The organism is Leucobacter chromiireducens subsp. chromiireducens, assembly GCF_016758255.1.
In the GTDB taxonomy this organism is placed as follows: Bacteria; Actinomycetota; Actinomycetes; order Actinomycetales; family Microbacteriaceae; genus Leucobacter; species Leucobacter chromiireducens.
In genome coordinates this window covers 627,598-684,899 of the sequence record NZ_QYAD01000001.1, presented here as the reverse complement: position 1 = coordinate 684,899, position 57,302 = coordinate 627,598, and the positions used below count along the sequence as shown (strand labels likewise).

Here is a 57,302-nt window from a genome sequence, read left to right as displayed (position 1 = left end):
GGGTGGCGCGTCGCCGAGGCGTGCGCGCTCGAGGTCTCGTCCGTCGATTTCAAAGCCGGCACCGCGACAGTCGAAGCTATCGCGAAGCGACTGCCGAAGATTGGAATGCAGCGGCAGCTGTTCCCAAAGACGGCAGCTTCAGCACGCACCACTCCCCTACCAAAGTCCACGGTGGAGCTTCTGGGGCGTCGACGTGACCGACTTGAGGGTCAGACCAACCTGCTCTTCCCAACGCCGCTCATGAAGCTGCGAGACCCATCCAATACACAGCGTGAGATTCGCGATCGCCGAGAGGATCTCGGTTACCCAGAGCTATCAACCCACAGCTTCCGCAAGACGGTCGCAACGATGCTCGACGCCGCCGGACTCTCTGCTCGCGACATTGCCGAGTATCTAGGCCAGGCGAACCCCTCAATCACGCAGGACATCTACATGGCAAAGCAGACAGGAAGCAAGAAAGCCGCCGAGACCATGCAGAGAGGCCTCAACGGCTTGTTTTGAATGTGCGGGGTTTATGCGGGGTGCTCGACTGAAAGATTTGGGAGCGGCCTTTCGATTTTGCATCGAAAGATCTTCAATGATTCAGCACCAGCAAACAAAACACCTGGTCAAACGAATAAAGGAACCCCCAAGAGTAGAAGCCTCTTGGGGGTTCAGCAGCGGTGTAATCTCCGCTACGTGGCTCCGACCGGCATCGATCCGGTGACCTTTCGATTTTCAGTCGAACGCTCTACCAACTGAGCTACAGAGCCAGGCACTCACACTGGGTGACCGCCTGAGACGAAGAAACCCTTCCGAAGAAGGGCTTCTCCACCTGGCGACCCTGACGGGACTTGAACCCGCGACCTCCGCCGTGACAGGGCGGCGCGCTAACCAACTGCGCTACAGGGCCATAGTGTGTTATTCAATTATATTCGGTATTAGTGACCCCAACGGGATTCGAACCCGTGCTGCCGCCGTGAAAGGGCGGTGTCCTAGGCCGCTAAACGATGGGGCCGAAGCGGCTTTTTATTTCCGCTTGCTACCGAGATGAAATACTATGCTGATTCAACCCAGGCACGCAAATCAGGGGCCTAAAACACTGCATCCCTGGCGTGTCGCACCTGCCTGACACACAGCGTACACCCGCTCGCCAGCTTCGCGAAACGCCGATTCGACCAGGGAAACATCTTTTCAGCGAACAGCCCCGACAGACACACCTCGGCCCCGCGAGGCGATACTCCCGCGGGGCCGAGGCTGCTCACCCTCCTCTACTCGGCTGTCTTCCTGCGGCGACTTAGCGTCCAGACGAAGGTCCCACCGAGGAGCAGGCCCAGCCCGATCATTCCAAGCTGCTCAGATCCGCTCTCGGAGACACCGGTCTTCGCGAGCTCCGCGTGCACAGGCGGCATCGCTGCCGGAAGCGCTCGGGGCGCAACACCGGGAACCACACCACCGGGGGTGGTCGGCGGTTCTGGCGTGACCGGAGGCTCCGGGGTGACCGGAGGCTGTGCCGAGCAGTTCGGCGTTGCCGGCGGGTACACCGTGGCCTCGTTGGCCGTGGGGTTGATCCTGATCTCGACGATTGCCTCGGCGCGGAGGTCGTAGTGCGGTGCGCTCGGGTCAAGGACCCACACGCCATCACTTCCGAGGCTCCAGCCGGGCCAGCCGGTCGGGTTCCCGTTCGCGTCGATCGTGGCGCCCGGCCACAGCATCTTGCCGGTCACCGCGTCGCCGCTCTGCCACCCGACCGGATATGCGATCGGATCCACCTGGGAGGCACCATTGGCCAAGATCGCCGCCGGATTGTTCGCCGGGATCGAAGGATCACGGTTTGCGAATGCCTCCGGCGTCCACCAGATCATGACGATCGGCAGGGTCGCGGTGTCCGCGGTGCCGCTCGGCGTGACGTTGTAGGTGAACCACGGGGTGTCGTTGATGCAGACGGCATTGCCAGCGACGCTCACCGCACGGATCTCGGTGGTTGCAGACCCGCAATCATTGCCGGGGGTGCTGTCCCCACCGCCGGGGGCCTCATCACCCGCCAGAACGGCATGCAGCGTACTTACGCTGTCGACCTGAGGAGCGTCACCCGGCTCTGGCTCAGGCTCTGCGGCACCGTCTGCGGCGACGCAGGCCTGGTTGGTCACCTCACCGCTCGCGGGTGCCGCTGTGACCGTCACATCGAAGGAGATGGTGGCTTCGCCATCGAAGGCCCCCTCGAAGCTTGCGGTCACGGTGTTGCCCGAGATCGACACGGTCCATCCTTCGCTCGCGCTCTCAGACCCTGCGACCGGAGTCAGCCCCGCGGGCACCTCGTCGGTGACTACCGGGTTGAGCGCCGCGTCCGGGCCAGCATTCGCCACGGCGAGCGTGTAGTGGATCGTGTCCCCCAGTTCGGCAACCGCGCCGTCCTCGCCGACGCTCGCGGTCTTCACGAGTGACAGGTCGTACGAACCTGCGGGACAGGGGTTGATCGTCACCTCACGGGTCACTGATGCGTCACCCACGCTCACCGTAACGGTGTAGGTGCCAGCGCCGGCGACGTCAAGCGAGACGTCGAGGGTCGAGCCCTCACCCGCCTGCACGGTGCGGCTCAGGTACGGCGTAGCGCTCCCGGATCGGACAGTCACGGTGTAGTCAACACCTGCGACCAGGCCGCCCAGCTGGGCGAGGAGCGTCTGGGGAACCCCTGCCCCAAACTCGGTGCACTGATCCACCTCGAGATACAGCGTGGGAGCCTCAGGCTCGGGACACTCGCTCACCTCGATCGTCGCTTCAGCGCTGTCACCGGCGTGCTCGCCTGTGCCCTGAACGGTGACGAGAAGCGTCCCTTCCTCATTCGGGGTGACGGTGATGCTGTGGGCGGCTGCGTCAGCAACGAACTCCATCGGGCTCGTCTCGGCGATGCCGACACCGTCAACTTCGACGGTGTACGGCTCTCCCACCACGAGCTCGGAGAGCGCGATGGTCACAGGCGCGAAGCCGCCTGCGACCGGGCAGTCACCGGCGGAGATCAGCAACGCGGGATCGGGATCCACCTGCGGCGGAACGTTCTCGCAGTTGTTGTTGAAGATCGCCTGCCCGGCCTCATCCCAGTTCTGACCATCGAACGTCACCATCGCGCCCGCAATCATCGCCTCGAACGGCGGGATGATGTCGCGCCCATCGTGATGCGATGCACCCCGGTGCCCGTTGTACGCAGCCTCCGCGGACACCGTGATCTTGTTCCACGGGTTCGTATCCGACTCCGTCGCGTGGCACAGCGTCACCTTCACGTCCTCCGGCGGCGCGCACCGCTCGACGGTCAGGTCGCGAGAAACGGTGCCGCTTGCGGCCCGCTCGTCGGTGCCCCACACCTCGACGGTGATCTCAGCGACGGCGCTCGCACCGAGCGAGACGCTTTCCGTTGCACCGCTCGCGGTGAACGTCTGCACGCTGCCACCGTTCACCTTGTAGCTGTACGGCTGACCCGAAACCAAGTTCGCGAACAGTGCCACAACTGGCGGGTACTGCTGATCAGCAACACACTCCCCCGGCGTCAACGTCACCGACGGCGCGGGATCCACCTGGGGCGGCGGGTTATTGCAGCCCGCGTTGTAGATCGCCTGGCCCTCAGCATTCCAGTTCTGTCCGGGGAACTGCAGCGTGACGCCCCGTTCCGTGTACTCGAACGGCGGGATGATGTCGCGGCCATCCTGGTGATGGCTCCCTGCGTGCCCGTTCGCCGCGCCATCGGGCGCAATCTTGATCGACACCCACGGGTTCTTCTGCGACTTCGTTGCGTGACAGAGCGTCACTTTGTCCTTCTTCGGACCTCCGTTCCCCAGCGTCTGAGCTTCGGGGGCAGCCGCTCTCGCCGTGGGCGCAGCGGGGGCCTGTTCCGCAGCCGGAGCTGGGCTCGGAGCGACCTCAGCCGCTGGCGCCGGCTCGGCGGCAGGCTCCGGCGCTGCGACCGGCGCAGGAGCGGGTTCTGGCGCAGGGGCCGGCGCAGGCGCTGGCTCAACGACGGGAGCGGGTTCCGGGGCCGGTGCCGGTTCCGGCGTTGGGGTCGGCGCTGGGGTCACTTCTGGGGCCGCCTCCTGCGGTGCGGGGGCTGGCTCTGCAGCAGCGTCTGCTGCCGCTGGCGCCGCCTGCGCAGTCAGCGCGGAATCGGCAGCCGGGGCGAGTTCTTCAGCGAACGCCGGCGACGTGAACGCGGGGAACAGGAGCGCGACTGCCGCAAGCAGTGCCGCGCCACCCCTGAGGGTCCCACCGCCCCCACGGAACACGCTGCCTTCGAACGGCCGACGGCGCATCCTGCGATGCGCGCTCGGCTGGAACGACTGATGGGCTCGATGGTGTCTCATGGCCGTGCTGCCTTCTCCAGTGGGATTCGGAGGCAGCACTCCGTTGTCCTGTCCCCGATCTCACGGCCGGCAGACGCCGGGAGCGTTGCTCGTGCGCCCGCGGCCGCGTGATGCCGCTCACGTTAGGCGTGGGGCAAGAAAAGCGGATCCGGGAAAAATACGCAGATTGGGGCGCAGAAACACGTGAGGGCCCCGCGCACTGCGCGAGGCCCTCGAAGTGGGTGCGGCACCGAGCCGCTCGGGATCACCAGTGACGGTGCTCCGCAGCGCCCGAGTAGTCGGGCCAGGGCAGGTCGATCGGCGGCTCGAAATCGACGGGCAGCAGCGCGGGCATCGGCTCGGCAGCAACACGGTCCGCGAACTCCTGCTGCGCGGCAGCGAGCGTCTCGGGCTTCGTGAGCAGGTCAAGGAAGGTGCCCGAAACGGTCTTGCCCGCCGTGACGATGGTGGGGGCAATCGTCTCGGGGATCCCGCCCAGCGCGTTCATCACCCAGGCCGGGTACGGCCCCTCCCCCTGCACGGGCTGCAGCGCGGGGCGCGAAACGTAGAAACGCACGAGCGGGGCGTAGTGGCTCATCTCGACGTAGTCGTCGCTCGTCCAGTTCCGCTGCCAGGCAGGCATGTGCTCGCGCAGCAGCCGCTCAGCCTCCTGCGGGGCGATGAGCTGCTCGGTCTCGGCGAGGAAGGGCTTCTCGGTGGCCTCGCGGCCGAGCGAGCGCTGAATCTCCTGCGCCACCGTGATCGCCTCGGGCCCATAGCTCGGTGCGCCCACCTCCTCGAGGTTGGCGTAGAGGGTCTCGCTCATCACGTGGTTCGTGCGGCCGGGGCGGCTGCGGGCGATCCAGCGATCCTCCGCTGCGCAGTGCGCCATGCTGGCCGCGGCCTGCGCGTTACGGTCGAGGATCGCGAGGATGTGCTCGGCCATCTCGATGTCCGGGGTGCGCCATGAGAACTGGATACGCGCCACCCGCTGCGGCAGGTTGTCGGCGGTGGCCTGACCGTCGCTCAAAATCGCGTCAGAGAAGCTCCAGCCGCCCGTTGCGGGCAGCATCGAGTCGAGCATGGTGCGCGAGGCCGTGTACATCTGCATGAGCGCCACGTTGGCTCCCGGAGCGCGCGCTGCAGAGTGCGAGGCGGGGATCGGCGAATTGGGGTTCGCGCTCGAGATCTGCCACGTCTCGGGCTCATCGCAGATGAAGGAGTACACCTTGCTGTAGTACGCGCCGCACTGCGTGTCCCAGCGGGCCGTGTTGCAGAGCGGGAGCATGTAGAAGGGGTGGAACGACACGATTGCGTCTGCGTCGTCGTAGTAGCCACGCAGCCCGTGCACCACCTTCGAGCCGTGCATCTTCTCGGCCGGCTCACCCGTGTACTTCAGCGTGCCGCCGATGCCGTGCGCGGTCATCGCGTGCTTCGTGGCGAGCACACCGGCGAGCGTGGAAATGCCGAGCACGGAGTGCGGATCGGTGTGGCCGGGAGCGAAGCGGCTGAGCCCCTCGCGCGGCGTCTCCGAGGTGGTGGCAGCCTGGCTGTTGCCCGGCACCGCATCGTACTCCGCGTAAGTGAGGAGCGTCGGCCCGTCACCGTTCGACCAGACTGCACTGAAGGCCGTGGGCATCCCCGCGGAGCCGTCCTCCACTTCGAAGCCCTCCTCGCGGAGGCGGGCAACGTACCACTCCTGCGAGCGATACTCTCGCCAGGCAGGCTCGGCGAGCTCCCAAATGTGGGTGTGCCACTCGGTGAGCTCGGTGAGGTGTTCGTCGATCCACGCCTGCGCGGTGCGCTTGGCCTCGGCGGTGAGTGCGGTCACGATGTGTCCTTTCGGGTGAAGCGGGTGTGACAGGAAATGAATGAGTGCGGGTGCAGCACGGGCCGCCTCCCAATGTGGAAGACGGCCCGCCTGCTGCACCGGGCTATGCGGGGGTGTTGACGGGCGACTCGGGCCGGCCAGTCTGCGCGAACGTGACGGCGTTCGCCGCCTGCACGCGCACGTACTCGGCCTCGGTGAACGAGGAGAAGTACGCGATGTGCGGGGTGAGTACGACGTCGTCACGGCCCAGGAGGGGGTGGTCTGCCGCGGGCGGCTCCTGGTCGAGCACGTCGAGTGCCGCGGCCGAGAGCTGCCCCGAGTCGAGCGCTGCCGCCAGGGCCGCGCTGTCGATGAGGCCGCCGCGTGACACGTTCAGCACCACTGCCCCAGCTGGCATCGCGGCGATGAACTCGGCGCCCACGAGATGCTCCGTGTCCGGCGTGAGCGGCAGATGCAGCGAGAGCACGTGTGCGCTGTCGCGCACGTCGACGAGCTCCGCCCGCCGAATGCCGAGCGCCTCAAGGTCGGCGCGCACCTCTGGGGTGTCCGGGAGGAACGGATCGTAACCCACGATCCCGCCGAAGAGCGGGCCGGCAACCCGAGCGAACTCACGCCCGATCTTGCCGAGGCCAACGATACCGAGCTGCAGTTCGCTCAGCCGGGGCGGGGCCACAGCCGCGCGCTCGTTCCACCGCTCGGGGGTGGCCGAGCCCAGGTAGAACGGCAACTGGCGCGTGGCGTGGAGGAGCAGTGCCAGCGCGTGCGTTGCGACTTCTTCCGTTGCGGCGCCCGGCACATTGGTCACCCAGATCCCGCGCTCGCTCGCGGCTTCGAGGTCGACGAAGTCGAACCCCATCGACATCAGCGCGATGAGCTTCAGCTTCGGCAGTGCCTCGATGATCTCGCGCGTGATGGGCGCGTAGCCGAGCAGCAACACCTCCGCATTACGGGCTCCCGCGATGATCGCGGCGGGGTCCCGCGTCTCGAGCACGCGGACCTCGTAGCCCGCTGCCTCGAGGAGCGCGACGCCCGCAGAGACGTCAGTATCGTCGGTGTCCGTGTAGACGGCGAGCGGGCTCACGCTGCTGCCGCCGATCCCAGGTCGAAGGAATCCTGCGGCAGGTGGATGAGCTGCAGCCCACCACGCGCTACGGCGGCCTCGACAGCGGTGGCGAGCTCGGCGGCGTTCGCCACGCGCTGCCCGGCACCACCGAATGCGGTGGCCACGGCGGCCCAGTCGGGCTGAGTCAGCACCACTCCGACGGGCGCGATGCCCGCGTCGGCCTCGTTCTGCTTGATCTCGGCGTAGCCGCCGTTGTCGACCACGATGACGGTCACGTCGATGCCCTGCTCAACAACGGTGATGAACTCCTGCATGGAGAACATCAGTGCACCGTCTCCGAGCACCGTGAACGCCGGGCGCTCGGGTGAGGCGATGCGCGAACCGATCGCGGCGGGCAGACCGTAGCCAAGGGTCGCGTAGGTGCCCATGTACGGCGTCGAGTTCGGCACCCGCGCGGTAATCGCGTTGAGGAGACCCCAGTAGGCGATCTGCGAGGAGTCGGTTGAGACGATCGCGTTGTCCGGCAGCACACTCGCGATGAGCTCGCCCAGCCCAGTGTTCACGGGATCGAGCTCCGCCGACTCCGCACGCACCGCTGCACGGCTCGCCACAACGCTCGCGGCGGCAGTCTCGGCAGCGGCTTCGCGCGCTGACAGGTCCTGAGTCCCGAGCGCCTCAGCGATCGCGGCAAGCGCTGCGGCGGCGTCAGCCACGATCCCAATCTCTGCGGTCTGGTTCTTCTCGATCTGCGTCTCGAGCAGGTCGATTCGGATCACACGGCCCCGCGCCTCAAGCGCGTCGACCCAGAGCTCCGCCTCGCCGAGCTTCGCCCCGACAACGAGAAGCACGTCCGCGTCACGTGCGCGATTTCGCGCGGCTGCGAGCCGCAGGTTCGAGCCGAGCGCGAGCGGGTGCGTCTCATCGAGCACGCCCTTCGCGTTGAGCGTGGTTACCACGGGGGCGTTCAGCCGCTCGGCGAGCGCTCGCAGCTCCGCAGCCGCACCGCGCGACCCGCCGCCCGCGAGAATCACGGGGTCCTGCGCTCCCGCGAGGGCTGCGGCCGCCGCGGCAACCACGTCCGCGCTGGGATCCGCGACCGGGGCGAACTCCCGCGCCTCGAGCGCGGCGGCGGGGACCTCGTCTCCGATCTCCTCCTCGAGGAGGTCGAGCGGCACCTCGATGTACACCGGCCGGGGTCGGGTGGTGGCGAACAGTTCGAACGCCTCGTGCACCGCGGCGACCGCTTCGATGGCGGTCTGCACGCGACGCGCACGCTCGACAATCGCGGCGGCGGCGCTCAGCTGATCCTTCGTCTCGTGGAGTGTCCCCACATCGGCGAACTCCTTCCCGCGGGCGGGGCCGGGAGCGAGGATGATCATGGGGCGCGACTCCGCATACGCGGTGCCCGCCGCGCTCAGTGCGTTCAGGAGGCCCGGGCCACTCGTCGTGATGACCACGCCTGGCTTGCCCGTCTGGAGCGACCAGCCATCGGCTGCGTAGCCCGCGCCCTGCTCGTGCCTGGACGTGACCGCGCGAATGCCAAACTCCGCAAGCGGGCGATAGAACTCAAGGTTATGGGTGCCCGGGATCCCGAACACAGCGTCCACGCCGTAGTTCTTGATCGTCTCGATGACCAGCCACCCGGTCGTGCGCTTTGCGGTCGTCTGCGCCGTCATGGTTACTCCCCCTCCGCACGGAACTTCACTGCGCCATCAACCCAGGTCTCGCGGACCGGGATCGCGGCGATCTCTGCACCATCAATGTCGAGCGGGTTCTGCGCCAGCACGACGAAGTCGGCGCGCTTGCCTACCTCGAGCGAGCCAAACTCGGCCTCGCGGCCGAGCGTCTTCGCACCCTCGAGCGTGTGGCCGCGCAGCGCCTCCGCCGCCGAGATGCGCAGCGAGTCTTCGCCGAGCTTGTGGCCGCGGCGGGTCACGCGCGTCACCGCTGCCTGGATTGCCTCGAGCGGGCGGGGCTCAGCGACGGGCGCGTCCGAGGAGATGGTGATCGGCACGCCAGCGTCACGGAACTCACCGAGCGGGTTGAAGCGCTCACCGGGGGTGCCGATCGCCTGCTCCACGCCCTCGCCCCAGTTGTAGTAGTGCTGGGTCTGGTTGACCGGGCGGATGCCGAGCTCCGCCATGCGGGTGATGTCCTCGGGGGTGGGCAGCCCACAGTGCTCGATGCGGTGTCGCGCGTCACTGTCCGGACGATCGGCGAGTGCCTGCTCGATCGCGTCGACTACCATCTTGATTGCGATCGGCGACTGCGCGTGCGTGGCCGTCTGCAGACCGGCACCGTGCGCCTTGCGCACGAGCTCGGTGTATTCGCGGGGCTCGTGGTACAGCTGACCGGTGCGGCAGGGATCGCCGAGGTAGCCGTCGGGGAAGTACGCGGTCCACCCGCCCAGGGTGCCGTCCGCGTAGAGCTTGATACCCGCGGCCGAGAGGAACGCGTTGCCGAAGGGACCGGTGAAACCGAGGTCGACCACCTGGTCAAGCAGGTGTGAGAGGAAGTACATCGAGACGCGCATGTTGAGCGCACCGCGATCCGCCATCTCGAGGTAGGCAGCGAACTCGCGCTTCGACACCTGCGCATCGCCGATGGCGGTCACACCTCCGCGGAGGAACTCCTGCTGCACGAGATCCAGCTGACGCTGGTGCTCAGCGGGCTCATCGCCGAGGTGGAAGTTGGGGCCGTGGTGGCCCACCTTCACGCCGTGCAGGCCGGTGAGCACGTTACAGGCGGCATCCGAGAGCTCACCGGTCAGCTCGCCGTCCGCGTCGCGGAAGAACTCGCCACCCTCGGGGTTCGGGGTGTCCTTCGTGACGCCGAACTTTTCGAACGTGAACGAGTTCACGACACCGCCGTGGCCGGAGGCGTTCATGATGTAGACCTCGCGGTCGGTGGCGATCTGGTCGAGCTCGTGGCGGGTGGGGTGGCGCTGCTCGGCGAGATTGCGCTGCTCGTAGCCGAAGCCGCGAAGGGGCACACCGGCGGGCAGCTGCTTCGCGGCCTCGCGCATCAGCTCGATGATTTCGGGAATGTTCGCTGCCTTCGCCGGGGTGATGTCCACCCAGGTGAGCAACTGCCCGTACATGAGGGGGTGCGCGTGCGCGTCGACGAAGCCGGGAACGATGGTGGCTCCGGCGTGGTCGACGCGCACGGGCGTGAGGCCCGCGCTCGCCGCCACCTGCTCGCACTCGGCGAGCGTGCCGACCGCGAGGATCATGCCCTCGGCGGTGAGCATGGCTTCCGCCTCGGGCCGACTCTCGTCGACCGTCAGGATTCGCTCGGCGGTGACAATCGTCGGAGCCGAGTTGCGTGCGTCATAGGTGGCGAGCGAGCGCATAGTGCTTACTTTCCTTCGGTGGTGGGAACTGCGGTGGTGTCGAGCCGGGGCCGGAAGGATCCGGTGACCGGCGCGGTGTCAGAGTGCTGCGGCGCGAAGAACACGCCGAACAGGGCGACGGCCGAGAGGAGGCCGTAGAACGCGATGACCGACCAGAAGTTGCCGGTTGCGTTCAGCAGGGCGGTCGCGATTGCGGGCGAGAGACCGCCCCACACTGCCGCACCAACGCCGTAGGAGAGCGACATCGAGGTGTAGCGAGCCTGCGGGCGGAACATCTGCGTCATGATCGTCGAGAGCGGGGCCCATGCGCCGCTCAGCGCGAGGCGCAGGACGGAGACGAAGAGGTAGATCATCGCAACGTTGTGGCCCTCGATGAAGAGGACGAGCGGCACGACCGCGGCGAACGAGCCGGCGATGCCGAGGTACATGACCCACTTGCCGCCGATCTTGTCGCCGAGCAGGGCGAGTGGCAGAGTGACCAGCGCTTCAACGAGCGAAGCAATCGTCATCGCACCGAGGATCGTTTCATACGGCAGCCCGACCTCGGGGCTCGTGGCGTAGCTCTGCACGAAGGTGGTTGCCACCACGTAGCCGCCGGAGGAAATCGCAACGATGCAGAAGCCGAGCAGGATCGGCCACCAGTTGTTCTTCAGCGCGAAGAGGAGCGGCGTCGACTGCTGCTGGCCGCCCACCTTCTCCTCGAACACCGGCGTCTCCTCAACGCGGTAGCGCACCCAGATGCCCACGAAGATGAGCACGATGGAGAAAAGGAAGGGAATGCGCCAGCCCCACGAGAAGAGCACGTCGTCACCCATGAGCGCGAGAATCCAGAACGCTCCGGAGGACATGAGGGCGCCGAGCGGGTTACCGATCTGAGTAAAGCCGCCGTAGAAGTTCTTGAACTTCGCCGGGGCGCTCTCCACCGCCATGAGGCTCGCGCCGCCCCACTCGCCGCCCACTGCGAGTCCCTGGCAGATGCGGAGCACGATGAGCAGGATCGGGCCCATGATGCCGATCGTGTTGTAGTCGGGCAGTACGCCCACGAGGGTGGTGGCCACGCCCATGAGCAGCAGCGTGATCGTCAGCGCCGGCTTCCGGCCGATCTTGTCGCCGATGTGGCCAAAGATGATGCCGCCGAGGGGACGCGCGAAGAACGCCACGGCGTAGGTGCCGAACGACGCGAGCGTCGCCATGCCCCGGTCAAGCTCGGGGAAGAACACCACGGGGAACACGATCGCTGCGGCGGTCGCGTAGACGTAGAAGTCGTACCACTCAATCGTGGTGCCGACCATGGCCGCGAAGCCGGATCGGAGCGCGCGCCGGTGCGTGAAGACCGGCGCGCTGGCTGTGGACGATGACATGCAAAGCTCCCTTGCTCAACTGGGTGCGCCGCGAGAACTCAGACGACGGGTGCGGCGCGCACCTTGAACTGTAGGACGAATTTGCCTGAGCCGCATCCGCGAAACATCACCCAACTCGCCGATTCACGAACGTTTTGCGCGCAAAGTCGGCAACACCTTCGGCGCAAGTCCGACAACAAGCACGTTGTGCGATCTTTATGCGCACACTGCTTCGCATTCGCGCGTATCCTGGGCCTACGCCCACAGTGTGTGCGCACCGAGGCGCTCACCACGAAAGGATGGCGGCATGACGCAGCCCGCAGCGCCCCGACGTGCGCACCCGCGCGAGTCCGGCTTCGACAGCGTGGACGCGGCACTCATTCGCGCCCTGCAAGAGGACGGCCGCGCATCGATCCACGACCTCGCCGAGACCCTCGACATCTCGCGGGATGCCGCGTCGCTGCGGTTGCGGCGGCTCATCGAGCAAGAGGGAGTGCGCGTCGTTGCGGCCCTCGACCCGCACTTCGCGGGGCACCACGTACTCACCCACGCTGCCGTCACCGTGGACGGTCCACTGCGCCCCGTCGCCGATCGCATCGCGGCGATGCCCAACAGCGTGTTCGTGTCACTGACGAGCGGCAGCATGCCGCTCGTGTTCGAGTCGCGGCACCGTGACTCAGCTGAACTCCACGAGGTCCTCGACGCGGTGCGGGCGATCCCGGGAGTCCGCTCGCTGCTCGTCACCACCTACGTTGACGTGCTGAGCGGGTTCTTCGTGGCGGATCGACGCAGCCCCGCCACGATCGACGAACTCGACACCGAACTCATCCGGCTCCTCCAGCGCGATGGCCGCATGAGCTTTCGGGCGTTGGGAGACGCCGTGCATCTCTCACCCTCGTCGGTGCGGGCGCGCGTCAATCGACTCGTCGAGGCCGGCGTGATCCGCATCTCGGCGATCACCTCGGGGCAGCTCACGCGATCGCGCATCGCGATCGGGCTCGGGATCTCCGTGCGGGGCGACGCCGCCCCCGTTCGCGAGTTCCTACTGCGCTCCCCCGACGTCGACTTCGCGGCGCGCACACACGGCCGATTCGACTACGTGGCAACGCTCGAGGGTCCCTCCGCCGCCCATCTGCTGCGCGCCACGGAGGAGCTCCGCTCACTGCCGAGCGTCAGCGCCATCGAGTCATGGGCGCACTACGACATCGTGAAGGAAAACTACGAGCGCGCAATCGAGCGCGCCGTGGGCGGCAACAGCGGCTGGCGAGGAGCCGAAGGCTAACGCAACCCGTATGGCGAGTTAGCCACTAATGGCGCGCTGCACGCGGCTGAGCGAGATGTTTTCGTGCACGAGCACACCCGAGCTGGTGCGCTGCTCAAAGTGGTAGCCCATCTTGCCCTGCGAGAGCATGCCGATGAGGTACGGCTCGTCGGAGTTCCACATGATCCATGTGTTCTGCCCCGCGGCGTTCTTACCGAGGAAGGTGATCTCGATGTCACGATTCCCGATGCGCTGCACGCTGGGTGCGAGCAGGTCGTTGGAGAGGGCGACACCGCCGGCCCCCGCATGCTGCATCTCACTCATGCCATGATCCTAGCGAACCAATCTCAGAACCGGACAGGGATCGCCGCGAAAACCTCAGGCTCCCGCAAAGAAAGCGTCGGTCGCCCGGGCCAGGCCGTGCAGGTCTGCGACGTGCGCGAGCTCGCGCGCCGAGTGCATCGAGAGGAGCGGCACCCCAACGTCAACCGTGCGGATGCCGAGGCGGGCGGCCGTGATCGGCCCGATCGTCGTGCCACAGGGCACCGTGTTGTTCGAGACGAACTCCTGGGTCGGCACCCCGGCTTCCGCGCAGGCGCGACTCCACAGCGCAGCGCCGTGTGCGTCGCTGGCATAGCGCTGGTTCGCGTTCACCTTGAGTATCGGGCCGTTCCCCGCGAGCGGGCGCACATTCGGATCGTGCTTCTCCGGGTAGTTCGGGTGCACCGAGTGCCCCGCATCCGAGGAGACACACCACGACGCGGCAAGTGCGCGTGCGGCCTCGTCGGCGTTCGCGCCCAGGCCAGCGCGCAGCCGATCAAGCACATCCGCAAGGAAGGGGCCGGCCGCACCCGAGCGGGTCTCCGAGCCCAGCTCCTCGTGATCGAACGCGGCGAGCATCGAGATCGTGCCCGGCGCGGGCTCCGTCTCGAGGAGCGCGACCAGTCCGGCAAACGTGGAACTCAGGTTGTCGAGTCGGGGCGATGCGAAGAACTCGCCGCTCACACCGATCCGCTGCGGCGGCTGCGTGTCGAACAGGCGCACGTCGGCTCCAGCGATGTCGTCTGGGGAAAACGGTGCGGCGGCAACGCCCGCCGCGTTGGCGGCATTCGCTGCGGCATCGGCGAGCACGCCGGCAACCGTGACACCGTTCGCGCTGTCGCCGACGGCGAGCACCGGCTGCGTGTGCCGCTGCTTGTTCAGTGCGAGGCCTGTGTTTGCTTCACGATCCAGGTGGATCGCCAGCTGCGGGATCCGCGCGATCGCGCCCGTGCACACGAGATGCTCGGCGCCATCGCGGGTGACCACGCGTCCGGCGATGCCCAGATCCCGATCGAGCCACGAGTTGAGCAGCGGACCACCGTACACTTCGACGCCAGCCTGAGCCCAGCCATCGGCACGGAAGTCGGGGTGGGGTTTCAGCACGAAGCCCGGTGAGTCAGTGTGCACGCCGAGCACCCGAACGGGACTCGTCGCGGTAAGGTCTGATCCGGCCCGCCACGCGATCACGGCGCCGTCGCGCACCACGAAGCCTGCGCCACCCGCGGCGAGCGGCGCCCAGGCGGCGCCCTCATCGTGGACGGCGAAGCCGGCGTCGGTGAGCAGCTCAGCGACGCGCCCCGCCGCGTGGTACGAGGTGGGCGCAGCCGTCACGAAGTCGGCAAAATCACTGATGTAGGCGTCGAGATCACGCAGCAGGCCGGTCATGACTAAGCTCCCTGCGCGTCGTCCGCAGCCTGCGGGGCCACGAAATCGTCGGCGAGCTGGGCAAGCAGACGCGCACCGAAGCCGGTCGAGCCCGCCGTGCGCCACAGGTCATCGCGTTCGACCTCCATGGTCGGCGCAATGTCGAGGTGCCCCCAGGGGAAATCAGCAACGAACTCGTTGAGGAAGAGCGCTGCGAGGATCGCGCCGCCGTAGGGGCCGCCGATGTTCGACAGGTCGGCCACGTTCGACTTCAGCTGGTCGCGGTAGCGGTGATCGAGCGGCAGCGGCCAGACCCGCTCATCGGTCGCCTCAGCGGCGGCCTTGAGCTGTGCGGCGACATCGTCATTGTTCGCGAGCGTCGCAGCGGTGCCGAGACCCAGTGCCGCCATGGCGTTGCCCGTGAGGGTCGCGATGTCGACGATCGCGTCCGGGCGACGCTCCTCCTCCGTCGCGAGCACGAGGCCGTCGGCCATCACGAGGCGCCCCTCGGCGTCGCTGTTCTTCACCTCGACGGTCTTGCCGCCACGCATGGTGAGCACGTCGCCGATCTTCGTCGCGGTGCCGGAGAGCATGTTGTCGGTGCACATGAGCCAACCGGTCACGGCCGACTGCACGCCGAGCTCGCGGAGGGTGAGCATGGCGGCAAACACCGATCCCGCGCCCATCATGTCGAGCTTCATGCTGCCCATCGAGTTCGCGGGCTTCAGGCTGATGCCGCCCGAGTCGAACATGATGCCCTTGCCGATGAGGGCGAGGTGCGGAGTCGCGTCGTTCGCACCCTCGGGCACGTAGCGAAGCTTGATCATGCGCGGCTCGTCGGTGCTGCCGGCGTTGACGCCGAGCAGACCGCCTGTGCCGAGCTCGACGAGCGCGTCGCGGTCAAAGATCTCGACCTCGAGGCCGTATTCGGGGCCAAGCTTCGCCGCGAGTTCCGCGAACTTCTCCGCGGTGAGGTGTCGGGGCGGCGTATTGCCAAGGTCTCGGGAGATCGCAGCGGCGCGCGCGAGCACGATTGCGCGGTCGACGCCCTCCTGCGCGGCGGCGCGGTCACCCTCGGCGACGCCCAGCGTGAGGCTCTCAAGTCCCACGTGCTTCGACTCGCCCTTCAGGCTCTCGAAGCGGTAGCGGGCGAGCAGTGCGCCCTCGGTTGCAGCGAGCGCGGCGTCGCGCGCCGAGATCTTCTCGGAGACCACGGCGGCGAGATCGATGGCGAGGTGCGCGGCTTCGCGGGCGGCGCGGGTGAATGCCGCAACGGCGTCGCGCAGATCAGCGCTCGTGGCGAGGCCCGCCCCGGTGCCGACGAGCACGCGCAGCTGCGCCCCCGGCAGCACGAGCGTCTGGTTCTTTGCCCCGGTGAACCCTGCTGCGGCGAGCGCGTCGCGCGTCTGGCCCGCGAGGCAGTCGCACGTGGGCAGTTCGCCCTCGGCTGGCACGAAGCACGCGCGCGCCGGTGCGGCCTCGACCGCAGCGGCGTCGGCGACGGCGACGTCAACCGAGCGGTTCAGAGAAGGGACGGGATCGAAACTGGAATCAATCACAACGGTCATGTCTCCAGCCTATCCCTGGCTGCTGCGCGCGTGGCGGGAGCGCGCAGCCACTTCCTGAACCGCTCGGCGAGCATCCGGTCTAGTCGACCGCGAGCGCGGCCACGGGCGAGACCCGGATCGCGCGGCGCGCTGGCGCCACCGCCGCGGTCACCGCGAGCGCGAAGCCGAACACCACAACGCCCGCCACGATCGGCCACGGGATCGACGGCGCGGCAAAACCGACCTGCGAGCCAACGAGCGACTGTGCGGCGACCCAACCGTAGAACGCGCCGAGCACCACACCGAAGCCGAGCGCGGCGAGCGTCATCTGGCAGCTCTCCGTGATCACCATGCGGCGCACCTGGCCACCGGTGAAGCCCAGTGCGCGGAGCAGGCCGAGCTCGCGGGTACGCTGCAGCACGCTGAGCGACAGGGTGTTCACCATGCCCACCGCGGCGATGATCGCAGAGAACCCGACGAGTCCGGTGAACACGGCCGTGGTCACGGCAAGCGTCTGCGCGAGCGCTGCTTCGAGCGCGGGATCGTTGTCGAACGCCTGCAGGGTCATCGCGGCATAGGTCTCGAGCGCTACGGCGAACATCGTGACGAGCGTCACGCCGATCACCAGCCCGATTGTTGACCGCGAGCTGCGCTCGGGGAAGCGCACGGCGTTCGCCGCGGCCAGGCGCCCGGTCGGCCCCGCCCCAAAGATCTTCCCGGTGAGGCGCAGGATCGGCGGCATGATGACGTGCGCGCCGAGCGCGATCCCGGTGAAGGAGAACAGCCCACCGAAGAACGACACAAACAGTGCGATCGGCGTGGTGAGGCTGAGGAACAGGCCGAGCGCAATGAGCACGACGCCCAGCAGCACCAGGATGATCGCCCACACGGTGCGGCCAGTGCGGCCACGCGAGGCCTCAGGGCGCAGCTCGACCGCGGCGCCGGTCGCGGCAATCGGCGAGACCGATCCCACGCGGCGGGATCCTGCCCAGGCGGCCGCCCAGGTGGTGAGCGCCACAATCACGATCGCGCCGAGCGCGAGCGGGTCGAAGAGCGGATAGTCGCGTCCCACAGGCAGCCAGCCGAGGCTCGGACCCCACGTGACCACACCGATAACCAGCGCCTCTGCGAGCACCCAGCCGATTACCGCGCCGAGCGCGCCCATCGCGAGCCCCTCGGAGGCGACCTTGCTGCGCACCGCGCGCGAGCTCGCACCCACGAGGCGCAGCAGCGCGATCGTGCGGGTGCGCCCCGCGATGATCGTGGCGAAGGTGTTCGCGGTGACGATCGCACCAACGTAGAGGGCGATGATGATGAAAACGGTCGACACCATCAGGAGCGTCATGCGGAAGGTGCCCGAGCCCTCAATCAGTGCGGGATCGAGCGCCGCCCCCATCACCCCGGTGCCGAGGATCAGCGTTGCGGCGAACAGGGAGCTGAGCGCCGCGACGACGACCGTCGCACCGTGTTCACGGATTCCGGCTCCGGTTTTCATGCCGCGACCGCTTCCAGGCCGAGCATCGTCTCGGAGATCTGCTCGGGTGTCATGGCCCCGCGATCCGACACAATGCGGCCGTCGGCGAGGAACAGGATTCGGTCGGCGTGGCTCGCCGCGATCGGGTCATGAGTCACCATTGCGATGCTCTGCCCCTGCTCGACGACGGCGGCGCGCAGCAGGCCGAGCACCTCGCGGCCGGTGCGGGAGTCGAGCGCGCCGGTCGGCTCGTCCGCAAAGATCACGTCGGGCTGGGTGGCGAGGGCGCGGGCGATCGCCACCCGCTGCTGCTGTCCGCCCGAGAGTTCGTGGGGGCGGTGCGAGGTGCGGCCAGCGAGGCCGAGCGCCTGCACGAGCGCGTCGATTCGCTCGCGGTCAGCAGCGGGCACGCTGCGTCCGTCGAGCTCGAACGGCAGCCGCAGGTTGCCCATCACGTCAAGGGTAGGAACCAAGTTGAATGCCTGGAACACGAAGCCGATCCGGCGCCGGCGGAGCCGCGTGAGTTCCGCATCGCCGAGGTGGGTGATCTCGTCGTCGCCAAGCCAGACGCGCCCCTCGGTCGGGGTGTCGAGGCCGGCCATGACGTGCATGAGGGTCGACTTGCCCGAGCCTGATGGCCCCATGATCGCGGTGAACTGCCCGCGCCGAATGCCGATCGACACATCGTTGAGGGCGGTGACGCGGTGGTCTCCGGCGCCGTAGTGCTTGCTGAGGTTCGCGACTCGCGCCACGAGGCCCATATCGCTCGGTTGAATGTCCATGCTTCGAAGTTACGAGGGCATGCGCCTGGCGGGATCGCCCCCGGGTACCATCCGCGTCGTCCCCCGGTGCCGCCGTTGTCCGGGCGCCGCGCGCACGGGATCGTCCCGCGGTGCCGCTCGCATACCCACGCAGCCAAAACTATATGCACGGGAATACAGTTGCGCCGCGGGCGTTGCACCCAGCATGAGAGCATTCGGATTCCTGTCCTTCGGGCACTACGGCCCCGTCCCCGGGTCGCGCGTGCGCACCGCGGGCGACATGCTGCGCCAAACGATCGAACTCGCGGAGGGCGCCGACGAGATCGGCGTGAACGGCGCGTACGTTCGCGTGCACCACTTTGCACGCCAGGCCGCATCACCAATCCCCCTCTTGACGGCCATGGCCGCGCGCACCCAGCGCATCGAGGTCGGCACCGGCGTGATCGACATGCGCTACGAGAACCCGCTCTACCTCGCGGAAGAAGCGGCGGCGCTCGACATCATCGCGGGCGGCCGACTGGCGCTCGGCGTGAGCCGGGGATCCCCCGAGACGGCAGTGCGTGGCTACGAGGCGTTCGGCTACACGGGCTCCGAGGATCCGCGCGGCGCCGACATCGCGCGCGACAAGTTCGACCTCTTCATGCGCGCGATCGAGGGCGAGGCACTCGTCGACAGCGACCCGAACATGGGGCCGCTCGGCCGGCTCGCCATCGAGCCGCAGTCGGCCACCCTCCGCGATCACGTCTGGTGGGGCGCCGGCAGCATCGACACTGCCCGCCAGACCGGCACTGCAGGCCTCAACCTCATGAGTTCCACCCTGCTGACCGAGGCAACAGGTGAGCCGCTGCACATTCTGCAGGCCCGCCAGATCGACGAGTTCCGCACCGCATACAAGGAGGCTGGCCACACCGGTCGCCCGCGCGTATCGGTGAGCCGCAGCGTCTTCCCCATTGTGAACGAGCAGGACGAAATGTACTTCGGTCTGCGCGGCCGCGATGGGCAGGATCAGATCGGGATCATCGATGGTTTCCGTTCGACCTTCGGGAAGACGTACGCGGACACCCCCGACAAGCTCATCGAGCAATTGCTCGCCGACGATGCGGTGATGTCGGCGGACACGCTCATGCTCACGATCCCGAACCAGCTCGGCCCCGAGTACAACCTGCACGTCATGCAGGCATTCGCGGAGCACGTGGCGCCGGCGCTCGGGTGGAAGCCGAACACGGAGGGCCCGGTGGAGGGCGACGCGGTCTAATCCACCACCCGTCGGGGGAGCCGAGCGGTCACCGGTCGTGCCCAGCCGCCTGCGAACCGCACCGCTGAACACTGACACCGTCGCCAGGGGCGGGGATAGCGAGTCGCTATCCCCGCCCCTGGCGACGTTGCGTTCTGTATCGATGCCGATCAATATAGATACATGTCAATTCAGGCTCCCGCCGAACCAGTTCCAGCGACCCAGCGGCTCTCGCCTCTCGACCGCTGGTTGCCCGTGTGGATTGGACTCGCCATGGCCGCCGGACTCGTCCTCGGCCGGTTCGTCCCGGGCTTGGCTCACCTCCTCTCGCGGCTTGAAATCGCCGGGATCTCGGTACCCATAGGCTTGGGTCTGCTCGTGATGATGTACCCGGTGCTCGCGCGGGTGCGGTACGACAGGGTTGCCGCAGTCACCGGCGACCGAAAACTCCTCGTGTCGTCGCTGGTGCTCAACTGGTGCGTCGGCCCTGCGGTGATGTTCGCCCTGGCCTGGCTGTTCCTGCCTGATCTTCCTGAGTACCGCACCGGGCTCATCATCGTTGGCCTGGCGCGCTGCATTGCCATGGTGGTGATTTGGAATGACCTTGCATGCGGCGACCGAGAGGCAACTGCCGTTCTGGTCGCGATGAACTCAGTGTTCCAGGTGGTGGCGTTCTCTCTGCTCGGCTGGCTGTATCTCAGCGTGCTTCCCAGCTGGCTCGGCCTCGACTCTCAGGGACTCGAAGTGTCAATCGGGCAGATCGCGCTGAACGTACTGGTATTCCTCGGTGTCCCGCTCCTCGCGGGTTTCGTCTCTCGCTGGATCGGCGAAAAGCGCCGAGGGCGCGAGTGGTACGAGGAACGGTTCCTTCCCGGAGTCGGCCCCTGGGCGCTCTATGGTCTGCTCTTCACGATCGTGCTGCTCTTCGCGCTCCAGGGCGACGCGATCACGTCTCGACCGCTTGATGTTGTCCGGATCGCCCTTCCGCTCCTGATCTACTTCGCTGTGATGTGGTTTCTCGGCCTGCTGCTCGGCAAAAGACTTGGATTGGGCTACGCACGCTCGACCACCCTCGCGTTCACCGCCGCCGGCAACAATTTCGAGCTGGCGATTGCGGTCGCAATCGGCAGTTTTGGCGCCACGTCTGGGCAAGCGCTTGCCGGCGTCGTCGGCCCACTCATCGAAGTGCCCGTTCTGATCGGCCTGGTCTATGTATCCCTCTGGGCTGCACGGGCTTGGTTTCATACGAACCCGTACGAGGGGATCCCATCGTGAACCCCTCGAGCACTCCGGAGGACTGCCTCCCGGCGTCATCGCACGCAATGGGTGCTGAGACGGCGGCCGCACTCGCTGACTCGTTGAAGGCGATCGCCGATCCCATTCGGATTCGGATGCTCTCAGCCATCGCAGCTGATCCCCGGGGCGAGTGCTGCGTCTGCGACCTCACCGACCTCGCTGAAGTGTCGCAGCCAACAATTTCGCATCACCTGAAGGTGCTCCGGGAGACAGGGCTCGTGGTCTCAGAACGACGCGGAACGTGGGTCTATTACCGGATCGCCCCAACTCGTCGCGCGGCGACGGAGGCACTCCTTGAAGTCTTTGCCCCTGCCTTCGTGCGCGAAGATTTGAGACCGCATGAGGGGGGCGAAGGAACTCTGCACACGACGGATGCCCGTCTCTCGCGGCTTGCTGAAGAACTCGGCGAGGAATTCGAAGCGGTCCACACGGACCTCGTCCTGGCCATCGTTCGGGAGTCTCATGTCGGACTGATCCGCGCGGCGAAGCACACAACGCACACGCTCTCACGCACCGGGCACTTCGCGAGGCAACGGCTCTCGGACCTCACCAGGAATCGGGCGACCGGAGTACCTCAGGTGCTCTTCGTCTGCGTGCACAACGCAGGTCGCTCGCAGCTCGCAGCCGCGATACTGAACCGTCTCGCTGGCGGCACGGTCATCGCTCGTTCCGCAGGCTCAGCACCGGCACCGGAAGTCCTGCCCACAGTGCGCTCGCTCTTGCAGCAGATGGAACCCCCGCAGCATGCTGACGAAGCGTTTCCGAAGCCGTTGACTGACGACGCAGTTCGAGCAGCCGATGTGGTCGTGACGATGGGGTGCGGCGATGTCTGCCCCATCGTCCCCGGAACCCGCTACGAGGACTGGACCGTGCCAGACCCGGCGCTTGCCTCCCCAGAAGGCGTGCAGGCAATTCGCGACGACCTCGAGGTCCGTGCTCGCAAGCTCCTCGACACTGTTACAGCAGTTGACCAAAGGAACTCTTCATGAAAACCGTCCAGAAGCCGTCGGTACTCTTCGTCTGCGTCCACAACGCCGGGCGTTCACAGATGGCGGCGGGGTACCTGCGCCACTTCGCCGGGGACAGGATCGAAGTTCGCTCGGCCGGGTCGGTTCCCGCGGAGCAGCTCAACCCCGTTGCAGTCGAGACGATGCGGGAAGAGGGCATCGATATCGCCAGTGAGCTTCCGCAAGCACTCAGCTCTGCGGCCGTGCAGGACGCCGATGTGGTGATCACCATGGGCTGCGGTGATGAGTGTCCGTTCTTCCCGGGCAAGCGCTACGAGGACTGGAAGCTCGATGACCCTGCAGGGCAGGAGCTTGCAGTTGTCCGTCTGATCCGGGACGAGATTCGGGAGAGAATTCGTGCTCTGATGACTGAACTCCTGGGGTAGCCGGCGCTGTCAGTTTCCGACTCACTGGGGGTGTTGCGGCGGGCTACACCGCTGAGGGGCGCGCAGCCTCGACCGCGGCACGCAGCTCCTGGCACAGCGCCTCAGCATCTCCCACCGAGAGGTACAGCCGGTCGAAAGGATCGCCTGCCGCAATCGCGACGGTCAGCGCCGGGCCACCCCAAGAGTAGTTCCAGTAGTGTCGCTCGCCCTTCGGGTGGAAGGTGCCGGACAACTTGCCGCCCACATCGAGACCGGGGCCGCGCCACCCGGTGGGCACGCGAAGCGGAGCGGGTTCCACCGCCACTTCGGTGATGCGCGTAAGCGGCACCTCGATGCGCCGCCGGAATCCCCACATCTTGTCAATGCCGCGCGGGATCACCACGAGCACGCCATCCTTGATCGTCACCGCGTTCCGATTGCCCATCAGCCCAGCTTTCCGTTCGTGTGCCCGGCCGGATCGGTGCCCGGCGCCCAGATCAGTTCGAAGCGCTCGCAGAGGATCGGCATGTCTGGTGCGAAACCGCGTGGGCTTGCAGCGTAGCTCCGCCAGTAGTGCTCATGGGTGGCGCGCCAATCGGCGAGTGTGCGGTCGCCCTCACCCTCGGAATGTGCATGCTCCGCGGTGACCCGGTCGAACGGTACGGTCGCGAGCGCGGTCGTGCGAATGACGGCCCGAGGCTCCCCCGCCCCGTCAAGAATGATGCTGTAGTCCCCCACCTCGGGCAGCTGCTCCCCGGTGGTCTCAGCGTCCCAGATCGACGTCGCCGTGCCGGTCTTGGTGCCCGCGATCACCAGCCCGAGCAGTTCGTCCGCGTGCGCCGCGGTCGCCCCGAACGGCCACGCGTCGGGAAGCGCAGCGGGGAGCCCGGGCACCTGGACGCGGCAGCGCGCCCAGAACTCCGTGAGACCACTCGAGTCAGCCATGCCCTCCAGCCTAGGCGGATGAGGGTGCCGCCCGCCGCGCTACGCCCCGGGAAGTTACTCCGGACGCAGCGCGAGGTACGCCTCACGGAGCGCCGGGTAGTACTGATCAAACCCCGCGCGTTCAGTGTCTTCCGTCGCGGCGATGAGCAGGTCGAGGTAGTACTCCCAGCCCGGCCCAATCTCGCCCACCTCTGCGTCGGCGTCGAGGTGGTGCACGAAGCGCAGCAGGGTGTCGTCTTCGCCGTCCTCCTCGAGAGTGAGGTCGAGCTCCCAGCTGCCGTACTCATCAACGGTGTGCAGCGCGAGCCGGTGCGGCGCTTCGCAGGCGACGATGCGGGCACGGATCGCCGGCTCGCTCTCTTCGAAGCGCATGCGGATGCGCACGCTGCCGCCCGTGCGCGCGTCGCCCTCCCAGGGGCCGAACCAGCGCTCGGTGAGATCGGAATCGGTGAGGTACTCCCACGCCTCCGCGATCGGCAGCGCGAGCGAGCGCACCAGTACGAGGTCGCGTCCGCGCGGCGTCTTGAGCAGCCGTCCGCTGGCGTGCATCGTCATGGGATCCCCATTCTCTCGTGAGGCTTCTCAGCGTACTCGGGGTTGCGTCGCCCCGGGGCGGCTCGCGTACACTCGGGGATGTGAAGCACTAACGCAGCCCTGTTCCGCGCCTGAGGCCGAGGAACGCAGCCCGGTTCGAGCCCCGCTCCCGAGACGCTGCCCTCTCACACCCGGCGGAACCCACGCTCGTTCCGAAAGGCGCCGCATGCACGCGCACCACACCCCTGTTTCCAACACCCCCACACCGTCCGCGCCGAGTCTCGCCGCAGCGGGCCGGGCCGCGTCGCGCGGCGCTGAACTCACCGCGAGCGATCGCGGGCACCTCGCCGTCGCAGGCGTCTCGCACTCGTACCCGGATCGCCGCGTGCTCACCGAGGTGAGCTTCACGGCCGCGCGCGGCGACCGGATTGGCCTCATCGGAGAGAACGGCACCGGCAAGTCAACGCTGCTCGGGATCCTGGCGGGCAACATCACCCCGACCGCGGGCACGGTGACCCTGCCGGGCACCGCTGCACACCCGGCGACCGTGGGGCTCCTCGCGCAGGAACTGCCGTACCCCGCGGACACTCCCATTGCCCAAGTGCTCGATGATGCGCAGGCGCCCGCGCTCGCGGCCCTACACGAGCTCGAACGTCTGGGGGCCGAACTGGCCGCACGCCCCGACGACGCACACGCCGCCGAGCGCTACGCCGCGGCGCTCGCCGAGGCGGAGCGCTCGGGTGCATGGTCCGCTGCGGCGCAGCGCGGCGAGGTGGTCGCCGGCCTCGGGCTCGGTGGGATCCCGGAGTCGCGCGCGCTCGGCACGCTCTCGGGCGGGCAACAGCTGCGCCTCGCGCTTGCCGCGATCCTGCTCGAGGCGCCCGTTGTGCTTTTGCTCGATGAGCCCTCGAACCACCTGGACGACGCCTCGGCGGCCTATCTTGAGCGCGTGCTGTGCGAGTGGCCGGGCATCGTGATCCTCGCGAGCCACGACCGCACACTGCTTGACGCGGTGACGACCCGCATTCTCGATCTCGACCCGCTTCCCCTGCCCGCGCGCGAGCTCGACGATGCGCGGCCAGCGGACGCCACCGGCGGAAGTCACGCAGTGGGAACTCACGCAGGAGCGAGCCAGGCTGATCGGGATCCGGGCACGAGCGATCCCGGCTCGGGCTACGGCGCCCGCTTCTGGGGTGTGGGGTACACGGCAGCGCGGCAGGCGCGGCAGGCGGAGCTGGCCCGCTGGCGCGAGCGCTTCGACGCGGAATCGGCGGAGCTCGCAGCGCTCACACACGAGATCGAGGTGGGGTCGCGCGAGGTCAACCGGAAGCACGAATCGAAGTCGGAGAGCCGCATCACGCGGAAGTTTTACGCGGACAAGGATGCACGGGTCACCGCGCGGCGTGCCCGCAACGCACGCGTGCGGCTGGAGACTCTCGAGCGCGAGCGCGTGCGGCGGCCGCCCGAGCCACTGCGCTTCGCGGGCTTCGAGGCGTCTGGCACCACCCAGCCCGGCACAGAGACCACAGCCGTGTTGCTCGCAGAGCGCGTCGCGGTCTCCGGGCGGCTCGCCCCGATCTCACTCGAGCTCGAGCCGCGCGGACGGCTGCTGCTCACAGGCCCGAACGGGGCGGGAAAGTCAACGCTTCTCGCGGTGCTCGCCGGACGACTCGCCCCCGAGACGGGCACCGTGCAGCGCCGGGCACGCGTGGGCTTCCTGCCGCAGGAGTTCGCATTTCCCGACCCGTCACGCACGCTCGCAGAGGTGTGGCAGGAGGCACTCAGCCCCGAGCGCGCCGAGGCGACCCCACTCACCGCGAGCGGACTCATTGCCGCGCGCGATGCGGAGCGCGCCGTGGGAGCCCTCAGCGTGGGGCAGCGCCGCCGCTTCGCGCTCGCCCTGCTCATCGCGGATCCCCCGCCCGTGCTGCTGCTCGACGAGCCGACGAATCACCTCTCCCTCACGCTCGTGGAAGAGTTGGAGGCGGCGCTCACCGACTACCCCGGCGCGCTCGTCATCGCGTCACACGACCGCTGGCTGCGTGGCCGGTGGCAAGGCGCAACGCTCGCGCTTACGCCGCCGGGTACGCCCGGCTAAGCGCCGCGGCACGACGTCGCCGCGCGTACAGCACGCCACCCGCGATCAGGTACGCCGCACCCGCAACGAGGAACCAGCCCGCACTCTCCGCACCGCCCAGCTCGGGGATGCCCGTGCCACTGATCGTTTGCGGCGCGCTCGCGTCGACGCCGGTATCGGCATGCGCCGCACCCGTTCCCGCGAGCAAGAGCCCGGAGCACGCGGCAGCACCGAGGGCGGCCTGGGCCAGGCGGCGCAGTGCGGGGGTGCGTGCGTGCATCGGAGACTCCGTTTCGTGGGCGCAGCGGGGCGGGAACGGGTTCCAGTCTCGCCGCGCGATGCGCGCGTCGGAAGACGAGCACCGCAGAATCCGTGCTCCAGACACCCAATCTGCGGGTCGCAGGAGCGAAATTGCGTAGTGCCAGGTGGCTTACCTAGGCGAAACCGTGGCGCCGGCTCGCAGTTCCTCAAAGTTCGGCATCTCGAACCCCAACACGGCGTCAATTCGAAGCGTTTTGCGGGGTTCTCCCTCCCCTCCGAAGCTTGCTACCGTTGCCTTTCGTGCGCGGAATCGCGCGGAAAAACGGGGGAACGAACGAGCATGAGCGAGATCAACATCGCACACCCACACGAGTACGACCACCGCCACGCAGACGTGTCATCGGGCTGGCTGCGCGCGACGGTCTTCGGGGCGATGGATGGACTCGTATCGAATGTGGGCCTCATCGCCGGTATCGCTGCTGCCGGCGCTTCCCCCGGCATGGTTGTCGTCACGGGTGTCTCCGGCCTCATCGCGGGCGCAATCTCCATGGCGCTCGGCGAGTTCACCTCGGTGCGCACCGCGAACGAGCAGCTCGACGCCGAGGTGCGCACCGAGCGCGAGGCGCACACCCGCAACCCCGCGGGTGAGCAGGCCGAGCTGGCGCTCCTCTTCGAGCGGCTCGGCATGCAGGAGGAGGTGGCCCGCGTGGCCGCCAGCCAGGTGCACACGAACAGCGAGCAGGCGGTGCGCGTGCACCTCGCCCACGAGCTGGGGCTCAGCCCGGAGGAGAAGCCCTCACCCTGGGTGGCCGCGATCTCCTCGCTCCTGTCGTTCAGCGTCGGCGCCCTGATCCCGATCCTGCCGTTCCTCTTCGGGTTCGGCACGCTCGGCTGGGGGCTCGCGTTCGGCGGGCTGGGGCTGCTCCTTGCCGGTGGCCTCGCCGCGCGCACCACGCGCCGCAACTGGCTGCTCGGTGCGGTGCGCCAGCTCACCTTCGGTGGAATCGCAGTCGCCGTCACCTACACGATCGGCAAACTGCTGGGCGTCTCAGCCATCGGTTAGCCCCGCGCACACGGCGCGTGCCCAGTGATGACGCCGCGCACGCCGTAGGCTTACTCCATGCCCAGCCCCGAGTTCGTTGACGCCGTGCTCGCCGTGGTGCACCGAATCCCGGCGGGGCGCGTCATGACGTACGGCGATGTTGCCCTCGCGATCGGTTCTTCGGCGCCGCGCGCCGTCGGCCGCGTGATGGCGCTCTACGGCCACGCGGTGCCCTGGTGGCGCGTCGTTCCCGCGAGCGGTCAGCCGCCGCAGGGGCACGCCTCACTCGCGCTCCCCCGCTACCGGGAGGAGGGCACCCCGCTGCGGCACGCGGAATCGCCCGACTACCGGCTGGCGCTCTCGGCAGCACGACTGCCCTACACCCACGAGATCTATTCGGAGGTCGCGCTATGAGCGAGCCCACTCACGCCCCGCTGCAGCTTGCCTTCGCGCGCGGCATCGCCCCGAGCAAGTGGGCCGAGCGCTGGGAGACCGTCACGGGATCTCCGCTCGAGCTGGTCCCGGTGAACGTGGCCTTCGGCCGCTCGGCGAGCGTCGCGTGCGACGTGATGCTCGAGCGAGCGCTCCCGGGGCGCCGCCCCGCCGGTAGCGAGGAAGCGGCGCGCACCCGCCACGCCATGCGCCTCTACGAAGAGACCATCACCCTCGTCGTCGACGTCGATCACGCGCTCGCGAAGCGCGAATCGATCGCGCTCGATGCGCTCGGCGCGGTGCACCTGCTCGATCACCCCGATCATCCCGCGGAGTGGCCTGCCGCGGCGCCGTGGGAGAATCCCGAGTGGATGCCGCAGGATGTGCCCGCGGCCCTGGAGCTCGTCGCTACCGGCGCAGGCGCGATCCTGCTGCCCACCATGCTCGCCCGCCACCTCGTGGACAAGCGCCGCCATCGTCTGATTCCGCTCACCGGCGCTGACGATGTGCCGCGCACCGCGGTGTGGGCAAGCTGGGACGTCGCGCGCGACGGCGCCGACGTGCAGCAGCTCGTCGGCGTGATTCGTGGCCGCACGGCGCGCAGCTCGCGCACGGCAGCCGACACGGAGCCGCCGGCGCGCGATCCGAAGCCCGCAAAAAAGAAGCCGCAGCAGCCGCAGAAGAAGAAGGCCGGGCCGAAGCCGGGCTCACGCGGCGCACAGCTCGCCGCCACGAAGAAGAAGCCACCGCGGCCGGGTCGGAAGCGCTAACACACACAAACAGTGCGGGATCCGGGCGACGCGTCGCCCGGATCCCGCACTGTTTTCTTCGCGCGAGCTAGAGCTGCGACGCGGGCACGTCGAAGGTCGCGCAGGCCGTGGGGCCCTGCTGGTAGCCGATCTGGAACCAGCGCTGGCGCTGCTCGGAGGTGCCGTGCGTGAAGCGCTCGGGGTTCACGCCCATGCCCGCCGATTCCATGATGTGGTCGTCGCCCACGGCCGCCGCTGCGCTCATCGCATCAGCGATCTCCTGCTGCGAGACGGGCTTCAGGAACGGCACCCCCTGGTCGTCGGTGACGGTCGAGGCATTCTGCACCCACGCGCCGGCGAAGCAGTCCGCCTGCAGTTCCAGCCGCACGGAACCCGAGGCGGGGCCGGACTCGCGGCCGACGCTCTGCAGCGAACCGATGAGGTTCGAGATGTGGTGACCCCACTCGTGCGCGAGCACGTACATCTGCGAGAGCGAGCCGCCCGATGCGCCGTAGTCGCGGTTCAGGGTGTTGAAGAACGCGACGTCAATGTAGATCGTCTCGTCGGACGGGCAGTAGAACGGGCCCGTCGCCGCCGAAGCCGCGCCGCAGGGCGACTGCGTCTGGCCGCTGAACAGCACCACCGGGCCAGGGGCGCGGTAGTTGCCGACCTGCGTTGCCCAGTAGCGGTCGAGTGAGTCGCTCGCCGCGGCCATGCGGCACTCGACGTCGCGGTTCGCATCCGCACCGGCAGCGCAGCCGTCGAGCGAGCCCGACTGCGGCTCAGAGATCACGGTGCCCGAGCCGAGCGCGCTGTTGATGGCGGGTGCGAACATGTTGAGGTTCACGCCGAACAGCTGGGAGCCGAGTGCGAGCAGCAGGGCAACGCCGATGCCCCCGCCCGCGATCATTCCGCCGCGGCGCGCCCCGCCGCCGCGCTTCGTCACCTTACTGGTGTCGATCCGCACGTTGTCATTGAACGTCATGGGCGTCTCACTCTCGGTTGCTTTCGGGAGTCTGGGCGACTCCCGACTCTGCGAAGCGGTCAGTCGCGCGCACCAGTGCGTCAATGATCCCCGGCTCGCTCGCTGCGTGCCCCGCGTCGGCGACCATCTCGAAGTCTGCCGCGGGCCAGGCCCGGTGCAGATCCCAGGCGGTCCGCGCGGGGGTGCACACGTCGTACCGCCCCTGCACGATGATACCGGGGATGCCGCTCAGCTTCTCGGCGGCATCGCGAATCAGTTGCCCCTCCTCGAACCACCCGGCGTTCGTGAAGAAGTGGTTCTCGATGCGGGCGAAGGCGACCGCTGCCGCGGTGTTCGCCCGTGCCGCAGCGATCGCGTCCTCGTCGGGAATCAGCCGAATCGTGGTGTTCTCCCACACCGTCCAGGCGACGCCGGCCGGCGTGTGCACCGCGGGATCGGGATCGGTGAGCTGACGGTGGTACGCGGCGATCAGCTCATGCTGCTCGGCCGCGGGAATCGGCGCGAGGTAGTCCTCCCACGCGTCCGGGAAGAGGTGCGAGGCGCCATCCTGGTAGAACCAGGCAAGCTCGCTCTCGCGAAGTGTGAAGATGCCGCGCAGCACCAGTTCCGTGACCCGTTCGGGGTGCGTCTGTGCGTACGCGAGCGACAGCGCGGAGCCCCAGGAGCCGCCAAACACCTGCCAGCGCTCAATGCCCAGGTGCTCACGCAGCCGCTCAATGTCCGCCACGAGGTGCCAGGTAGTGTTCGCGCTGAGGTCTGCGTCCGGCGCGCTCGCGTGCGGCACACTTCGCCCGCAGCCGCGCTGGTCGAACAGCACGATGCGGTAGCGATCCGGATCGAAGAAGCGCCGGTGGTCGGGCGAACAGCCGCCGCCCGGGCCCCCGTGGAGGAAGACGACGGGCTTGCCGTCGGGGTTGCCGCAGCTTTCCCAGTAGATCTCGTTCCCGTCGCCGACGGGCAGCATGCCGTGCGCGGTCGGTTCGATCGGCGGATACAGCGTTCGCAGTGCCATACCGCTCACTCTAATACCTCACAGGGGCTGCGCAGCAGATGCTGCGCAGCCCCTGTGGCGGCGTGTGTCGCACGCGAAAACGTGAGCGCTATGCGCGCCCCTCCTGCTTCGCGCGCTTGCGCAGTTCCTTCTCGTGAATCGGCCAGGTTCCTGCCGCGCGCTGTGCCTCGACGTAGGCGTGCGCTTCCTCCTGCCGCTCGGCCTCGATGCCCGTCGCGATCTCGGCGCGGAGCAGCTCGGGGGCGAGCCCGAACGCGTCGACCAGGTCGAGTGCGTGGGGGCGCAGGCGCGCAATCAGGCGATCGATGTACGCGGTGACGGCCTCAGCGCGCTGCCCCGAGATACGGCCCTGCACGAGGTACCAGGCCGCGTGCTCCTCGATCAGTCCGAAGCCGAAGAGGTCGCGCAGCCAGGTAAGCACCTGCTTCGAGCCCGGATCCGAGATGCGCTCGAGCTCCTCCGTGAACGCCTCCCACTGCAGCAGCTCGGCGTGCGCGCGCGCCGCCTGGATGAGCTTGTGCTGCTGCGCGTTGAACGCTTCTTCATTGGCGATCGCCTTGCCGTGGGCGTCACCCTTCGGCACGTGCTTCGTCGCCTCGCGGAGCGCCATGGCGATCTCCGACACCATCGTCTCGACGCGGTCGGTGAGGAGCGCGCGCTGCGACTCGGGCGCTCGCAGGCTCTCGACGGAGCGCGCGACCTGTCCGAGATCCGCGATGCTCTGCCCCATCTGGCGCAGGCCGAAGCGGCTCACGCGGTCGCCCAGCTGGCTTGCGGCGGCCTTCGCCATCGCGGCCTTGTCGCCGCCCGCAAACTGCTTCGCGTAGTCGGTGAGCAGGCGCTTGCCCACGAGCTGCAGCAGCACCGTGTTGTCGCCCTCGAAGGTGACGTAGATGTCGAGGTCGGCCCGGAGCCCAGTGAGTCGGTTCTTCGCGATGAAGCCCGCCCCACCGGTTGCCTCGCGCGCTTCCTGCAGCGTGTCGAGCGCGGCCCAGGTGGAGAGCGACTTCAGGCCGGCGGCGAGCGTCTCGAGGTCTTCGCGGTTCTCGTCCGTGTCTTTCGCGCCCGAAAACACCTCGTCAAACACGGTGAGTAGGCGCTCGCTCGCGAACGCCATCGCGTAGGTCTGCGCGAGGCGCGGAATCAGGCGGCGCTGGTGCTGCCCGTAGTCCATCAGCACCGTCTCGCGGCCGGAGGCACCCGGGAACTGCCGGCGCTCACTGCCGTAGCGGATCGCAATCGTCAGCGCGGCCATCATCGCCTTCACCGCGGATCCGTCGAGGGAAACACGCCCCTGCACGAGCGTGCCGATCATCGTGAAGAAGCGGCGGCCCGGGCTCTCGATCGACGAGGAGTACGTGCCGTCCGCGGCGACGTCGCCGTAGCGATTCAGCAGGTTCTCGCGCGGAATCCGCACGTGCGTGAAGTGCAGGCGGCCGTTGTCGATGCCGTTCAGGCCGCCTTTCACGCCGTCGTCTTCGCTCCCCACGCCGGGGAGCATCTCCCCTTCGGGAGTGCGAATCGGCACGAAAAACGCGTGCACGCCGTGGTTGACTCCGCGCGTGATGAGCTGCGCGAACACGACGGCGGCCTGGCCGTGCAGTGCCGCGTTGCCGAGGTACTCCTTCCACGCCCCGGTAAAGGGCGTGTGGATCTCGAACTCTTCCGTCTCGGGATCGTAGGTGGCGGTGGTGCCCACGGAGGCGACGTCCGAGCCGTGGCCGATCTCCGTCATCGCGAACGCGCCGGGCAGCTTCAAGCTCATCACGTCGGGCAGCCACTTCTCGTGGTGCGTCCGTGTGCCGAGGTGCAGGATCGCGGCGCCGAAGAGGCCCCACTGCACCCCGCTCTTGATCTGCAGTGACGGATCGGCGAGCACCAGCTCCTGGAATGCGGCAATGTTGCCGCCGTGGTTGTCGCCGCCGCCGAGATCACTCGGGTACGCGCGCTGGATCGCGCCGTGCTCCACCAGGATCCCAAGCTGCTCAAGCACGCGTGCTCGGTGCTCGTCCATCGACTGACCGTTGATCGTGTGCAGGCGAGGATCTGCGGCGAGCGCGCGCGACTCGAGCCGCTCCTTCTTCCACTTGCCCAGCAGCGCGTCGCTCACGACGCTGGTGTTGATGCGGGGGTCCTTGGGGGTGGTGTCGCTCATCGGTGCTCCTTTGGCGTGCGCGCGTGACCGCATCCGCGGTCGTCGGTTGACCTGCAGCCAGGCTAGGCTCCCCGCCTTGGCGGGACAACCGCGCATTCCCTCCCCCACAACGCACTGCGTTGCCACCATGAACTCGCTTGTAGAAAGCCTCTACTTTTGGGCAGGAAAAATAGAGACCCCCTCTAGGCCGGACGGTCAGTTCCGGAGCGTGCGGGACGCCCCGGAACCAACGCGTTAGAGGTTGAAGTGGCGAGGGTGTCCGAGCGCCGGATTCGCTTGCCGGAATGCCCGGGTCTCTTCAAGACGCGGCAGCCAGTCGTAGTAGACACCCTTCGCGGCGACCAGCTCGATACCTCGCGCTGCGAGCCGCCGTTCGCCATGATCGTGCGCTTCTCCGGGAGAGAACGTTGCGTCACTCACCACCACCACTCGAAAGCCCAACGCTTGCAGGCCCAGGGCAGAGTGCCCAACGCAGACATCCGTCTCCGCGCCCGCAAGAACCACGGTTTCCTTGCCAGTGGCACGAAGCGCTTCCAAAATTCGCGGCTCACCGGCCACCCCAAACGAGGTCTTCGGGAGCACCTGTGCGCTCGGTTCCAAAGCGTCAAGAATCACACGCTCGGTTGGCCCGTTCCCGGCAGGGTCTTCCTCGGTCACGATGACGGGAATCTCGAGCGCGCTGGCAACCCCGGCAAGCCACGCTGCATTGTCAACAACTCGGGCGAGCGTGGCCCGGTGCACGTCCCTTCGCGCAATCGGATAGAACTCCTCCTGGAGATCAATGATCATGAGCGCGCTGTCAGCGCGGTTGAGTAGGTGCATTGGTGCATCCTTTCTGTCGGTGTGTTTCGGCTACGTATCTGCGGCGTGTGCCCGGCGGGAGAGGTAATCGCTGGCAATTGCAGCGGTCTCCTCTGCCGTGAGGGGAGGCCCGTGCCCCGGAAGCACCTGGCGTGGGCGCAAGTTCAGAATTCGCTGCATCGTTGCGTGGTAGCGGGCGCGATTTGATTCGGGGAGATCATCGAGGAGCGTGCCCCGATAGAGCGCATCACCTGAGACGAGAACGCCGCAGCGGTCATCCCAGAGCCCGATGCTCCCGGGGGTGTGGCCGGGAAGTTCAAGCACCTCGAAGCGGTAGTCCCCCGCAATGAGCAGTTCTCCTTCGTGCAGCGAAGTAATGGGGCCCTCTGGCCCTACCCCTGCAACGGCAGGGGTGCCAGCCGTCCCCCACTCTTGCACCAGGGAGTCCGGCAATGGCACGCCGAGGGGAGCAGGCCCGAGACCCAGGTGTCGGGTGATCGCCTCCCGCGTGAGCGGCAGTGGCGGCGTGCGCGCCCGCCCCATGTCAGCGGGATGCATTCGAACATCCCCGAACTCGGCCGCACCGCCCGTGTGGTCAACGTGCGCGTGAGTGAGCACCAGTACCGGTGACCTCGCCGCGTCCTCCGGAAACTCTGCGAGTGGAGGACGCACGCCGGTTCCGGCGTCCACCCAGAGCGGTCGATCCCCGTCGAAGCGCCAGATATTGCAGCGCAACAGTCCGTGCACACGCGGTTCGCGGAGCAGCGTCACCCCGCCCGCGACCTCTGCCCGCGAGAACCAGTTGTGACGCACCGACGCTGCGGCGCTCATACGCGAGGCACCTCGGCAGCAACGACGGGGTCAGCCTGCCCTGCACCGACAACCACATCAACATGCTGGGGTGCGCGCAGCGTACAGAACACCGCGACCGTAACAAGCGCGCCGAGCAATGCCACGACCGCCCACACGCTGCCCGTTGCGCCGACAAGGAGCGTCGCTGCGAGGGGCGAGAAGCCGCCAAAAATAGCCGCGCCCACCTGGTACCCGAGCGAAATGCTGGTGTAGCGCGACTGCGGCGGGAACATCTGCGCCATAGCACCGGCGAGTGGGGCGTATGCGCTACATCCTGCGAGCCGCAGCAGCGCGAACACCAGGATGAGGAGGCCAGGCCCTCCGAGATTCAGGCTGACCACCAGGAAGGTCAGCGCTCCGAACACTCCAAGCCCCACCATGCCAATCACCAGCACACGGATGCGCCCAAAGCGGTCAGCGAGCCACGCAGCGGGGAGCGTCGCGACCAGCTCAACGAATGAACCGATGGTGAGCACGTTGAGCACGAGTGTTGCGTCAATCCCAGCGTCCACGGTCGCATAGGAGGTGAAGTAGGTGCTTGTGATGTAGTAACTTCCGCTCGGCACCGCCATAATGCCGATGGCGAGCAGCAGGGGTCGCCAGTTTTGCACGATCGCGTCGCGCACGGGGCGTGCGTTCGCGGGCGCAGGCTCAAACACCGGCGACTCTTCCACGCGGGCACGAATCACCAGACCAATAATGATGAGCACTGCCGAGATCAGGAAAGGAATGCGCCACCCCCAGCTTTGCAGCGCGTCATCGCCAAAGCTGGCAAGGACGGCGAAGATCCCGGTCGCGAGCATCGCTCCCGCGGGGTTGCCGAGTTGCACAAAGCCGCCGTAGAACGACTTCGCATTCTCCGGCGCGTGCTCCACAGCCATGAGCGCAGCACCGCCCCACTCCCCGCCCACAGCGATGCCCTGAATGACGCGCAGCGCGACGAGCAGAATGGGTGCGAGTGGCCCGACCGCGTCATAGCTCGGCAGGAGGCCGGTCAAGCACGTCGCGAGTCCCATGAGTACCAGCGTTGCGACAAGCGCCTGCCGCCGGCCGAGGCGATCCCCGATCGACCCAAAGATCATGGCGCCGAGCGGCCTTGCAACAAACCCGACCGCATACGTTGCGAAGGAGGCGGCGAGTCCGGCGATGGGATCACTCGTCGGGAAGAACACTGGCCCAAACACGAGAGCGGCAGCGACCGAGAACACATAGAAGTCGTACCACTCGATCGCGGTACCGATGAACGAGGCGAACGCCGCCTTGCGCCGCCTCGCTGCTTGCATGTTGCTGTTCATTGGGCTCCTTTGATCACGCACAGCACTATTGGACAAACAGTCAACTGACCGTTGTGGTGCCAGTAAACACCACTGTTGGACAAATAGTCAATATGCTCGGAACGATTGCTGGACACACCACCAACTAGGCTGGTGATATGGAAGAGACCGCGCCGCGTCGCCGCTCAAAAGCCGAGCGGCACGAAGAGCTCCTCGAAGCAGCAGTCGCGCTCGCCGCAGAACAGGGCCTTGATCGGCTCACGGTGCGTGACGTCGCCCAGCGGGTCGGCGTGACCTCCGGGCTGTTCCATCACTACTTTCCGTCGATCGACGATCTCGTCATCGCAACGTTTCGTCGTATCGCAAGTGCAGACCTTGAATGGTTGCATGGCGGACTCGCCGAGCTTCCCCCCACCGAGGCGCTCAGCACATTTCTCACCCGAAGCGTTGCACCGGAGCGTGACCCATCGCTGACGGTATGGCTCAGCGGCTGGCTTGCTGCGAGTCGCCGCCCAGGGCTCCGAGACGCCGCAACAGAACTCATGGGGATCGGTGCGGCCGCGCTCGCCGCAATCATGCGTCGAGGTACCGACACGGGCGACTTCCACTGCGCAGACCCGGAAGCATCTGCACAGCGCATTTATGTGGTCGCGGACGGATTCCTCATTCAACGGGCGCTCAATATCGGCAGCGTTGAAAGACTCGGCATTGAGTCGTTCCTTCGAAAGATTGTCGAAGACGAGATCGGGGCCCCGCTCGCCCAGCCGGCGGGCAGAGCAACCGAGTGATGGCTGCTCTGCGCCCGCGCTAGCGGCGCTTACCCGCGCCCTTCGGCACGAAGTCCGTGAACTTCTCAGGGGTCACGCCAGCGTCCTCCAACATCTCGCGCATCCGCTGCTCCCGCATCCGCGGAATCACCGTCACCACGGCGCCATCGCGACCCGCACGTCCCGTGCGGCCCGCGCGGTGGAGGTAGGTCTTGAAGTCGTTCGGCGGGTCAGCCTGCAACACCAGATCAACATCGTCCACGTGGATACCGCGCGCAGCCACGTCGGTGGCGACCAGCACGGAGGCCTTGCCCGTCGCAAACTTCTCAAGATTGCGCTCGCGCCGTGCCTGACTCAGATCGCCGTGCAGCGCGACGACGCGCATGCCCGCGGCGTCAAACATCTCGGCCACCTGCTCCGCATACGCACGAGTGCGGCAGAACACGAGCACGCGGCCGGGAGTGCGCGCGAGCTGCACGAGTGACGCATCCTTCGCATCACGCTGCACGGTGTACACGCGGTGGCGCACGCGACCATCTGCCGCAGCCTCAGCTTCGTGCACCGCGGGGTCGGTGAGGAATTCCGAGACAAGCTCGGCCACTCCGCTGTCGAGCGTCGCAGAGAAGAGCAGTCGCTGCCCGCCCCGCACGGTCTGGCGGAGCACCTGCTGCACGGGCTCAAGGAACCCGAGCTCGCACATGTGGTCAGCCTCATCGAGCACGGTGATGAGCACTTCGCGGAGGTCGAGCTTGCGGCGGCTCACCAGGTCCTGCACACGACCCGGCGTGCCAATCACGATGTCGACCCCGCGCTGCAACGCGTGCACCTGTGGGTCGATCGGCTGACCACCCACCATCTGCGCCGTGTAGAACCCAACGGAGCGCGCGATCGGCTGGATGGTGCGGTCGATCTGCAGCGCGAGCTCGCGGGTGGGGGCGAGGATCAGCGCGCGCGGGTTGCGCGTCGGACGCTGAGTGACCCGCTCGCCACGCTTGGGCTGGTTCTGCTTCTTCGCCGGCGCTGCCCCGAAGGCGCCCTGCGCCTTGAGGATGAGCATGCGCTCCACGAGGGCGGCACCGAACGCGATCGTCTTGCCTGAACCGGTGCGCGCACGGCCGAGCACGTCACGGCCGCGCACCGTGTCAGGAATCGTTGCGACCTGGATCGGGAAGGGCTGGTCAGCACCCAGCTCCCCGAGCACGCGCACAATGTTTCCGCCGAGCCCCAGGTCTCCGAAGCTCACCCCCGCAGCGTCGGCCGCCGTGGTGAGCGTGGCCTCCAGCTTCGGAAGCGGCTGCTCCCGCGGGTGTGGGTCGCGCCGCAGTGCGCCACGCTGCCCAGAGCGCGCCGCACCGCCCGCTGCCGCAGGCGCACCGCCCGATGTGGGCCGCTGTCGATCCCGAGCACCAGGCGCGCGATCAAAGCGACCACCCTGGGCTGCGCGGCCTCCCTGGGCAGCGCGGCCACCGTGGTCTGCGCGACCGGTCTGCTCGCGCTCATCGCGCGACGGCCGCCCCCCGCCCGACTCCTGCGCCCTGCCACCGTGGAACTTGCGCCCCTTGGGCTTGCGCCCGGGCTCGTAGTTCGCGGGGGCTTTGAAGCCACGTCGTCCCTTTTGGGCCATCTACTTCTCGTCGCTTTCCGTCGCATCGCGACCGGTGGTGGGGTGTTCATTCGCCGACCCGTCGCTCGGCTGCGCCGGCGCGTCGGACTCGGCATCGATGTCTTGGGTGGCCTGCCACAGCAGCTGTTCCCAGTTCAGTTCGCCTGTGACGGGCGGAGCCGCGGAGTCCGCGTGGAACGCGTCCTGCGGAATCTCCGGCGTGACATCGACGGGCTGTTCAGGCAGCTCGGGCTCGAGTTCGAGTTCGGGCTGTTCGGACAGCTCCGGCTCCGGCTCCGGCTCCGGCTGGCCTGCGTACACGGGCTCCGTGTCGGGAACCGGTGCGGCATCGGGTGTCTGTGCCGTGTAGGGCTCAGGCAAGGATACGTCAGGTTCCTCCGCGGAGTGCACAGCCTCGGCTTCGAGCCCGGTCGAGCTGTCGGTCAGCGGATTGTGCTCCCCCGTGAACCCGAGCTCCGACAGGTTCATCGACATCTGCTGCGTCTCCGGCCCCATGTCGGCGCCAGCGCCAGCGGGTTCTGGCGCGGAGGGGAGCTCGAGGGCAACCGTCTCGGGTGCACTCGGATCGGGATCCTCATCCGCCGAAACCGGCACCGAGGCGTGCGCGCCGGAGGTTTCGGGCGCCGCGAGCCCGGCCTGCACCAGCTCGCTGAGGATCTGCTGGCGGCGCGCCGCTTCCTCGGCCTCAGCTGCTGCCGCAGCGGCCTGCTCCGCTTCAAGCTCGGCGGCTCGTGCGAGCTCGGCTTCGGCAACGCGCGCGGCCTCGACCTCGGCAACGCGCGCGACTTCGACGGCACGGGCTTCTTCAGCCGCCAGTGCTTCCTCAGCCAGCCGAGCCTCCTCGACCAGACGCGCCTCCTCCGCGGCCTGCGCCTCCTCCGCGGCCTGCGCCTCCTCAGTGGCGAGGGCTTCGGCACGCTCGGCCTCCGCCGCAATCTCCTCCACCTCGGCAGCGTCGAGCGGTTCCTCCTCGACGAGGGCCGCGGCGTTGCTCGCCGAGACCGGCGCCGGCAGATCCTCCGCAGCGAACTCGGGCAGTTCCGCGGGATCCGCTGCCGGAATCGGATCGGGATCCGCGACAGCCTCGGTCACCGCGTGCGCACCATGTGCACCGTGCGCGGCGCCGCCTGCGCCCGAGTCAGCAGTAGTAGCCGCGACCAGCGGTTCGCCCGACGTCGCAGGAAGGGACGCGCCCGCAAGCCCCGCACCGGCGAGCACCAGTCCCTCACCGTCGCCGCCACGCTTCGGAGCGCGCCGCGCACGTCGTCGCTGAGCGCCACCCTCGCGGCGGCGCTCAACGGCGTAGTACAGGGTCGGCAGCACGATGAGGGTGAGCAGCGTCGACGACAGCAGGCCGCCAATCACCACGATCGCGAGCGGCTGCGAGATAAACCCGCCCTTGCCGGTGATGCCGATGCCCATGGGCGTCAGCGCGAGAATTGTCGCGAGCGCCGTCATCACGATCGGACGAAGACGCTGGAGCGCGCCGTGCACCACCGCGTCGTGCAGCGAATCTCCACGCTCACGGTATTGATTCACGAGGTCGATCAGCACGATCGCGTTGGTCACCACGATGCCGATCAGCATGAGGACACCGATGAGCGATGCAACGCCCAACGGAATCCCGGTGGCGATGAGCAGCAGAATCGCGCCCGTTGCGGCGAACGGCACGGAGATGAGCAGCAGGAGCGGCTGCAGCAGGCTGCGGAACGTCGCCACCATCACCACGTACACAATCAGGATCGCAACGAGCAGCGCGAGACCGAGCTGACCAAACGCCTCAGACTGCTGCGACATCACGCCGCCGATCTTCGCGCTTGCGCCCGCGGGCAGCTTCACCCGATCGAGCGCCTGGTTCACCGCGGTGCTTGCCGCACTGAGATCGTCTCCCTGCGGCAGCGCCGAAATGGTCACCATGCGCGAGGTGTCCTCGGTGCGAATGGTCACCGGCCCGTCCGCAATCTCGACCGTGGCGAGCGAGCTCAGCGCACGAGCACCGTCTGCAGTCTGAATCTGCAGCGCGGCCACCCCAGCCTCATCGTTCGGCGCATCGGCCGCCGCGAGGTACACGGAGGTGCCCGAATCATCGATGGAGATCTGCCCGATCTGTGTGGGCTGCATCTGCTGCGCCACCTGGCCGGCGACGGCCGCCTCGCTGAGCCCGACCTTCGCGGCTGCCTCACGATTGACCGTCACGGAGAGGTAGGGGCGCGACTGCCCAAGATCGCTCTCAACCTGCTTGAGCCCGTCGGCCGCTCGCAGCTCCGTGAGCACGGCGTCGCTCGCCTCTTCCAAGGTCGCCTGGTCCGGCGCGGTGACCCCAACCTCGATTGCGCTCGACATCGTCACACCGCCGCCCGACTGCCCGAGGGAGAATTCACCCGCGTCCGTGAGCGGCTTCACTGCAGCGCGAATGTCGTCCTGCACCTTCGCCTGGTCTGCGTCCGGGTTCGTGGTGAGCGAGTAGTTGATCGCACCGTCGCCCCCGCCGCCAAAGATGGCTGCCATGCCGCCACCGGTGCTGCCAACCGTCACCTGCACTGTCTCCACCGCCGGCACGTCAGCGAGCGCTTCCTCCACTCGCTTTGCCTGGGCGAGCTGTGCGTCGAGGCTCGTGCCCGGCGCGAGCGTCTGCACCAGGCCGACGGAGTTCTGCTCGTCAGATCCCATGAAGTTGGTCTTCATGAGCGGCGTCGCGGCCACCGTGCCGCCGAACACGAGCGCCGCAATCATCAGCGTGATGCCGGGGCGCCGGAGCGTCCAGTCGATCACGGGGCGGTACCAGCGTTGCAGGGCGGTCGGCTGCCCAGCCGGACGAGACTCCGCAAGACGCGCGGTGGCACGCCGGGCGCCCGGGCGCCCCAGCTTTGCGGCGAGCGCGCTCGGCCTCTTCTCCGCGTTCTCAGGTCGAAGGAACCAGTAGGCCAACACGGGCACGATCGTGAGTGACACGAGCAGCGATGCGGCAAGCGCAATCGTCACGGTGAACGCGAACGGCCGGAACAGCTCGCCGACCATGCCCCCAACGAATGCCATGGGCAGGAACACCGCCACCGTGGTGACCGTCGACGCGGTGATCGCGCCGGCGACCTCGCGAACTGCGCGAACGATGGTCGCGGCCCGGTCCCCCTCATTCACGAGGTGGCGCTTGATGTTCTCGATGACCACGATCGAGTCGTCGACCACGCGGCCGATCGAGATCGTGAGCGCGCCGAGCGTCAGCATGTTCAGCGTGTAGTCCGCGAAGTTCAGCCCCACGAAGGTGAGCAGCACCGAGGTGGGAATCGAGATCGCGGTGACGAGCGTCGCGCGAATCGACATGAGGAAGACCAGGATCACGAGCACCGCGAAGACGAGGCCGAGCATGCCCTCCGTGGTGAGCGTCTCGATCGACTGCTCCACATAGGGGGCCTGGTCGAAGATGACGCTGAGCTTCGCGCCGCCGAGTTGATCGGCGAGTTCGTCGAGCTTCTCCTGCACGGCGTGCGAGACGTCGACGGTGTTCGCTGCGGACATCTTGGTGACGCCAATGGTGAGGGCAGGCGCCCCGTCAACCCGCGAGATACTCTCAACGGGCCCCGGTCCCAGCTCGACATCCGCAACATCGGAGATCTTCAGAGGTTCGAGCGCGGGCGCGGGCTCCACCTCGGGCAATGCGCCCGGCAACGCCCCCGGTCGCAGCTGCTCAGCCGCGGCCTCCTGCTGCGCGACCAGAGCGCGCTGCTGCGCCTCAAGCTGCCCGGCGCTCACCGCGATCGGCAGCGCCCCAATCTGCTCGGCCGAATCAATATCAGAGCCGGCCTGCACCGCGAGCGTGCGGTCGCCGTCGCTCACCGTGCCAGCGGCAACCAGCACACCACTCTGCTGCAGAGTATCCGTGATCGACTGCGCCGTGAGACCGTTCGAGGCGAGTGCCGCGGCGTTCGGCGTGATCGTCACGCGGTCCGGTCGCGCACCCGCGAGCTGCGCGTCGCGCACTCCGGGAAGATCGGAGATCTCGGGAACCGCGATACGGGTCACGAGCTCGGCCGCGTGCTCGGGCGTCTCTCCCTCCGCGGGAGTCACCGCAATCTGGATCACCGGGAAGTCGTCGATGCTGCCCGACATCACCTGCGTGTCCGCGGCCGCCGGCAGCATCTTCGAGATGCGACTGATCGCACGCTCGACCTTCTGCTCGGTGGCAGCGATATCCACGCCGTACGTGAACTGCGCAAGCACCATCGATGCGCCGGTGCTCGAGGTCGCCGTGGAGCTCTCGAGGTTGGGCACGCCGCGGAGCGCGGTCTCGATGTGCTCGGAGACGTCGGCGTTCACGACCTCCGGGGAGGCGCCCGGGTAGCTCGTAACGACCGCGATCGCCGGGAACTGCACGGAGGGCATGAGTTCTTGCTTGAGCGAGCCCATCCCGATGAGACCGAACACCGCCGCAACGATGGTCACAAGCGCGATCAGGGCACGATTCTTCAGGCTGAGCGCCGTGAGCTGGTGCATGCGCACGATTATCCCATGCCGCGCCACTCCCGCCCAGTTTGCGCGCCGCGAACTCCGTGCGGAGTGTGGTCGGCAACACTCGCCCGGACCAGCCATAATGCTGGGTATGCCGCTGTCTCAAAGCCGACGCACCCTGGGCGCTGTGACCCCCGACGATTTCCAGCGCCTGCGCGACCTCCGCCGTATGCAACGCATTGCGGTGGGGCTGCTGATCGGCATGGCGGTCGTGTTCGTCGTATCCTTCGTGCTCCAGGAGCGATACCCCTGGCTCGGCTACGTTCGCGCGGCGAGCGAGGGCGGCATGGTCGGCGCGCTCGCGGACTGGTTCGCCGTCACCGCGCTCTTCCGCCATCCGCTCGGCATCAAGATCCCGCACACCAACCTCATTTCAAACAAGAAGGATGAGATTGGCGAGGGCCTCGGCTCCTTCGTCGAGGAGAACTTCCTCGCCGACGAGGTGGTGCACGCGAAGCTCGCCGAGATCAGCGGGGCTCGTACGGCAGGCGTGTGGCTCTCCGAGCGCGCGAATGCCGAGCGCGCCGCGGGCATGGTAGCGAGCGCGGGGCTCGGCGCGATGACTGTACTGAATGACAACGATGTGCAGGACTTCATCGAGGTGCTCGTGCGCAAGCACGTGGTCGACCCCGAGTGGGGTCCACTGCTCGGCCGGGCCGCCGACTCCTTCGTGACGGGGGGCCACCACGAGGCACTGCTCGATATCGCGGCGGAGCGCATGGAGGAGTGGCTCGTCGGCCACCCTGAGGCCTTCGACCGTGTGATCTCCTCACGCCTGCCCTCGTGGATGCCGAGCGTCGTCGAGAAGTTCGTTGACAACCGGCTGCACTCGGAGGCCGTGCGCTTTGCCCAGAAAGTTGCCACCGAGCCGAACCACCCCTTCCGGATCGCGGTCACAAAGTTTCTCGGTGATCTGGCCCGCGACCTGCAGGAGCAGGAGCACCTGCAGCAGCAGCTCGAGAGCTTCAAGCGAGAGGTCTTCGACAGCCCGCGCGTGCGAGCGCTTGCTGCGAGCACCTGGGACACCGCCCGCGCGGCGCTCGTCGCCATGCTCGAAGATCCGAAGAGCGATCTGCGCGTGCGTATGGTGCGGGCGGCCCAGGACTTCGGCCGCAGACTCGTCGCCGACGCCACGCTTCAGTACAAGATCGACGTCTGGGTGATGGGTGTGGTCGAGCACCTGGTGCGCAACTACCGGCACGACCTGGCGGGCGTCATCTCGGAAACCGTGCAGCGCTGGGACGCCCGCGAAGCCGCCGAGAAGATCGAACTTCAGGTCGGCAAGGACCTGCAGTTCATCCGCATCAACGGCACCGTGGTGGGTTCGCTTGCGGGCCTCACCATCTTCGCGATCGCGACGCTAGTCATCGCGCCACTCGTGGGGTAGCTCGTGCGAGCGTAGGATCGCCGCCCGTGGTCCCCCGTTCGTTCGCGGCTACTCGGTACGGAACGCGACCGGGAGCATCATGTCCTGCACGCGATCCTTCGCCGCGGTGTGGTCGGCGCGCGTGGTGATCGCGCAGCGCGAGACCCGGCAGTCCAGGCCATCGACCGTGGGCGGGGGCACCGTCAGCGTCGCAGTGAACGAGCCGCTCGCGTTGTCGTCGTAGCTCTGCGTCGCGAATGCACGCCACGCCCAGTCGCTCGTAATCCACGCGCTCGACAGCCCGGTCTCTGCGTTCGCCTCGCCAGTCTCGGCACCCTCGGGGATGCCGCCCAGGCAGGGGCCCGGCTTCTCATCCGGGGTGGCCGGGATCGCACAGATTGCCAGGTATATGCCGATGCCGGAATCAAAGCCGGAGCCGGTGACAACGAGCGACTCGCCCGGGGCGATATTTTCGAGCTCCGCGTCCGCGCCGTCTGCGGTCTTCGCCGACAGCTCGCGAGTGCGACCATCGGCCCCCTTCGCCTCCACTGAGGAAACGTAGTCTTGCGGCAGTTCCTGGCCGGATCCGCCCGCGCTCTGGTGCGTGAGGATCGGGATCAGCACGGCAAGAACTCCGGCGAGCACGAGGAGCGCCACCACGAAAAGCACGATCAGCACGATCCGCAACGGGCGCGGGCGAGAAGAGGTCATGGCTTTATCGTAACGGCCAGCGATCTCAGCGCACGGTGGTCATGCTAGAATCTGCTCCATACGTCTATTTAAATTGGTACTTGCCTCGCGGCGCATATTCCGCGAGGCCCGAATGTGTAAGGGGGTCACGCATGGGGCGCGGCCGTCAGAAGGCAAAGCACACCAAGGTCGCACGGGAGCTGAAGTATTTCAGCCCCGATACGAACTACTCGGCGCTTGAGCGAGAGCTCGCATCTGAATCCGAGAAGCATTCGGGCGAAGACCCCTGGGCCGAGTACGCGGACAAGTACAACGCAGATGAGGATAACGACGACGATTAACGTCGTGGCGCCAGGCTGAGGCGCTCCTCGCATTCGTGCGCGCAGCGAGCCATCCGGTTCGCTGCGTTCCCGCGTGAATTTGAGCCAGCTGCAATGCTGCACCATTGCCCGCACCGGGATGACGTGAAACCGGTGCGGGCACTGCTGTATCTCCGCACGGTTGTGCGGGCTCCGCTCGCCCCGGAAACGCCACGGCCCCGCTGAACGCGAGGCGCAACGGGGCCGTGGGAACTGGCGGGGAACCCGCCGCGCTGAGCTAGTGCTTGCCCTGCGCAGCGACCGCAGCGGCGCCGGCAGCGGCGGCCTCGGGGTCAAGGTAGCGACCGGCGCCCGCGGGGGTGCCGTCCTCGTTGATGTCGTACACGAGCGGCATGCCGGTCGGGATGTTCAGCGATGCGATATCCGCATCCGAGATGCCCTCGAGGTGCTTCACGAGTGCGCGCAGCGAGTTGCCGTGTGCGGTGACGAGCACGGTCTGGCCCGCGTTCAGGTCGGGCAGGATCTCGCCCTCCCAGTACGGGACGAGGCGCTCAATGACGTCCTTCAGGCATTCGGTCTGCGGGCGCACACCGTCGATGCCTGCGTAGCGGGGGTCGCGCGACTGCGACCACTCGCTCGCATCATCCAGCGCGGGCGGCGGGGTATCGAAGGAGCGGCGCCACTCCATGAACTGCTCCTCGCCGTACTTCTCAAGGGTCTCCGCCTTGTCGAGGCCCTGCAGCGCACCGTAGTGGCGCTCGTTGAGACGCCAGGAGCGCTTCACGGGGATCCACAGTCGATCTGCAGTGTCGAGCGCGAGGTTCGACGTCTGAATCGCACGGCTCAACACCGAGGTGTGCAGCACGTCGGGCAGGAGACCGGCAGCTGCGAGCTGCTCGCCGGCGCGGGCAGCCTCGCCGCGTCCCTGCTCGGTGAGCCGGACGTCGACCCAGCCAGTGAAGAGGTTCTTCTGGTTCCACTCGCTCTGCCCGTGGCGCAGCAAGATCAGCGTGTTCGTCATACCTCTAGCCTATCCGGTCGCTTGCCGATGCTCGTGAGCGCATGACCCCCGAAACGAAAGACTAGAGCCGCTTCAGGCGCGGGATCTCTCGGGCCGCCCCAGCGTCAGCTGGCACGATGACCTCCTGCGCCGCAGCAATCACCTCGGCCACCTCGGAGACGGGAACCTTCGCGTCCCCACCGTTCTCCCCGCCGCGCACCTCGAGCGCCGCGTCCTCCGGCACCGAGCGCTTGAGCAGTGCGAGCGCGATGCCGCCCCACTCATAGTGCAGCGCCGCGCGGGTCACTCGGCCGACCGGACGCGCATCGGGCGTCTGTGCCTCCCCCGCGCGGAACACGAGTGCGCCCGCCTCGGGAAGCGATCCGCCGGAGCCGTCCAGGTGCAGCAGCACTAGGCGTCGCGGCGGGTGCCCCAGGTTGTGGACCTTCGCAATAGTTTCCTGCCCGCGGTAGCACCCCTTCGTGAGGTGCACGGCGGTGCGCAGCCAATCAAGCTCGTGCGGGATCGCGCGCTCATCGACATCGGCGTGCTGCGCTGGGCGCCACGCACGCACCTCCAGGGCGTCGAGCGCGAGTAGCCCCGCAGCCTGCGTCTCGCCCGCGGCGACACGTGCAGCCAGGCCGGCAAGCTCAGCGCGCGGGAAGATGAACTGTGTCGCGCTCCACTCGGCTCCCGCGTGCGCTTCGGTCTTCGCATACTGCACACCGCCGGGAAGCACCCCGCGCCACGGATCCTCCCAGATCGCAGCGGGGCTCGCCGCACGCAACAGCTCGGTCGCCGGGCCCGCGAACGCGAGCACGGCAGCGAACTCGTCGGACGCGTCTCGCACACTCACACGCAGCGCGAAGCGCATCCGGGTCAAGAACTCAGTGAGCGGCTCTGCGGATCCCTCGTCGACGAGCAGCCAGGCGCGCTCCCCATCGTCAACCAGACGAATGGCTCGCTCAATGCGTCCGTTGGGGTCGAGCAGCATCGTTTCCGTGCTGATCCCCGGGCGCAGGCCAGCGAGCTGCTGGCTCGTCATCGAGTGCAGCCAGCTCAGACGGTCGGCGCCCTCAACGATGATCACACCGCGGTGCGAGAGGTCGACGAGCGCACGTCCCTCCGCGAGGGCACGCTGCTCAGCGAGCGGCTCACCGTAGTGAGCGGGCACGCCGAGATCGCGGACAACGACTGCCCCCGGAAGCTCACGGAAGGCAGTCATCGAATCACCACTCCTCCGAGCGCGTGAGGCAGGCGACTAGCGCTGCCCCTTGAAAAGCTTGTAGATGACAGTGCCCGAGACCCACGCGATCGCCAGGGATGCGAGGCCCAGGAGGCCGAGAAAAAAGAGTTCGAGCGCAAGCAGCATGAGGCTAGTCTAGCCGAACCGTGCGCACCGCGCAGCTCGCACCAGACGGCTAGTCGACGAGCAGACCGATCACGTCGATCACGCCGATCACCAGCACAGAGCCGGCAACGCTGAACGCCACCCGGGTGATGAATCCCTCGCGCTGGGCAGTACCCAGTTGGAGGCCAAAGGTGACGAGCGTGCTCGCGCCGATCGCGAAGACCAACCACGCGAAGCGATCCTCATTGGGCACCAGAATCGTGACGAGCGTGCCGATGATGGCCGCGACCGCCCACGCGGTGAGCAGGCGCGGCACGTGCCACGAGTGCACGTCGGGCATCTCGCGTGGCTCTTCAGTCTGGGACTCAGTCACGGCCACATTCTTCCACACCCCGCCGGAAAGGGCTGCCTGATCCGGAGCTTCCTGTCTTGGGCGTGTGACCTGCGCGAAACGGAGCGGAAACGAAAGCCCCCGTAGAATGGGGTCGTTCATTGGACCGAGGAAGGGAGCCCCGCGCATGGAGCTGCTCTGCCTCACGGACCGGGATCCGGGTGAGTCACTCCCCGGCCTCGACCTCCTGCCGCACGAGCTGCGCACCTCGCCGCTCGCGCTGCACATTCCCGAGACGCTTGCCGCACGCTACGACGCGATCCTCATTGACGGCACCCTGGATGCCCGCCGCGCACGGAGCGCATGCCTGAGCCTCGCCTCGGGGGTGGCCACGCCGCGCGTGGTGATCCTGCCCGAGGTCGCACTCACCGCGCTGACGAGTGAGTGGGGGGTGTCCGAGCTGCTCCTGCCGACCGCGAGCCCGGCGGAGATCGAACTTCGCCTGCGTCTGCTCGAGCAGCAGTCAGCCACGCAGAATCCCCCGCCCGCGGTCCAGGCCGCGGGCGTTGTCATTGACGAATCAAATTTCACGGCCCGCCTGTTCGGCCGACCGCTCGATCTCACCTACAAGGAGTTCGAGCTGCTCCACTTCCTTGCCGGCCACCCTGGCCGCGTGTTCACCCGCGAGCAGCTGCTCAGCGAGGTGTGGGGCACGGACTACTTTGGCGGCACGCGCACGGTCGACGTGCACGTGCGCCGGCTCCGGGCAAAGCTCGGCGACCACGAGGGTCTCATCAGCACCGTTCGTGGCGTCGGCTATGGATTCGCGCGCGCCCGGCTCGCGGAAGACGAGGAGGACACCGATGGTGCAGCTCACTGATCTCACGTTCGGCGCCGACACGGCCCCCACCGCCGAGGCGCTCGTTGCCGCCCGGACGCTGACCGCGAGCGCCGAGGCCGCTGACGGCACGCCGCCGATCTCGGATCAGGCGATGCTCGCGGTGACGCGCGGCCAGCGCACTCTCCTGTTCTTCGGTGATGCCGCGGCGCCCAGCGCCGAGCCGATCGCGCTCGGCATCATCGGTGAGGGCGAGGTGGATCTGGTCGTGCACCCCGCGGCGCGCGGGCGCGGGGTCGGTCGGGCCGCCCTCGTCGCGCTGCTCGCCCAGCATCAGCTCGGCTCCGGTCCGCTGCGCGCCTGGGCGCACGGCGAGAACCCCGCAGCCACCGCGCTCCTCGAACGGGCAGGATTCGCGCCCATCCGTTCGCTGTACCGCATGGGGCTCGATCCCAATCTGCTGCCGAGCGATGGGCAGGATCCGCTGCAGCTCGCGCCCGGCGGGCTCGCACTCCACACCTTTGGCGAGGGAGCGAACGACGCGGCCGACTGGGTGCGCGTCAATGCGGCCGCCTTCGCCACGCACCCTGAACAGGGGCGCATGACCGAGGCGGACCTTGCGCTGCTGCGCGAGGAGCCGTGGTTCGATCCGGCAGACCTCATCCTGCTCTCCGATGCACACGGCGACGTGATCGGCTCGACGTGGCTGAAGACCGTGCGAGACGCGGCCACCGGTGCGGTCGACACCGAACTCTACGCGCTCGCGGTGCACCCCGAGAATGCCGGGCGCAGGCTCGGGCGCCTGCTGCTCGACGTGACGCTCGCGCGCATGGCGCAGCACGCACCGCGCAGCGTCACCCTGTACGTCGATGGCGACAACGAGCGCGCCGTTCGCCTCTACGAAACTGCCGGGTTCACCATTGATTCACGCAGTCGCCAGTGGGAAGCGGGCGGTCAGGGCGCCGCGGATGCCAGAATGGGTGCATGAGCGAAGAGACGCCTGAAGTCGCCACCGGTCTCGCACCACTTCCCGCGGATCGGTACATCGACCGCGAGCTGAGCTGGCTGGCGTTCAACCAGCGCGTGCTCGAGCTCGCCGAGGATCCCACCGTGCCGCTGCTCGAGCGGGCAAACTTCCTCGCGATCTTCGCGTCGAACCTCGACGAGTTCTTCATGGTGCGCGTCGCGGGGCTCAAGCGTCGCATCATCACCGGGCTCGCGGTGCCCACCAATGTGGGCCGGGCGCCCACCGATGTGCTCGCAGACATCAACCGCACCGCGTACGAACTGCAGGTGCGGCACGCGAACTGCTTCCGTGAGCAGGTGCAGCCGGCGCTCGCCGAGGCCGGCATCAAGATCGTCGACTGGGAACAGCTCGACGACGCCGACCGCGTGGTGCTCACCGAGTACTACGAACAGCGGATCTATCCCGTGCTCATGCCGCTTGCGGTCGACCCGGCGCACCCGTTCCCCTACATTTCCGGGCGCGCGCTCAACTTGTCGATCCGTGTGCGCAACACCCGCACCGACAAGATCGAGTTTGCGCGTCTCAAAGTGCCGCAGATGATCCCGCGGTACGTGCGGGTTGATCGCCGCGAGGACGCCGAGGATATTCGGTACATCCCGCTCGAGGCGCTCATCGCCAACCAGCTCGACGGACTCTTCCCCGGCATGGAGGTCATCGACCACCACGTCTTCCGCGTGACGCGCAACGAGGACATGGAGATCGAAGAGGACGAGACCGAGAACCTCATCCAGGCGCTCGAGAAGGAGCTGCTGCGCCGCCGATTCGGCCCGCCCATTCGGCTGGAAATCTCGGACGACATGGATCCCGCGACGCTCGAGCTGCTCGTTCGCGAGTTCGACATCGATGAGGAGCAGGTGTACACGCTCCCGGCGCCGCTTGACCTGTCGGGCCTGTTCGCGCTCACCGGGCTGCCCCGCCCGGACCTGAAGTTCAAACCGCACATCCCCGTGACGCACCCGAAGTTCCGCACGAACTCGCCGAGCGAGCGGCCGGACACGTTCGCCGCGATCGCCCGCCGCGAGGTGCTCGTGCACCACCCGTACGAGTCGTTTGCCACCAGTGTGCAAGCGTTCCTCGAGCAGGCGGCCACCGATCCCGATGTGCTTGCCATCAAGCAAACGCTGTATCGCACCTCGGGCGACAGCCCGATCGTTGCGGCGCTCATTAAGGCCGCTGAGGCGGGTAAGCAGGTGCTCGCGCTCGTCGAGGTGAAGGCGCGCTTTGACGAGGAGGCCAACATCACGTGGGCCCGCAAGCTGGAGCAGGCCGGCGTGCACGTCGTGTACGGGCTCGTGGGGCTCAAGACGCACTGCAAGCTCGTGCAGGTAATTCGCGAGGAGGGCGGCAAGCTCGCCCACTACTGCCACATCGGCACGGGCAACTACAACCCGAAGACGAGCCGCATCTACGAAGACTTCGGCCTGTTCACGTCCTCGCCCGAGGTGGGCCGCGACGTGACGAAGCTATTCAACGTGCTCTCCGGCTACGCGATCGAGACCGACTACAACCGCCTGCTCGTGGCCCCGCTGCAGCTGCGTCACGGCCTGCTCGAGCGAATCGAGCGCGAGGCCGCGAACGCACGCGCTGGTCTGCCGAGCGGCATCAAGCTGAAGGCCAACTCGATGGTCGACGAAGCCATCATCGACGCCCTCTACCGCGCCAGCCAGGCTGGTGTGCCGATCGAGGTGTGGGTGCGCGGCATCTGCTCGATCCGCGCGGGCGTGCCCGGCCTCTCCGAAAACATCCAGGTCCGCTCAGTGCTTGGGCGCTACCTCGAGCACTCGCGCATTTACGCGTTTGAGAATTCCGGGGAACGCGACGTGTTCATCGGCAGCGCAGACCTTATGCACCGCAACCTCGACCGCCGCATCGAGGTGCTCGTCAGCATCTCGGACCGCGAGCACCTGGAGCGGATCGACCGGTTCTTCTCGTTCGCGTTCAGTGACGATGTGTCGTCGTGGCGCATGCTGCCCGATGGCACCTGGCAGCGTCGCGTGATCAGCGAGGAGGGCGAACTGCTGCCCGATCTCCAGGACCTCGTGATGATCGACCGAACTGAGGCGAGGGCACGGAGAACGCGGTGAGCACCGAAATTCTTGCCGCCGGCACGGTGTGCTGGCGTCGCGTTCCGACGCCGCGTGGGGAGCAGCTGCACGTGCTGCTCATTCACCGCACCAAGCAGCGCGATGTGTCGTTCCCGAAGGGCAAGCTCGATCCCGGAGAGAGCATGCCCGAGGCGGCGGTCCGCGAGACCGAGGAGGAGACCGGCCTCCGCGTATCACTCGGGGTCAACCTCGGCACGATCCACTACGAGCTGAGCGGCAATCGTCAAAAAACCGTGCAGTACTGGGCCGCCGAGGTGACGGGTGATGCCGCACTCGCCTCCACGTTCACGCCGAACAACGAGGTGCAGGCGCTCGAGTGGGTGCCCGCGAATGCGGCGCGTGCCCGGCTCTCGTACAAGGCTGACCGCGAGCTCTACGATGTGTTCCTCCGGCTGGCAGAGCACGGGCTGCTCGACACCTTCTCGGTGACGCTCCTGCGGCATGCCAAGGCAGAGCCGCGCGGCGAGGATGCCCCCGTCGATCACCTGCGCGCACTCACCGCGGTCGGCGAGAAGCAGGCGCGCACCCTCGTGCCGATCCTCGCGTCCTTCGGGCCGAAGCGCATCCGCTCATCGAGTGCCAGGCGCTGTCTCGACACGGTCGCGCCGCTCGCCGCGTACCTCGACAAGCGCGTGCGCGTGTCGGAGGCGCTGAGCCAGGACTTTTGGGACGCGGGCGATCTCGCGGACACGCGCCGCCTCATGGGCAAGATCATTACGCGCGGCAAGAACACCGTGGTGTGCAGCCATCGGCCGGTGCTGCCCGACCTCGCCCGCGAACTCGTGCTCGCGACGGGCAGCGTGCCCGGCGAGTACCTCTCTGCGGCGACCGCGCTGCCTCCCGGCGGGTTCTCCGTGTTCCACTTCTCGCGGTCCCGACCCGGTGCGGGGATCTTGGCCGTCGAGACGTATCCGCTCAAGCACTGAGACGCCGCGATGTCGCGGCGAGCCGGGCGGCGAACCGAGCGCGAACGAACCCCACACGGGGGCCGGGAACTGAACTCAGGGTGACCGCGCGGGGTCGCCGCCCGGTACCGCCGTCGCACAGCCGCTCCCACTCGTTCACCCGTTGTTCACCCGCTGGCAGACCGCGCTTCACACTGCCCGCTTAGCGTGGGGGTGTGGCCGAACGAGGCCACCTCCAACATCCGCTTTCAGATTGGATCACACGCACGTGAAGCTCTCAGCACTGACCAAGGTCGCGGCCATCGGCGGACTCGCCGCGCTCACGCTGACCTCCTGCGCCGCAAACGAGTCGGGCTCGACCGCTCCGGCAGACGGCGGCAACACCAACTCCTCGCTCGCTGGCGAGCTCGTCGGTGCGGGCGCCTCCTCGCAGGGCTCGGCCCAGGAGGCATGGGTCGCCGGTTTCCAGACCACCCACGCTGACGTCACCGTGAACTACGACCCCACGGGCTCGGGCGCTGGCCGCGAGACCTTCCAGCAGGGCGCAAGCGCCTTCGCCGGCTCGGATCGCGCGTTCAAGGCCGAGGAGATCACGGCTGGCCCGTTCCAGACCTGCGCACCCGACACCGGCATCGTCGAGTTCCCCGCGTACATCTCCCCCATCGCGCTCATCTTCAACGTTGAGGGCGTGGACTCGCTGAAGCTCGACGCCGCGACCGTGGCGAAGATCTTCTCGGGCAAGATCACCAAGTGGAACGACCCCGCGATCGCCTCGCAGAACGAGGGCGTCTCGCTCCCCGACCAGAACATCACCGCCGTGCACCGCTCGGACGAGTCGGGCACCACCGGCAACTTCACCGACTACCTCGCGGCTGCGGCACCGAGCGACTGGACCGTTGGCTCGATCGAGTCCTGGCCCACCGAGTTCGGCGGCGAGGGTGCACAGGGCACCTCGGGCGTCGTTGAGGCCGTCACCAACGGCGTCGGCACCATCGGCTACGCAGACGCATCGCGCGCCGGCGAGCTCGGCACCGTCGAGATCAAGGTCGGCGAGGAGTACGTCGCATACACCCCCGAGGCCGCCGCAGCAATCGTTGACGCGTCGCCGCTCGAGGAGGGTCGCACCGACCACGATCTCGCGATCAAGCTCGACCGCACCTCCACCGAGGCCGGCGTCTACCCGATCGTTCTCGTCAGCTACCTCGTGGGCTGCGAGCAGTACGCCGATTCCGCCAACGCGGAGCTCGTCAAGGAGTACTTCAGCTACATCGTCAGCGAAGAGGGTCAGAAGGTCGCGGCTGACGCCGCGGGCAGCGCCCCGATCTCGGCGGATCTGCGCACCAAGATCAAGCCCGCCATCGACGCGATCAGCTAATCGCTCTGAGTGGGGTGCGGCTTCGGCCGCACCCCACTCGCCGTGCTTCACCCCACGAACACCCGTCACGAACCAGGAGCCCGAGTGACCACCGCTTCCGCCCCTTCCAAGCCGGTGCTGAGCCTCGGCGATCGCGTCTTCTCGCGGTCCGCGCTCTTCGCGGGCAGCATGATCCTCGTGACGCTCGCAGCCGTCGCGATCTTCCTGATCGTTCGCAGCCTCCCCGCCTTCGTCGCGACCAACGAGACTGCGTCGCTCCTCAGCAGCAACTTCTGGGCCTACGTTGGCCCCCTGGTCTTCGGCACCGTGTGGGCAGCCGCCCTCGCTCTCGCCGTGGCGCTGCCGCTCGCCATCGGCATCGCCCTGTTCATCTCGCACTACGCGCCCCGCCAGCTCGCGCAGCTGCTCGGCTACGTCGTCGATCTCCTCGCCGCCGTTCCGAGCGTTGTGTTCGGCTTGTGGGGCATCGGCGTGCTCGCCCCCGCGGCGCAGCCCGTCTACGCCTGGCTGAACGACAACCTCGGCTGGATCCCGCTCTTCGGCGGCGTCGTCACCGGCACCGGCCGCACCATCCTCACCGCGGCCCTCGTACTTGCCGTGATGATCCTCCCGATCATGACCGCGATCTGCCGCGAGATCTTCCTGCAGGCTCCCGTGCTCCACAAGGAGGCCGCGCTCGCACTCGGCGCCACGCGCTGGGAGATGATCCGGCTCGCTGTGCTGCCGTTCGGCCGCCCCGGCATCATCTCGGCAGCCATGCTCGGCCTCGGCCGCGCGCTCGGCGAGACCATGGCCGTCGCCATGGTGCTCTCCGCGACCGGCATAGTGAGCTTCAAGCTGCTCACTTCCGAGAACCCGTCCACGATCGCGGCGAACATCGCGCTCGCCTTCCCTGAGGCCTACGGCGAGAACATCAACGTGCTCATCGCGACCGGCCTCATCCTGTTCATCGTCACCTTCCTGGTGAACGCGCTCGCACGCTGGATCATCAGCCGCCGGGCAGAGTTCAACGCCGCCAACTAATGCTGCAGCAGACCGAACGGAAAGAAAAGAGGAGCGCACCCGTGGCACTCACCGTCCGCCCCGTCCATGCGGGATCAGCCCTTGCGGGCAATCGTCTGCCGCGCAGCACCCCGTGGATCGTGCTTGGCGCGAGCCTCGTCGGTTCCTTCGCGCTCTTTGCGCTGCTCGCCGCGGCAAGCGGCTCCGAGTTCTCCCTCGTTGGCGCAGTGCTCATCGGTGCCCTCGCCTACCTCGCGGTCATTACGATCCTCTCGGCCACGGTCGAGGGCGGCCGCCAGGCGGTTGACCGCTTCGTCACGGGCCTCGTGACCGGCGCCTTCCTCCTCGCGATGGTGCCGCTCATCTCGGTCGGCATCACGGTCGTCTCGAACGGTGTAGCGCGTTTCGACGCGGAGTTCTTCACCAGCTCGATGCGCAACGTCACCGGCGAGGGCGGCGGCGCACTCCACGCGATGATCGGCACGCTGCTCATCACACTCGCCGCGACGATCATCTCGGTGCCGCTCGGCCTCATGACTTCGATCTACCTCGTCGAGTACGGCCGCGGCCGCCTCGCGAAGATCATCACCTTCCTCGTCGACGTGATGACGGGTATTCCCTCGATCGTGGCCGGCCTCTTCGCGTTCGCCCTGTTCGCGGTGTTCTTCGGGCCCGGCGTGCGAATGGGTATCGTCGGCGCGGTCGCCCTCTCGGTCCTGATGATCCCGGTCGTCGTCCGCTCGAGCGAGGAGATGCTCCGCCTCGTCCCGAACGAGCTCCGCGAGGCCTCCTACGCGCTCGGCGTGCCGAAGTGGCGCACGATCCTCAAGATCGTGTTGCCCACCTCCATCGCCGGCATCACGACGGGTGTCATGCTCGCGATCGCCCGCGTGATCGGCGAGACCGCACCGCTGCTCATCACTGCGGGCTTCACCGCGTCGATGAACTACAACCTCTTCTCGGATCGCATGCAGTCGCTGCCCGTGTACGTGTACACGCAGTTCGCGAACCAGGGCAACCCGGCCTACGCGTTCTTCGAGCGCGCCTGGGCCGCAGCGCTCCTCCTGATCCTCATCGTCATGGCACTCAACCTCTTCGCACGCCTCATCGCGAAGTGGTTCTCGCCCAAGTTCGGCCGCTAACGCGGCACCCAGATTCCGCAGCCAAAGGAAAGCACACCGAATGTCGAAGCGCATCGAGGTCTCGGACCTCAACGTCTACTACTCGAAGTTCCTCGCGGTCGAGGGGGTCACGATGAACATCGAGCCCCGCAGCGTCACCGCCTTCATCGGCCCGTCGGGCTGCGGTAAGTCGACCTTCCTCCGCACCCTGAACCGCATGCACGAGGCGATCCCCGGCGCGCGCGTCGAGGGTGAGGTGCTGCTCGACGGCGAGGACCTGTACGGCGCGGGCGTCGATCCTGTGCTCGTGCGTCGCCAGGTGGGCATGGTGTTCCAGCGCCCCAACCCGTTCCCCACGATGTCGATTCGTGAGAACGTGCTCGCCGGCGTGCGTCTCAACAACCGGAAGATGTCGAGGAGCGACGCTGAGGATCTCGTCGAGAAGTCGCTCACCGGGGCGAACCTCTGGAACGAGGTGAAGGATCGCCTCGACAAGCCGGGTTCCGGTCTGTCCGGCGGCCAGCAGCAGCGTCTGTGCATCGCCCGCGCGATCGCGGTGTCCCCCGAGGTGCTCCTCATGGATGAGCCCTGCTCGGCACTCGATCCGATCTCGACGCTGGCCATCGAGGATCTCATCGACCAGCTGAAGCAGGAGTACACGATCGTGATCGTGACGCACAACATGCAGCAGGCCTCCCGCGTCTCCGACCGCACCGCATTCTTCAACATCGCGGGCACCGGCAAGCCGGGCAAGCTCATCGAGTACGACGACACGTCGACGATCTTCTCGACGCCGTCGGTGCAGGCCACGGAGGACTACGTGTCGGGCCGCTTCGGCTAAGCCCCTCCCCGCCTCCCCTTCCCGATCGGGGTCACTCCGGCACGGTGTCGCGCATCTCAGCGCGGCGACACCCTGCCAGAGTGACCCCGATCGCGTGTTTGTGCGTGGGGGTGTGTACCGCGCCACGCTCAGCGTCCGCGGCGGTAGACACCCCTGCCGCCGCGGACGTACTGTTACGTCGTGAACACTAGTGCGAACAGGTCATCTCTCGAGACCGCGCCGCAGGATCTGCCCGGGCGGCGCCGGCCCCGAGGCCTCCGCACGTGGTTGCTCGCCGAGACCGCCGAGGCCCCGGGCGAGCACACCGGCCCTCACGGCCGTCCACGCGCGCATCGCCGGGCGCACTGGTTCCGCGTCATGTGCCTCACGGGGGTCGACTACTTCTCCACGCTCGGCTATCAGCCCGCCATCGCCGCCCTTGCCGCGGGCGCCATCGCTCCGATTGCCACGATCGTGCTCGTGCTTGTCACGGTCGCCGGAGCGCTGCCCG

The 57,302-nt window shown here is 67.7% G+C and carries 49 protein-coding genes and 3 tRNA genes (2 of these 52 only partly in view); 22 read left to right on the top strand and 30 right to left on the bottom strand.

From position 1 onward, the window contains the following. On the top strand, positions 1-501 hold the 3' end of the coding sequence (locus D3226_RS03125) for a site-specific integrase (protein WP_202380937.1). Its footprint begins 645 nt before the window's first position; only the last 501 of its 1,146 coding nucleotides appear in the window; the start codon falls outside the window, past its left edge; the stop codon is at positions 499-501. 178 nt (positions 502-679) lie between these two features. Here the strand turns inward: D3226_RS03125 and D3226_RS03120 are convergent. The 9 genes from D3226_RS03120 to D3226_RS03080 form a co-directional block, all read right to left on the bottom strand. Next, positions 680-752: transfer RNA gene (locus tag D3226_RS03120), tRNA-Phe, on the bottom strand. 63 nt (positions 753-815) lie between these two features. After that, a tRNA-Asp gene (locus D3226_RS03115) sits at positions 816-892 on the bottom strand. A gap of 32 nt (positions 893-924) precedes the next feature. After that, positions 925-997, bottom strand: a tRNA-Glu gene (locus D3226_RS03110). Between the two features lie 253 nt (positions 998-1,250). Beyond that, complete coding sequence (locus D3226_RS03105) at positions 1,251-4,328, bottom strand: DUF11 domain-containing protein (protein ID WP_202380936.1); 3,078 nt, start codon at positions 4,326-4,328, stop codon at positions 1,251-1,253. A gap of 244 nt (positions 4,329-4,572) precedes the next feature. Further along, entirely contained in the window at positions 4,573-6,138 is a 1,566-nt protein-coding gene (locus D3226_RS03100) for a zinc-binding metallopeptidase family protein (protein WP_202380935.1), read from the bottom strand. A 103-nt stretch (positions 6,139-6,241) separates the two neighbouring features. Continuing rightward, entirely contained in the window at positions 6,242-7,219 is a 978-nt protein-coding gene (locus D3226_RS03095; RefSeq protein WP_337248883.1) for a C-terminal binding protein, read from the bottom strand. Further along, on the bottom strand, positions 7,216-8,877 hold the full coding sequence (locus tag D3226_RS03090) for a thiamine pyrophosphate-binding protein (RefSeq protein WP_202380934.1): 1,662 nt from the start codon (positions 8,875-8,877) through the stop codon (positions 7,216-7,218). The genes D3226_RS03095 and D3226_RS03090 overlap by 4 nt, the downstream gene beginning before the upstream one ends. 2 nt (positions 8,878-8,879) lie before the next feature. Beyond that, entirely contained in the window at positions 8,880-10,553 is a 1,674-nt protein-coding gene (locus D3226_RS03085; RefSeq protein ID WP_202380933.1) for an amidohydrolase, read from the bottom strand. A 5-nt stretch (positions 10,554-10,558) separates the two neighbouring features. Next, entirely contained in the window at positions 10,559-11,914 is a 1,356-nt protein-coding gene (locus tag D3226_RS03080) for an MFS transporter (RefSeq protein WP_202380932.1), read from the bottom strand. 286 nt (positions 11,915-12,200) lie between these two features. Between D3226_RS03080 and D3226_RS03075 the strand changes: the two genes are divergently transcribed. Beyond that, entirely contained in the window at positions 12,201-13,175 is a 975-nt protein-coding gene (locus tag D3226_RS03075; protein WP_202380931.1) for an Lrp/AsnC family transcriptional regulator, read from the top strand. A gap of 18 nt (positions 13,176-13,193) precedes the next feature. Here the strand turns inward: D3226_RS03075 and D3226_RS03070 are convergent, their stop codons facing one another. From D3226_RS03070 to D3226_RS03050, 5 genes are all read right to left on the bottom strand, one after another. Next, positions 13,194-13,478 (bottom strand): hypothetical protein, encoded by a 285-nt coding sequence (locus D3226_RS03070; protein WP_202380930.1) that lies wholly within the window; start codon positions 13,476-13,478, stop codon positions 13,194-13,196. A 54-nt stretch (positions 13,479-13,532) separates the two neighbouring features. After that, a complete protein-coding gene (locus D3226_RS03065) occupies positions 13,533-14,861 on the bottom strand; it encodes a M18 family aminopeptidase (protein ID WP_202380929.1) in 1,329 nt (442 codons plus the stop codon). 2 nt (positions 14,862-14,863) lie between these two features. Then, on the bottom strand, positions 14,864-16,408 hold the full coding sequence (locus D3226_RS03060; RefSeq protein WP_202380928.1) for a leucyl aminopeptidase family protein: 1,545 nt from the start codon (positions 16,406-16,408) through the stop codon (positions 14,864-14,866). Positions 16,409-16,487: 79 nt separating this feature from the next. Next, positions 16,488-17,882, bottom strand: coding sequence for an ABC transporter permease (locus D3226_RS03055; protein ID WP_202380927.1), 1,395 nt, complete (start codon positions 17,880-17,882; stop codon positions 16,488-16,490). Next, positions 17,879-18,643, bottom strand: coding sequence for an ABC transporter ATP-binding protein (locus tag D3226_RS03050; RefSeq protein ID WP_202380926.1), 765 nt, complete (start codon positions 18,641-18,643; stop codon positions 17,879-17,881). Before D3226_RS03050 ends, D3226_RS03055 begins: the two co-directional genes overlap by 4 nt. Positions 18,644-18,827: 184 nt before the next feature. Between D3226_RS03050 and D3226_RS03045 the strand changes: the two genes are divergently transcribed. From D3226_RS03045 to D3226_RS03030, 4 genes are all read left to right on the top strand, one after another. Then, positions 18,828-19,877, top strand: coding sequence for an LLM class flavin-dependent oxidoreductase (locus D3226_RS03045; RefSeq protein ID WP_202380925.1), 1,050 nt, complete (start codon positions 18,828-18,830; stop codon positions 19,875-19,877). A gap of 162 nt (positions 19,878-20,039) precedes the next feature. After that, positions 20,040-21,131 carry an ACR3 family arsenite efflux transporter gene (gene arsB / locus D3226_RS03040; RefSeq protein WP_202380924.1) on the top strand — a complete coding sequence of 364 codons (1,092 nt, stop codon included), beginning with the start codon at positions 20,040-20,042 and terminating at the stop codon, positions 21,129-21,131. Positions 21,132-21,178: 47 nt separating this feature from the next. Next, on the top strand, positions 21,179-22,141 hold the full coding sequence (locus D3226_RS03035; RefSeq protein ID WP_202381510.1) for a metalloregulator ArsR/SmtB family transcription factor: 963 nt from the start codon (positions 21,179-21,181) through the stop codon (positions 22,139-22,141). Beyond that, positions 22,138-22,545 (top strand): arsenate reductase ArsC, encoded by a 408-nt coding sequence (locus tag D3226_RS03030; protein ID WP_202380923.1) that lies wholly within the window; start codon positions 22,138-22,140, stop codon positions 22,543-22,545. The genes D3226_RS03035 and D3226_RS03030 overlap by 4 nt, the downstream gene beginning before the upstream one ends. 43 nt (positions 22,546-22,588) lie before the next feature. On the opposite strand, the gene D3226_RS03025 is transcribed toward D3226_RS03030, so the two are convergent. The 3 genes from D3226_RS03025 to D3226_RS03015 are packed head-to-tail and all read right to left on the bottom strand — an operon-like array spanning position 22,589 to position 24,024. Beyond that, complete coding sequence (locus D3226_RS03025) at positions 22,589-22,969, bottom strand: hypothetical protein (RefSeq protein ID WP_202380922.1); 381 nt, start codon at positions 22,967-22,969, stop codon at positions 22,589-22,591. After that, entirely contained in the window at positions 22,969-23,469 is a 501-nt protein-coding gene (locus D3226_RS03020; RefSeq protein ID WP_202380921.1) for an ASCH domain-containing protein, read from the bottom strand. Before D3226_RS03020 ends, D3226_RS03025 begins: the two co-directional genes overlap by 1 nt. A 54-nt stretch (positions 23,470-23,523) precedes the next feature. Beyond that, positions 23,524-24,024 carry an SRPBCC family protein gene (locus D3226_RS03015; RefSeq protein ID WP_202380920.1) on the bottom strand — a complete coding sequence of 167 codons (501 nt, stop codon included), beginning with the start codon at positions 24,022-24,024 and terminating at the stop codon, positions 23,524-23,526. 205 nt (positions 24,025-24,229) lie between these two features. Between D3226_RS03015 and D3226_RS03010 the strand changes: the two genes are divergently transcribed. Next, a complete protein-coding gene (locus tag D3226_RS03010) occupies positions 24,230-26,101 on the top strand; it encodes an ABC-F family ATP-binding cassette domain-containing protein (protein WP_202380919.1) in 1,872 nt (623 codons plus the stop codon). Here D3226_RS03010 and D3226_RS03005 read toward each other — a convergent pair. Continuing rightward, positions 26,076-26,360: an LPXTG cell wall anchor domain-containing protein gene (locus D3226_RS03005; protein WP_202380918.1), complete on the bottom strand. Its 285-nt coding sequence runs from the start codon at positions 26,358-26,360 to the stop codon at positions 26,076-26,078. The genes D3226_RS03010 and D3226_RS03005 overlap by 26 nt on opposite strands. A gap of 321 nt (positions 26,361-26,681) precedes the next feature. Here D3226_RS03005 and D3226_RS03000 point away from each other — a divergent pair, with 321 nt between their 5' ends. Genes D3226_RS03000 through D3226_RS02990 form a run of 3 tightly spaced genes read left to right on the top strand, consistent with a single transcriptional unit; the run spans position 26,682 to position 28,585 of the window. Further along, on the top strand, positions 26,682-27,404 hold the full coding sequence (locus tag D3226_RS03000) for a VIT1/CCC1 transporter family protein (protein ID WP_202380917.1): 723 nt from the start codon (positions 26,682-26,684) through the stop codon (positions 27,402-27,404). 57 nt (positions 27,405-27,461) lie between these two features. Then, on the top strand, positions 27,462-27,797 hold the full coding sequence (locus tag D3226_RS02995; RefSeq protein ID WP_202380916.1) for an MGMT family protein: 336 nt from the start codon (positions 27,462-27,464) through the stop codon (positions 27,795-27,797). Further along, positions 27,794-28,585, top strand: a complete 792-nt coding sequence (locus D3226_RS02990) for a LysR substrate-binding domain-containing protein (protein WP_202380915.1) — start codon at positions 27,794-27,796, stop codon at positions 28,583-28,585. Before D3226_RS02995 ends, D3226_RS02990 begins: the two co-directional genes overlap by 4 nt. Before the next feature lie 67 nt (positions 28,586-28,652). Here the strand turns inward: D3226_RS02990 and ypfJ are convergent, their stop codons facing one another. The 6 genes from ypfJ to D3226_RS02960 all read right to left on the bottom strand — a co-directional run bounded on the left by ypfJ (position 28,653) and on the right by D3226_RS02960 (position 35,664). Next, on the bottom strand, positions 28,653-29,549 hold the full coding sequence (gene ypfJ, locus D3226_RS02985) for a KPN_02809 family neutral zinc metallopeptidase (RefSeq protein ID WP_202380914.1): 897 nt from the start codon (positions 29,547-29,549) through the stop codon (positions 28,653-28,655). 7 nt (positions 29,550-29,556) lie between these two features. Beyond that, positions 29,557-30,561 carry a prolyl aminopeptidase gene (gene pip, locus D3226_RS02980; RefSeq protein ID WP_202380913.1) on the bottom strand — a complete coding sequence of 335 codons (1,005 nt, stop codon included), beginning with the start codon at positions 30,559-30,561 and terminating at the stop codon, positions 29,557-29,559. Between the two features lie 88 nt (positions 30,562-30,649). Then, positions 30,650-32,716 carry an acyl-CoA dehydrogenase family protein gene (locus D3226_RS02975; protein ID WP_202380912.1) on the bottom strand — a complete coding sequence of 689 codons (2,067 nt, stop codon included), beginning with the start codon at positions 32,714-32,716 and terminating at the stop codon, positions 30,650-30,652. A 234-nt stretch (positions 32,717-32,950) separates the two neighbouring features. After that, positions 32,951-33,538 (bottom strand): isochorismatase family protein, encoded by a 588-nt coding sequence (locus tag D3226_RS02970; RefSeq protein ID WP_202380911.1) that lies wholly within the window; start codon positions 33,536-33,538, stop codon positions 32,951-32,953. Positions 33,539-33,568: 30 nt separating this feature from the next. Beyond that, entirely contained in the window at positions 33,569-34,348 is a 780-nt protein-coding gene (locus D3226_RS02965) for an MBL fold metallo-hydrolase (protein ID WP_202380910.1), read from the bottom strand. Next, positions 34,345-35,664: an MFS transporter gene (locus D3226_RS02960; RefSeq protein ID WP_202380909.1), complete on the bottom strand. Its 1,320-nt coding sequence runs from the start codon at positions 35,662-35,664 to the stop codon at positions 34,345-34,347. The genes D3226_RS02965 and D3226_RS02960 overlap by 4 nt, the downstream gene beginning before the upstream one ends. 137 nt (positions 35,665-35,801) lie before the next feature. Between D3226_RS02960 and D3226_RS02955 the strand changes: the two genes are divergently transcribed. Beyond that, positions 35,802-36,431, top strand: a complete 630-nt coding sequence (locus tag D3226_RS02955; RefSeq protein WP_202380908.1) for a TetR/AcrR family transcriptional regulator — start codon at positions 35,802-35,804, stop codon at positions 36,429-36,431. Positions 36,432-36,450: 19 nt separating this feature from the next. On the opposite strand, the gene D3226_RS02950 is transcribed toward D3226_RS02955, so the two are convergent. Then, the gene (locus tag D3226_RS02950; RefSeq protein WP_202380907.1) at positions 36,451-38,034 is read right to left on the bottom strand and encodes a DEAD/DEAH box helicase; all 1,584 of its coding nucleotides are present in this window, start codon (positions 38,032-38,034) and stop codon (positions 36,451-36,453) included. Further along, positions 38,035-42,525: an efflux RND transporter permease subunit gene (locus D3226_RS02945; protein WP_202380906.1), complete on the bottom strand. Its 4,491-nt coding sequence runs from the start codon at positions 42,523-42,525 to the stop codon at positions 38,035-38,037. 142 nt (positions 42,526-42,667) lie between these two features. On the opposite strand from D3226_RS02945, the gene D3226_RS02940 reads away from it, so the two are divergent. Then, positions 42,668-43,927, top strand: coding sequence for a DUF445 domain-containing protein (locus D3226_RS02940; RefSeq protein WP_337248882.1), 1,260 nt, complete (start codon positions 42,668-42,670; stop codon positions 43,925-43,927). A 48-nt stretch (positions 43,928-43,975) separates the two neighbouring features. Here D3226_RS02940 and D3226_RS02935 read toward each other — a convergent pair whose 3' ends face one another. Then, positions 43,976-44,617, bottom strand: a complete 642-nt coding sequence (locus D3226_RS02935; RefSeq protein WP_202380904.1) for a hypothetical protein — start codon at positions 44,615-44,617, stop codon at positions 43,976-43,978. A 131-nt stretch (positions 44,618-44,748) separates the two neighbouring features. Between D3226_RS02935 and D3226_RS02930 the strand changes: the two genes are divergently transcribed. Further along, positions 44,749-44,937 (top strand): DUF3073 domain-containing protein, encoded by a 189-nt coding sequence (locus D3226_RS02930; protein WP_202380903.1) that lies wholly within the window; start codon positions 44,749-44,751, stop codon positions 44,935-44,937. Positions 44,938-45,193: 256 nt separating this feature from the next. Here the strand turns inward: D3226_RS02930 and D3226_RS02925 are convergent, their stop codons facing one another. The 3 genes from D3226_RS02925 to D3226_RS02915 all read right to left on the bottom strand — a co-directional run bounded on the left by D3226_RS02925 (position 45,194) and on the right by D3226_RS02915 (position 47,640). After that, entirely contained in the window at positions 45,194-45,937 is a 744-nt protein-coding gene (locus tag D3226_RS02925) for a phosphoglyceromutase (protein ID WP_202380902.1), read from the bottom strand. 61 nt (positions 45,938-45,998) lie between these two features. Further along, positions 45,999-47,141 (bottom strand): CAF17-like 4Fe-4S cluster assembly/insertion protein YgfZ, encoded by a 1,143-nt coding sequence (gene ygfZ / locus D3226_RS02920; RefSeq protein ID WP_202380901.1) that lies wholly within the window; start codon positions 47,139-47,141, stop codon positions 45,999-46,001. A gap of 196 nt (positions 47,142-47,337) precedes the next feature. After that, a complete protein-coding gene (locus tag D3226_RS02915; protein ID WP_337248881.1) occupies positions 47,338-47,640 on the bottom strand; it encodes a hypothetical protein in 303 nt (100 codons plus the stop codon). Between the two features lie 145 nt (positions 47,641-47,785). On the opposite strand from D3226_RS02915, the gene D3226_RS02910 reads away from it, so the two are divergent. The 9 genes from D3226_RS02910 to D3226_RS02870 form a co-directional block, all read left to right on the top strand. Then, entirely contained in the window at positions 47,786-48,478 is a 693-nt protein-coding gene (locus tag D3226_RS02910) for a winged helix-turn-helix transcriptional regulator (RefSeq protein WP_202380900.1), read from the top strand. After that, positions 48,462-49,424: a mycothiol synthase gene (mshD, locus tag D3226_RS02905; protein ID WP_202380899.1), complete on the top strand. Its 963-nt coding sequence runs from the start codon at positions 48,462-48,464 to the stop codon at positions 49,422-49,424. Before D3226_RS02910 ends, mshD begins: the two co-directional genes overlap by 17 nt. Next, entirely contained in the window at positions 49,421-51,547 is a 2,127-nt protein-coding gene (locus tag D3226_RS02900) for an RNA degradosome polyphosphate kinase (protein ID WP_202380898.1), read from the top strand. Before mshD ends, D3226_RS02900 begins: the two co-directional genes overlap by 4 nt. Beyond that, on the top strand, positions 51,544-52,494 hold the full coding sequence (locus tag D3226_RS14850; RefSeq protein WP_202380897.1) for an NUDIX domain-containing protein: 951 nt from the start codon (positions 51,544-51,546) through the stop codon (positions 52,492-52,494). Before D3226_RS02900 ends, D3226_RS14850 begins: the two co-directional genes overlap by 4 nt. 247 nt (positions 52,495-52,741) lie before the next feature. Further along, a complete protein-coding gene (gene pstS, locus D3226_RS02890) occupies positions 52,742-53,848 on the top strand; it encodes a phosphate ABC transporter substrate-binding protein PstS (RefSeq protein ID WP_202380896.1) in 1,107 nt (368 codons plus the stop codon). Between the two features lie 84 nt (positions 53,849-53,932). Beyond that, complete coding sequence (pstC, locus tag D3226_RS02885; protein WP_202380895.1) at positions 53,933-54,871, top strand: phosphate ABC transporter permease subunit PstC; 939 nt, start codon at positions 53,933-53,935, stop codon at positions 54,869-54,871. Further along, the gene (pstA, locus tag D3226_RS02880; RefSeq protein WP_202380894.1) at positions 54,871-55,992 is read left to right on the top strand and encodes a phosphate ABC transporter permease PstA; all 1,122 of its coding nucleotides are present in this window, start codon (positions 54,871-54,873) and stop codon (positions 55,990-55,992) included. Before pstC ends, pstA begins: the two co-directional genes overlap by 1 nt. 40 nt (positions 55,993-56,032) lie before the next feature. Further along, positions 56,033-56,812 (top strand): phosphate ABC transporter ATP-binding protein PstB, encoded by a 780-nt coding sequence (gene pstB / locus D3226_RS02875; protein ID WP_202380893.1) that lies wholly within the window; start codon positions 56,033-56,035, stop codon positions 56,810-56,812. Positions 56,813-57,169: 357 nt separating this feature from the next. Continuing rightward, positions 57,170-57,302: the 5' end (the start) of an APC family permease gene (locus D3226_RS02870; protein WP_202381508.1), read on the top strand. Its footprint extends 1,667 nt past the window's final position; only the first 133 of its 1,800 coding nucleotides appear in the window; the start codon lies at positions 57,170-57,172; its stop codon lies beyond the right edge, outside the window.

Bases quoted from the DNA above. Each gene is read 5' to 3' on its own strand.
- D3226_RS03105 (WP_202380936.1), bottom strand. From the start codon at position 4,328: ATGAGACACCATCGAGCCCATCAGTCGTTCCAGCCGAGCGCGCATCGC.
- D3226_RS03090 (WP_202380934.1), bottom strand. From the start codon at position 8,877: ATGACGGCGCAGACGACCGCAAAGCGCACGACCGGGTGGCTGGTCATC.
- D3226_RS03085 (WP_202380933.1), bottom strand. From the start codon at position 10,553: ATGCGCTCGCTCGCCACCTATGACGCACGCAACTCGGCTCCGACGATT.
- D3226_RS03080 (WP_202380932.1), bottom strand. From the start codon at position 11,914: ATGTCATCGTCCACAGCCAGCGCGCCGGTCTTCACGCACCGGCGCGCG.
- D3226_RS03075 (WP_202380931.1), top strand. From the start codon at position 12,201: ATGACGCAGCCCGCAGCGCCCCGACGTGCGCACCCGCGCGAGTCCGGC.
- D3226_RS03070 (WP_202380930.1), bottom strand. From the start codon at position 13,478: ATGAGTGAGATGCAGCATGCGGGGGCCGGCGGTGTCGCCCTCTCCAAC.
- D3226_RS03065 (WP_202380929.1), bottom strand. From the start codon at position 14,861: ATGACCGGCCTGCTGCGTGATCTCGACGCCTACATCAGTGATTTTGCC.
- D3226_RS03060 (WP_202380928.1), bottom strand. From the start codon at position 16,408: ATGACCGTTGTGATTGATTCCAGTTTCGATCCCGTCCCTTCTCTGAAC.
- D3226_RS03055 (WP_202380927.1), bottom strand. From the start codon at position 17,882: ATGAAAACCGGAGCCGGAATCCGTGAACACGGTGCGACGGTCGTCGTC.
- D3226_RS03050 (WP_202380926.1), bottom strand. From the start codon at position 18,643: ATGGACATTCAACCGAGCGATATGGGCCTCGTGGCGCGAGTCGCGAAC.
- D3226_RS03045 (WP_202380925.1), top strand. From the start codon at position 18,828: ATGAGAGCATTCGGATTCCTGTCCTTCGGGCACTACGGCCCCGTCCCC.
- arsB (WP_202380924.1), top strand. From the start codon at position 20,040: ATGTCAATTCAGGCTCCCGCCGAACCAGTTCCAGCGACCCAGCGGCTC.
- D3226_RS03035 (WP_202381510.1), top strand. From the start codon at position 21,179: ATGGGTGCTGAGACGGCGGCCGCACTCGCTGACTCGTTGAAGGCGATC.
- D3226_RS03030 (WP_202380923.1), top strand. From the start codon at position 22,138: ATGAAAACCGTCCAGAAGCCGTCGGTACTCTTCGTCTGCGTCCACAAC.
- D3226_RS03025 (WP_202380922.1), bottom strand. From the start codon at position 22,969: ATGGGCAATCGGAACGCGGTGACGATCAAGGATGGCGTGCTCGTGGTG.
- D3226_RS03020 (WP_202380921.1), bottom strand. From the start codon at position 23,469: ATGGCTGACTCGAGTGGTCTCACGGAGTTCTGGGCGCGCTGCCGCGTC.
- D3226_RS03015 (WP_202380920.1), bottom strand. From the start codon at position 24,024: ATGACGATGCACGCCAGCGGACGGCTGCTCAAGACGCCGCGCGGACGC.
- D3226_RS03010 (WP_202380919.1), top strand. From the start codon at position 24,230: ATGCACGCGCACCACACCCCTGTTTCCAACACCCCCACACCGTCCGCG.
- D3226_RS03005 (WP_202380918.1), bottom strand. From the start codon at position 26,360: ATGCACGCACGCACCCCCGCACTGCGCCGCCTGGCCCAGGCCGCCCTC.
- D3226_RS03000 (WP_202380917.1), top strand. From the start codon at position 26,682: ATGAGCGAGATCAACATCGCACACCCACACGAGTACGACCACCGCCAC.
- D3226_RS02995 (WP_202380916.1), top strand. From the start codon at position 27,462: ATGCCCAGCCCCGAGTTCGTTGACGCCGTGCTCGCCGTGGTGCACCGA.
- D3226_RS02990 (WP_202380915.1), top strand. From the start codon at position 27,794: ATGAGCGAGCCCACTCACGCCCCGCTGCAGCTTGCCTTCGCGCGCGGC.
- ypfJ (WP_202380914.1), bottom strand. From the start codon at position 29,549: ATGACGTTCAATGACAACGTGCGGATCGACACCAGTAAGGTGACGAAG.
- pip (WP_202380913.1), bottom strand. From the start codon at position 30,561: ATGGCACTGCGAACGCTGTATCCGCCGATCGAACCGACCGCGCACGGC.
- D3226_RS02975 (WP_202380912.1), bottom strand. From the start codon at position 32,716: ATGAGCGACACCACCCCCAAGGACCCCCGCATCAACACCAGCGTCGTG.
- D3226_RS02970 (WP_202380911.1), bottom strand. From the start codon at position 33,538: ATGCACCTACTCAACCGCGCTGACAGCGCGCTCATGATCATTGATCTC.
- D3226_RS02965 (WP_202380910.1), bottom strand. From the start codon at position 34,348: ATGAGCGCCGCAGCGTCGGTGCGTCACAACTGGTTCTCGCGGGCAGAG.
- D3226_RS02960 (WP_202380909.1), bottom strand. From the start codon at position 35,664: ATGAACAGCAACATGCAAGCAGCGAGGCGGCGCAAGGCGGCGTTCGCC.
- D3226_RS02955 (WP_202380908.1), top strand. From the start codon at position 35,802: ATGGAAGAGACCGCGCCGCGTCGCCGCTCAAAAGCCGAGCGGCACGAA.
- D3226_RS02950 (WP_202380907.1), bottom strand. From the start codon at position 38,034: ATGGCCCAAAAGGGACGACGTGGCTTCAAAGCCCCCGCGAACTACGAG.
- D3226_RS02945 (WP_202380906.1), bottom strand. From the start codon at position 42,525: ATGCACCAGCTCACGGCGCTCAGCCTGAAGAATCGTGCCCTGATCGCG.
- D3226_RS02935 (WP_202380904.1), bottom strand. From the start codon at position 44,617: ATGACCTCTTCTCGCCCGCGCCCGTTGCGGATCGTGCTGATCGTGCTT.
- D3226_RS02930 (WP_202380903.1), top strand. From the start codon at position 44,749: ATGGGGCGCGGCCGTCAGAAGGCAAAGCACACCAAGGTCGCACGGGAG.
- D3226_RS02925 (WP_202380902.1), bottom strand. From the start codon at position 45,937: ATGACGAACACGCTGATCTTGCTGCGCCACGGGCAGAGCGAGTGGAAC.
- ygfZ (WP_202380901.1), bottom strand. From the start codon at position 47,141: ATGACTGCCTTCCGTGAGCTTCCGGGGGCAGTCGTTGTCCGCGATCTC.
- D3226_RS02910 (WP_202380900.1), top strand. From the start codon at position 47,786: ATGGAGCTGCTCTGCCTCACGGACCGGGATCCGGGTGAGTCACTCCCC.
- mshD (WP_202380899.1), top strand. From the start codon at position 48,462: ATGGTGCAGCTCACTGATCTCACGTTCGGCGCCGACACGGCCCCCACC.
- D3226_RS02900 (WP_202380898.1), top strand. From the start codon at position 49,421: ATGAGCGAAGAGACGCCTGAAGTCGCCACCGGTCTCGCACCACTTCCC.
- pstA (WP_202380894.1), top strand. From the start codon at position 54,871: ATGCTGCAGCAGACCGAACGGAAAGAAAAGAGGAGCGCACCCGTGGCA.
- pstB (WP_202380893.1), top strand. From the start codon at position 56,033: ATGTCGAAGCGCATCGAGGTCTCGGACCTCAACGTCTACTACTCGAAG.